Annotated in this window: 58 protein-coding genes and 1 riboswitch (1 of these 59 running past the window's edge); of the genes, 37 read left to right on the top strand and 21 right to left on the bottom strand. The window is 53.5% G+C overall.

Features of this window, described 5'->3' with window-relative positions:
* On the bottom strand, positions 1-1,140 hold the 5' portion of the coding sequence (locus ACMV5I_RS18640) for a cytochrome ubiquinol oxidase subunit I (RefSeq protein ID WP_059201082.1). It extends 261 nt beyond the left edge of the window; only the first 1,140 of its 1,401 coding nucleotides appear in the window; the start codon lies at positions 1,138-1,140; its stop codon lies off the left edge, out of view.
* 141 nt (positions 1,141-1,281) lie between these two features.
* Between ACMV5I_RS18640 and ACMV5I_RS18635 the strand changes: the two genes are divergently transcribed.
* Positions 1,282-2,691 carry a PLP-dependent aminotransferase family protein gene (locus tag ACMV5I_RS18635; protein ID WP_414825019.1) on the top strand — a complete coding sequence of 470 codons (1,410 nt, stop codon included), beginning with the start codon at positions 1,282-1,284 and terminating at the stop codon, positions 2,689-2,691.
* Here the strand turns inward: ACMV5I_RS18635 and ACMV5I_RS18630 are convergent.
* The gene (locus tag ACMV5I_RS18630) at positions 2,688-3,662 is read right to left on the bottom strand and encodes an alpha/beta hydrolase (RefSeq protein WP_414825018.1); all 975 of its coding nucleotides are present in this window, start codon (positions 3,660-3,662) and stop codon (positions 2,688-2,690) included. The two genes, ACMV5I_RS18635 and ACMV5I_RS18630, sit on opposite strands and share 4 nt — an antisense overlap.
* An 845-nt stretch (positions 3,663-4,507) precedes the next feature.
* On the opposite strand from ACMV5I_RS18630, the gene ACMV5I_RS18625 reads away from it, so the two are divergent.
* The 6 genes from ACMV5I_RS18625 to ACMV5I_RS18600 all read left to right on the top strand — a co-directional run bounded on the left by ACMV5I_RS18625 (position 4,508) and on the right by ACMV5I_RS18600 (position 12,563).
* Positions 4,508-5,722, top strand: coding sequence for an aspartate aminotransferase family protein (locus tag ACMV5I_RS18625; RefSeq protein ID WP_121607131.1), 1,215 nt, complete (start codon positions 4,508-4,510; stop codon positions 5,720-5,722).
* 50 nt (positions 5,723-5,772) lie between these two features.
* A complete protein-coding gene (gene astA, locus ACMV5I_RS18620; protein WP_202728466.1) occupies positions 5,773-6,807 on the top strand; it encodes an arginine N-succinyltransferase in 1,035 nt (344 codons plus the stop codon).
* A complete protein-coding gene (astD, locus tag ACMV5I_RS18615; RefSeq protein ID WP_414825017.1) occupies positions 6,807-8,279 on the top strand; it encodes a succinylglutamate-semialdehyde dehydrogenase in 1,473 nt (490 codons plus the stop codon). The genes astA and astD overlap by 1 nt, the downstream gene beginning before the upstream one ends.
* Before the next feature lie 286 nt (positions 8,280-8,565).
* Positions 8,566-9,906 carry an N-succinylarginine dihydrolase gene (astB, locus tag ACMV5I_RS18610; RefSeq protein WP_261288718.1) on the top strand — a complete coding sequence of 447 codons (1,341 nt, stop codon included), beginning with the start codon at positions 8,566-8,568 and terminating at the stop codon, positions 9,904-9,906.
* Between the two features lie 12 nt (positions 9,907-9,918).
* Positions 9,919-10,902 carry a succinylglutamate desuccinylase gene (gene astE, locus ACMV5I_RS18605; protein ID WP_261170779.1) on the top strand — a complete coding sequence of 328 codons (984 nt, stop codon included), beginning with the start codon at positions 9,919-9,921 and terminating at the stop codon, positions 10,900-10,902.
* 578 nt (positions 10,903-11,480) lie between these two features.
* Positions 11,481-12,563, top strand: coding sequence for a porin (locus ACMV5I_RS18600; RefSeq protein WP_284121402.1), 1,083 nt, complete (start codon positions 11,481-11,483; stop codon positions 12,561-12,563).
* An 84-nt stretch (positions 12,564-12,647) separates the two neighbouring features.
* Here ACMV5I_RS18600 and ACMV5I_RS18595 read toward each other — a convergent pair whose 3' ends face one another.
* Positions 12,648-12,839: a YebW family protein gene (locus ACMV5I_RS18595; RefSeq protein WP_021181014.1), complete on the bottom strand. Its 192-nt coding sequence runs from the start codon at positions 12,837-12,839 to the stop codon at positions 12,648-12,650.
* Between the two features lie 224 nt (positions 12,840-13,063).
* On the opposite strand from ACMV5I_RS18595, the gene lysM reads away from it, so the two are divergent.
* Complete coding sequence (gene lysM / locus ACMV5I_RS18590; RefSeq protein WP_024486819.1) at positions 13,064-13,504, top strand: peptidoglycan-binding protein LysM; 441 nt, start codon at positions 13,064-13,066, stop codon at positions 13,502-13,504.
* A gap of 491 nt (positions 13,505-13,995) precedes the next feature.
* Positions 13,996-14,160: a hypothetical protein gene (locus ACMV5I_RS18585; protein WP_178380885.1), complete on the top strand. Its 165-nt coding sequence runs from the start codon at positions 13,996-13,998 to the stop codon at positions 14,158-14,160.
* Between the two features lie 697 nt (positions 14,161-14,857).
* Here the strand turns inward: ACMV5I_RS18585 and ACMV5I_RS18580 are convergent.
* Complete coding sequence (locus ACMV5I_RS18580; protein WP_024486415.1) at positions 14,858-15,244, bottom strand: helix-turn-helix domain-containing protein; 387 nt, start codon at positions 15,242-15,244, stop codon at positions 14,858-14,860.
* 101 nt (positions 15,245-15,345) lie between these two features.
* Positions 15,346-16,038, bottom strand: coding sequence for an IclR family transcriptional regulator (locus ACMV5I_RS18575; RefSeq protein WP_414825016.1), 693 nt, complete (start codon positions 16,036-16,038; stop codon positions 15,346-15,348).
* 216 nt (positions 16,039-16,254) lie between these two features.
* Between ACMV5I_RS18575 and ACMV5I_RS18570 the strand changes: the two genes are divergently transcribed.
* The 5 genes from ACMV5I_RS18570 (at position 16,255) to cbpM (ending at position 21,789) form a co-directional block, all read left to right on the top strand.
* Entirely contained in the window at positions 16,255-18,588 is a 2,334-nt protein-coding gene (locus tag ACMV5I_RS18570) for a molybdopterin-containing oxidoreductase family protein (RefSeq protein ID WP_414825015.1), read from the top strand.
* A 3-nt stretch (positions 18,589-18,591) separates the two neighbouring features.
* Positions 18,592-19,140 (top strand): 4Fe-4S dicluster domain-containing protein, encoded by a 549-nt coding sequence (locus ACMV5I_RS18565; protein ID WP_414825014.1) that lies wholly within the window; start codon positions 18,592-18,594, stop codon positions 19,138-19,140.
* Positions 19,141-19,152: 12 nt separating this feature from the next.
* Positions 19,153-19,959 (top strand): dimethyl sulfoxide reductase anchor subunit family protein, encoded by an 807-nt coding sequence (locus tag ACMV5I_RS18560; RefSeq protein WP_414825013.1) that lies wholly within the window; start codon positions 19,153-19,155, stop codon positions 19,957-19,959.
* Positions 19,960-20,566: 607 nt separating this feature from the next.
* Positions 20,567-21,487, top strand: coding sequence for a curved DNA-binding protein (gene cbpA, locus ACMV5I_RS18555; protein ID WP_021805649.1), 921 nt, complete (start codon positions 20,567-20,569; stop codon positions 21,485-21,487).
* A complete protein-coding gene (gene cbpM / locus ACMV5I_RS18550; protein ID WP_021181020.1) occupies positions 21,487-21,789 on the top strand; it encodes a chaperone modulator CbpM in 303 nt (100 codons plus the stop codon). The genes cbpA and cbpM overlap by 1 nt, the downstream gene beginning before the upstream one ends.
* 200 nt (positions 21,790-21,989) lie before the next feature.
* On the opposite strand, the gene ACMV5I_RS18545 is transcribed toward cbpM, so the two are convergent.
* Entirely contained in the window at positions 21,990-22,202 is a 213-nt protein-coding gene (locus tag ACMV5I_RS18545) for a YccJ family protein (RefSeq protein ID WP_021181021.1), read from the bottom strand.
* A 169-nt stretch (positions 22,203-22,371) separates the two neighbouring features.
* On the opposite strand from ACMV5I_RS18545, the gene ACMV5I_RS18540 reads away from it, so the two are divergent.
* The 3 genes from ACMV5I_RS18540 to ACMV5I_RS18530 all read left to right on the top strand — a co-directional run bounded on the left by ACMV5I_RS18540 (position 22,372) and on the right by ACMV5I_RS18530 (position 23,255).
* Positions 22,372-22,611 (top strand): DUF2766 family protein, encoded by a 240-nt coding sequence (locus ACMV5I_RS18540; protein ID WP_021181023.1) that lies wholly within the window; start codon positions 22,372-22,374, stop codon positions 22,609-22,611.
* Between the two features lie 120 nt (positions 22,612-22,731).
* Positions 22,732-22,875, top strand: coding sequence for a PhoP/PhoQ regulator MgrB (locus ACMV5I_RS18535; RefSeq protein ID WP_237734150.1), 144 nt, complete (start codon positions 22,732-22,734; stop codon positions 22,873-22,875).
* A 98-nt stretch (positions 22,876-22,973) separates the two neighbouring features.
* Positions 22,974-23,255, top strand: a complete 282-nt coding sequence (locus tag ACMV5I_RS18530) for a YebO family protein (RefSeq protein ID WP_024531216.1) — start codon at positions 22,974-22,976, stop codon at positions 23,253-23,255.
* 87 nt (positions 23,256-23,342) lie between these two features.
* On the opposite strand, the gene fos is transcribed toward ACMV5I_RS18530, so the two are convergent.
* A complete protein-coding gene (gene fos / locus ACMV5I_RS18525) occupies positions 23,343-23,750 on the bottom strand; it encodes a fosfomycin resistance glutathione transferase (protein ID WP_121607125.1) in 408 nt (135 codons plus the stop codon).
* A gap of 110 nt (positions 23,751-23,860) precedes the next feature.
* On the opposite strand from fos, the gene ACMV5I_RS18520 reads away from it, so the two are divergent.
* The 3 genes from ACMV5I_RS18520 (at position 23,861) to ACMV5I_RS18510 (ending at position 26,023) form a co-directional block, all read left to right on the top strand.
* Complete coding sequence (locus tag ACMV5I_RS18520; RefSeq protein WP_024486479.1) at positions 23,861-24,163, top strand: phage protein NinX family protein; 303 nt, start codon at positions 23,861-23,863, stop codon at positions 24,161-24,163.
* Between the two features lie 90 nt (positions 24,164-24,253).
* Complete coding sequence (locus tag ACMV5I_RS18515; protein WP_021181027.1) at positions 24,254-24,490, top strand: DUF4060 family protein; 237 nt, start codon at positions 24,254-24,256, stop codon at positions 24,488-24,490.
* Positions 24,491-24,652: 162 nt separating this feature from the next.
* Positions 24,653-26,023 (top strand): amino acid permease, encoded by a 1,371-nt coding sequence (locus ACMV5I_RS18510; RefSeq protein WP_024486480.1) that lies wholly within the window; start codon positions 24,653-24,655, stop codon positions 26,021-26,023.
* Positions 26,024-26,059: 36 nt separating this feature from the next.
* Here the strand turns inward: ACMV5I_RS18510 and ACMV5I_RS18505 are convergent, their stop codons facing one another.
* Positions 26,060-26,344: a hypothetical protein gene (locus tag ACMV5I_RS18505; RefSeq protein ID WP_065684260.1), complete on the bottom strand. Its 285-nt coding sequence runs from the start codon at positions 26,342-26,344 to the stop codon at positions 26,060-26,062.
* Positions 26,345-26,557: 213 nt separating this feature from the next.
* Here ACMV5I_RS18505 and ACMV5I_RS18500 point away from each other — a divergent pair, with 213 nt between their 5' ends.
* The 3 genes from ACMV5I_RS18500 to cspE all read left to right on the top strand — a co-directional run bounded on the left by ACMV5I_RS18500 (position 26,558) and on the right by cspE (position 28,672).
* A complete protein-coding gene (locus tag ACMV5I_RS18500; RefSeq protein ID WP_202671405.1) occupies positions 26,558-27,556 on the top strand; it encodes an MBL fold metallo-hydrolase in 999 nt (332 codons plus the stop codon).
* Between the two features lie 748 nt (positions 27,557-28,304).
* Positions 28,305-28,421 carry a DUF2627 domain-containing protein gene (locus tag ACMV5I_RS18495; protein ID WP_002211058.1) on the top strand — a complete coding sequence of 39 codons (117 nt, stop codon included), beginning with the start codon at positions 28,305-28,307 and terminating at the stop codon, positions 28,419-28,421.
* Between the two features lie 41 nt (positions 28,422-28,462).
* A complete protein-coding gene (gene cspE / locus ACMV5I_RS18490; RefSeq protein ID WP_002221949.1) occupies positions 28,463-28,672 on the top strand; it encodes a transcription antiterminator/RNA stability regulator CspE in 210 nt (69 codons plus the stop codon).
* A 65-nt stretch (positions 28,673-28,737) separates the two neighbouring features.
* Here the strand turns inward: cspE and pgeF are convergent, their stop codons facing one another.
* The gene (gene pgeF / locus ACMV5I_RS18485; protein ID WP_414825012.1) at positions 28,738-29,451 is read right to left on the bottom strand and encodes a peptidoglycan editing factor PgeF; all 714 of its coding nucleotides are present in this window, start codon (positions 29,449-29,451) and stop codon (positions 28,738-28,740) included.
* Between the two features lie 145 nt (positions 29,452-29,596).
* Between pgeF and rlmA the strand changes: the two genes are divergently transcribed.
* Complete coding sequence (gene rlmA, locus ACMV5I_RS18480) at positions 29,597-30,412, top strand: 23S rRNA (guanine(745)-N(1))-methyltransferase (RefSeq protein ID WP_414825011.1); 816 nt, start codon at positions 29,597-29,599, stop codon at positions 30,410-30,412.
* 213 nt (positions 30,413-30,625) lie between these two features.
* Here rlmA and mntP read toward each other — a convergent pair whose 3' ends face one another.
* The 5 genes from mntP to manX form a co-directional block, all read right to left on the bottom strand.
* A complete protein-coding gene (gene mntP / locus ACMV5I_RS18475; RefSeq protein ID WP_024487163.1) occupies positions 30,626-31,192 on the bottom strand; it encodes a manganese efflux pump MntP in 567 nt (188 codons plus the stop codon).
* 12 nt (positions 31,193-31,204) lie between these two features.
* Positions 31,205-31,383, bottom strand: a riboswitch (yybP-ykoY riboswitch).
* 219 nt (positions 31,384-31,602) lie between these two features.
* Positions 31,603-32,061, bottom strand: a complete 459-nt coding sequence (locus tag ACMV5I_RS18470) for a DUF986 family protein (protein ID WP_202728475.1) — start codon at positions 32,059-32,061, stop codon at positions 31,603-31,605.
* 55 nt (positions 32,062-32,116) lie between these two features.
* Positions 32,117-32,959, bottom strand: coding sequence for a PTS mannose transporter subunit IID (locus ACMV5I_RS18465; RefSeq protein ID WP_046808324.1), 843 nt, complete (start codon positions 32,957-32,959; stop codon positions 32,117-32,119).
* A 15-nt stretch (positions 32,960-32,974) separates the two neighbouring features.
* Positions 32,975-33,775 carry a PTS mannose/fructose/sorbose transporter subunit IIC gene (locus ACMV5I_RS18460; RefSeq protein WP_021181036.1) on the bottom strand — a complete coding sequence of 267 codons (801 nt, stop codon included), beginning with the start codon at positions 33,773-33,775 and terminating at the stop codon, positions 32,975-32,977.
* Between the two features lie 55 nt (positions 33,776-33,830).
* Positions 33,831-34,802 (bottom strand): PTS mannose transporter subunit IIAB, encoded by a 972-nt coding sequence (gene manX, locus ACMV5I_RS18455; protein ID WP_121607120.1) that lies wholly within the window; start codon positions 34,800-34,802, stop codon positions 33,831-33,833.
* A gap of 586 nt (positions 34,803-35,388) precedes the next feature.
* Here manX and ACMV5I_RS18450 point away from each other — a divergent pair.
* Complete coding sequence (locus ACMV5I_RS18450; protein WP_024486721.1) at positions 35,389-36,936, top strand: TerC family protein; 1,548 nt, start codon at positions 35,389-35,391, stop codon at positions 36,934-36,936.
* Between the two features lie 189 nt (positions 36,937-37,125).
* Here the strand turns inward: ACMV5I_RS18450 and ACMV5I_RS18445 are convergent, their stop codons facing one another.
* The 4 genes from ACMV5I_RS18445 to pabB form a co-directional block, all read right to left on the bottom strand.
* Complete coding sequence (locus ACMV5I_RS18445) at positions 37,126-38,727, bottom strand: EAL domain-containing protein (RefSeq protein ID WP_202671400.1); 1,602 nt, start codon at positions 38,725-38,727, stop codon at positions 37,126-37,128.
* Between the two features lie 336 nt (positions 38,728-39,063).
* Complete coding sequence (gene sdaA / locus ACMV5I_RS18440) at positions 39,064-40,428, bottom strand: L-serine ammonia-lyase (protein ID WP_024486973.1); 1,365 nt, start codon at positions 40,426-40,428, stop codon at positions 39,064-39,066.
* Between the two features lie 372 nt (positions 40,429-40,800).
* On the bottom strand, positions 40,801-41,379 hold the full coding sequence (locus ACMV5I_RS18435) for a CoA pyrophosphatase (protein ID WP_121607117.1): 579 nt from the start codon (positions 41,377-41,379) through the stop codon (positions 40,801-40,803).
* A complete protein-coding gene (gene pabB / locus ACMV5I_RS18430) occupies positions 41,376-42,749 on the bottom strand; it encodes an aminodeoxychorismate synthase component 1 (RefSeq protein ID WP_414825010.1) in 1,374 nt (457 codons plus the stop codon). Before pabB ends, ACMV5I_RS18435 begins: the two co-directional genes overlap by 4 nt.
* 276 nt (positions 42,750-43,025) lie before the next feature.
* On the opposite strand from pabB, the gene ACMV5I_RS18425 reads away from it, so the two are divergent.
* A complete protein-coding gene (locus ACMV5I_RS18425; protein ID WP_174334672.1) occupies positions 43,026-44,033 on the top strand; it encodes a glycosyltransferase in 1,008 nt (335 codons plus the stop codon).
* Between the two features lie 63 nt (positions 44,034-44,096).
* The gene (locus ACMV5I_RS18420) at positions 44,097-44,339 is read left to right on the top strand and encodes a YoaH family protein (RefSeq protein WP_021806766.1); all 243 of its coding nucleotides are present in this window, start codon (positions 44,097-44,099) and stop codon (positions 44,337-44,339) included.
* A gap of 38 nt (positions 44,340-44,377) precedes the next feature.
* On the opposite strand, the gene purT is transcribed toward ACMV5I_RS18420, so the two are convergent.
* A complete protein-coding gene (purT, locus tag ACMV5I_RS18415; protein WP_414825009.1) occupies positions 44,378-45,556 on the bottom strand; it encodes a formate-dependent phosphoribosylglycinamide formyltransferase in 1,179 nt (392 codons plus the stop codon).
* Positions 45,557-45,767: 211 nt separating this feature from the next.
* On the opposite strand from purT, the gene dbpA reads away from it, so the two are divergent.
* From dbpA to ACMV5I_RS18395, 4 genes are all read left to right on the top strand, one after another.
* Positions 45,768-47,150, top strand: a complete 1,383-nt coding sequence (gene dbpA, locus ACMV5I_RS18410) for an ATP-dependent RNA helicase DbpA (protein WP_414825008.1) — start codon at positions 45,768-45,770, stop codon at positions 47,148-47,150.
* Positions 47,151-47,235: 85 nt separating this feature from the next.
* Entirely contained in the window at positions 47,236-47,562 is a 327-nt protein-coding gene (locus ACMV5I_RS18405; RefSeq protein ID WP_065685556.1) for a YebG family protein, read from the top strand.
* 39 nt (positions 47,563-47,601) lie between these two features.
* Entirely contained in the window at positions 47,602-47,910 is a 309-nt protein-coding gene (gene yqfB, locus ACMV5I_RS18400; RefSeq protein WP_414825007.1) for a N(4)-acetylcytidine aminohydrolase, read from the top strand.
* Between the two features lie 159 nt (positions 47,911-48,069).
* Positions 48,070-50,103: a S9 family peptidase gene (locus tag ACMV5I_RS18395; protein WP_414825006.1), complete on the top strand. Its 2,034-nt coding sequence runs from the start codon at positions 48,070-48,072 to the stop codon at positions 50,101-50,103.
* Positions 50,104-50,133: 30 nt separating this feature from the next.
* Here ACMV5I_RS18395 and exoX read toward each other — a convergent pair whose 3' ends face one another.
* Complete coding sequence (gene exoX, locus ACMV5I_RS18390) at positions 50,134-50,802, bottom strand: exodeoxyribonuclease X (RefSeq protein WP_414825005.1); 669 nt, start codon at positions 50,800-50,802, stop codon at positions 50,134-50,136.
* Between the two features lie 421 nt (positions 50,803-51,223).
* Here exoX and ACMV5I_RS18385 point away from each other — a divergent pair, with 421 nt between their 5' ends.
* Entirely contained in the window at positions 51,224-51,661 is a 438-nt protein-coding gene (locus ACMV5I_RS18385; protein WP_021806760.1) for a TraR/DksA C4-type zinc finger protein, read from the top strand.
* A gap of 112 nt (positions 51,662-51,773) precedes the next feature.
* Positions 51,774-52,727 (top strand): prolyl aminopeptidase, encoded by a 954-nt coding sequence (gene pip / locus ACMV5I_RS18380; RefSeq protein ID WP_414825004.1) that lies wholly within the window; start codon positions 51,774-51,776, stop codon positions 52,725-52,727.
* A gap of 183 nt (positions 52,728-52,910) precedes the next feature.
* On the opposite strand, the gene ACMV5I_RS18375 is transcribed toward pip, so the two are convergent.
* The gene (locus tag ACMV5I_RS18375; RefSeq protein ID WP_021181054.1) at positions 52,911-53,141 is read right to left on the bottom strand and encodes a DNA polymerase III subunit theta; all 231 of its coding nucleotides are present in this window, start codon (positions 53,139-53,141) and stop codon (positions 52,911-52,913) included.
* Positions 53,142-53,530: 389 nt separating this feature from the next.
* On the opposite strand from ACMV5I_RS18375, the gene ftnA reads away from it, so the two are divergent.
* The 4 genes from ftnA (at position 53,531) to ACMV5I_RS18355 (ending at position 56,405) form a co-directional block, all read left to right on the top strand.
* A complete protein-coding gene (ftnA, locus tag ACMV5I_RS18370; protein WP_021806759.1) occupies positions 53,531-54,049 on the top strand; it encodes a non-heme ferritin in 519 nt (172 codons plus the stop codon).
* Between the two features lie 676 nt (positions 54,050-54,725).
* Positions 54,726-55,109 (top strand): CopC domain-containing protein YobA, encoded by a 384-nt coding sequence (gene yobA, locus ACMV5I_RS18365; protein WP_021181056.1) that lies wholly within the window; start codon positions 54,726-54,728, stop codon positions 55,107-55,109.
* A 3-nt stretch (positions 55,110-55,112) separates the two neighbouring features.
* Entirely contained in the window at positions 55,113-55,994 is an 882-nt protein-coding gene (gene copD, locus ACMV5I_RS18360) for a copper homeostasis membrane protein CopD (RefSeq protein WP_414825003.1), read from the top strand.
* A gap of 69 nt (positions 55,995-56,063) precedes the next feature.
* Positions 56,064-56,405 (top strand): YebY family protein, encoded by a 342-nt coding sequence (locus ACMV5I_RS18355; protein WP_021806756.1) that lies wholly within the window; start codon positions 56,064-56,066, stop codon positions 56,403-56,405.
* Positions 56,406-56,744 lie beyond the last annotated feature (339 nt).

The raw sequence follows: 56,744 nt of genomic DNA, 5'->3' as shown, positions 1-56,744 counted from the left end.
GGTGGTGAACCAGCCCGCCAGCAAGGCAATGAGCCCTGAAGGCCCCATCCACAGAATGAAGTACAGGAAGGGTTTGGACTGATACAGTCCGCCGCGCCAGCGTAGCCACAGGCTCCACACGCCAGCCAGGATCATCAGCATGCCCAGCGCAACCATGATGCGGAACGACCAGAACACCACGGTGGAGTTAGGGCGATCTTCCGGTGCGAAGGATTTCAACGCCGGAACCTGCTCGGTGAGGCTGTGGGTGAGGATCAGGCTGCCCAGGTAAGGGATTTCCACCTTGAAGCGGGTTTCTTCACGTTCCATATCCGGCCAACCGAACAGGATCAGCGGCGTGGCTTCTCCCGGCGGGTTTTCCCAGTGGCCTTCGATGGCGGCGATTTTGGCCGGTTGATATTTCAGCGTATTGAGGCCGTGCGCGTCGCCGATCACCGCCTGAATAGGGGCGACGATCAGTGCCATCCACATGGCCATCGACAGCATTTTGCGCATGGCTGGCGTATCACGGCCACGCAGCAGGTGCCATGCCGCCGATGCCCCGATAAAGAAGGCCGACGACAGGAATGCCGCAGTGGTCATATGCAGCAGGCGGTAAGGGAAGGACGGGTTGAAGATCACTTTGAACCAGTCAACCGGCACAACGACGCCGTTGATGATCTCGTGCCCCTGCGGGGTCTGCATCCAGCTGTTGGAGGCCAGGATCCAGAAAGTGGAGATCAGCGTGCCAAGTGCTACCATACAGGTGGCAAAAAAGTGCAGGCCGGGGCCAACACGGTTCCAGCCAAACAGCATCACGCCCAGGAAACCGGCCTCGAGGAAGAAGGCAGTCAGCACTTCATAGGTCAGCAATGGGCCGGTGATACTGCCAGCAAACTCGGAGAAGAAGCTCCAGTTGGTGCCGAACTGATAGGCCATCACCAGGCCGGATACCACGCCCATGCCGAAGTTGACGGCGAAGATTTTGGACCAAAAGTGGTACAGGTCCCGGTAAGCCTGATTGCCGGTTTTCAGCCATAGGCCTTCGAGCACCGCCAGATAGCTGGCCATGCCGATGGTGATCGCCGGGAAGATAATATGGAAGGAAACGGTGAAGGCGAACTGGATCCGTGCCAGCTCCAATGCATCAAGTCCGAACATGGAGCCTCCTTGATTTGTTCATAATCGGCCTCTTAGGAAAGCGATAGCTTGCTTATTAAAACTTGCGCTAAGTAGAGCATGGAGTAGAGTAACGATAACAGTGACAGTTATTTCACTTTTTACTATAACAGTTGGAATTGTATGACCAGATATGAACAGCTTGCCCAGCAGATCCGCGAACAGATCCAGAGCCGGGTTTGGCGTGCGGGGGACAAACTGCCCTCGCTGCGGGAAAGTGGTAAACGTGCCGGGCTGAGCCTGATGACGGTGGTGCAGTCATACCAGCTACTGGAAAGTCAGGGCTGGATCGTAGCGCGGCCGCAGTCTGGTTACTATGTGGCCGCGCGTTCACAGGCGTTACCACAGCCCGTCCGGGGTGAAAAACTGCTGGTGAGCGAACAGGTAGATATCAACGCTTTTATCTTTGAAGTGCTGCAAGCCTGTAAGGATCCAGAGATTGTGCCCTTCGGCTCGGCTTTCCCCGATGCCACCCTGTTTATGCAACCCAAGCTGGCCAGGGCGCTGAGCAGCGTGGCGCGGAAATTCACACCTCACAGCTCGCTTGCTAATTTGCCGCCCGGCAACGAGGCATTGCGTCGCCATATTGCCCAACGCTATGCGCTGAATGGGATGCAGGTCTCCCCAGATGAGATTGTGATCACCGCCGGGGCGATGGAGTCGTTAAGCCTCAGCCTGCAAGCGGTGACGCAGCCGCGAGATACGGTGGCAATTGAATCCCCTGCATTTTACGGTGCGTTGCAGGCGCTGGAACGCCTGAAGCTGAAAGCGGTGGCGATCGCTACCCATCCGCAGCATGGGATCGATCTGGATTCGTTGCAGCAAGCGATTGAGCAGTATCCGATCAAGGCCTGCTGGCTGATGACCCATTTCCAGAACCCGCAAGGGTCGAGCATGTCGGACGAGAATAAAAAACGGCTGGTGACGATGCTGCGCGAGCATCAGATCTCGTTGCTGGAAGACGATGTCTACGGCGAGCTTTATTTCAGCGCCGAGCGGCCCTTGCCTGCCAAGGCGTTGGATCAGGGCGGGCAGATTTTGCACTGCTCGTCGTTCTCAAAATGTCTGGCTCCTGGGTTCCGTGTGGGCTGGGTGGCGGCAGGGCGTTTTGCACCGCAGATCCAGCGCTTGCAACTGATGAGCACCGTTTCAACCAGCGTGCCGACCCAGATGGCGATCGCCGATTATCTGCTGCATGGCGGCTATGATACCCATCTGCGTCGCCTGCGGCGTTTATTGGCCCAGCGCCAAAGTGCCATGCATCAGGCGATCGCCCATCACTTCCCGCCCACGGTGAAGGTCAGCCAGCCGGACGGAGGCTATTTCCTGTGGTTGGAGCTGGAGGCGACACAGTCATCCATGGAGCTTTACCAGCGTGCGCTGGCAGAGGGCATCAGTATTGCGCCGGGGCGAATGTTTACCACCGGCGATCGTTTCAACCACTGTTTCCGCCTGAACGCCTCCTTCGAGTGGAGCGACAGGCTTGAAACCGCCATCAAGACCTTGGCCAGGCTGATCCGTAACCTGGGCTAGGCCAGATAATGCTTCAATGCACGTCCGGCCTGATGAATAGCCGAATGCACCGCCGGAACCTGGGCGAGCGGGTTTAACAGGCCGTAATCGTGGATCAGTCCATTGTAGCGGGTGGCGGTCACCTCGACGCCAGCCGCGTTCAGCAAGCGGGCGTAGGCTTCCCCCTCATCCCGCAATACGTCCAGCTCGGCGGTCTGGATCAGCGCGGGTGGCAGCCCTTGCAGCTGTTCCAGGCTCGCATTGAGCGGTGAGGCGTAGATCTCCTTACGCTGGGCCTTGTCGGTGGTGTAGTTGTCCCAAAACCACTTCATCATATTGCGCGTCAGGAAATGGCCTTCGGCAAATTGATGATAGGAATCACGATCAGAACTGGCGTGGGTGACCGGCCATAGCAGGATTTGGCAGCGCAGTGCCGGTGTGCCTCGCTCTTTAGCCATCAGGCTGACCACCGTCGCCATATTACCGCCAACGCTATTACCCACTACCGCCAGCCGGGTACCGTCGACGTTGATTTTTTCTCCGTATTCCGCCACCCATTCCGTGGCCGCGTAGGCTTGCTCGATGGCGGTGGGATACTGGGCTTCTGGCGACGGTGTGTAATTGACAAACACCGCGACCGCTCCGGAACTGTAAACCAGATCGCGCACCAATCGTTCGTGGGTCGGGAAGTCACCCAATACCCAGCCGCCGCCGTGGAAAAACATAAATACCGGCAATTTACCTTTCACTCGTGGCGGACGCACGATGTGCAGCAGGATGTCCTGACCGGCCACGTGAATGGTTTTCTCTTCGATCTCGACCTCACGCTGTACCACCTCCACGCTGCGTTGCGCGCCTTCCAACACCTTACGTGCCTCCTTCGGCTTCATCTGTTCCATCGGTTTGCCGCCGCTGGCATTCAACTCCGCCAGAAAGGCGGCTACGTCTTTAACCGCTGCGGGCTGGGTGGCATCAAAGGTTTTCTTGCTCATGTTGGGATCCTTAAGGTTGAGGAGGAACATTGAGTAGGGGGTAGCTTAACAGTGTAGTCAAAGACTGGAGGTTAACCCGTAATATGGTGCCCTCACCCCAACCCTCTCCCAAAGGGAGAGGGAGCTGATAGATCCTGCTCTGGTGGAAGTGAAGAGGTCCTCTCAGCAAACTCACCTCCTCATGCATAGGTGAATCACCTTATGTTTCAGATCCACTCGATCGGTCCCCCCTCCAAAAGGACGAATACCTAGATAAATTGTGGCACGAACTGTTCCCTCTCCCTGTGGGAGAGGGCTAGGGTGAGGGGCATTTTGCTGCGCTAAATGAGGGCGCATTGCACAATTGCGGTGCAAAAGGGCGGCGAACCCGCCCTCTAGCGCAATTATTTTTGCGAGCAGGATCAGAAAAGCGGAAGAATTTTGCGATTGAATAGGATTTCTCCGTCGCTGATGATTTTAGGCCCTATTTTTGCCATTAATCATTACAAATGCATAATTATTGAATATTTATGCAATATAACTCCTTGTTTTAACGAAAAAAATTAGTAAATCCGTCAAAAAGCCCGTTATGGCACGATAGCTGCTCTACACTATTTATCAAATGGGCTGTATTTTAACTACTCATTAACATTTATTCCCCGCTCCGGGGTGCTAAATGCGGCATTAATAGCGAATAACCGATTTTATGTAACAGGTTTGTATCTGAATAGGCGGCGGTGAGCAGCATTATCGTCGGCCAGAAAAGACACCGGATAATAGGGTTAATTTGCTTTTTCGCCGGCCTTGCGCCGCCAGAGCGGTCCTTACCGCCAAAATTCAGCCTTTGCTGACGTTATGAGGTCATTATGGAACAGCCAATCGCAGTTACCCGCCAGTCTTTCGACGACTGGATGATCCCGGTTTATGCCCCTGCGGATTTTATTTTGGTGCGGGGAGAAGGCTCACAGGTTTGGGATCAGCAGGGGAAATCCTATATTGATTTCGCTGGAGGCATTGCCGTCAATGCTCTGGGCCATGCCCATCCGCAGGTGTTAGCGGCGCTGGTCGAACAGGCAGGCAAGCTTTGGCATCTGGGCAACGGTTATACCAACGAGCCGGTGTTGCGCCTGGCCAAACAGCTGATTGATGCCACCTTTGCCGACAAAGTATTTTTCTGTAACTCCGGCGCGGAAGCCAACGAGGCCGCTCTGAAGCTGGCGCGAAAACATGCGCTGGATAGTGGCAACCGAGAAAAGAACCAGATCGTCGCGTTCAATAACGCGTTTCATGGCCGCACCCTGTTTACCGTGTCTGCCGGGGGCCAACCAAAATATTCACAGGATTTTGCGCCACTGCCTGGCGGCATTACCCATACGCCGTTTAACGACCTGGCGGCGGCTGAACAGGTGATTAACGACCATACCTGCGCGGTAATCGTTGAGCCGATTCAGGGCGAGGGCGGGGTGGTTCCGGCACAACCGCAGTTCCTGCAAGGGCTGCGTGAACTGTGCGATCGCCACGGCGCACTGCTGATCTTTGATGAGGTGCAAACCGGCGTGGGCCGCACGGGATCGCTGTATGCCTATATGAATTACGGGGTGGTGCCAGACGTGTTGACCACTGCCAAGGCGTTGGGCGGCGGCTTCCCGATCGGCGCGATGATCACCACCGACAAGCTGGCGAAAACCCTGGGCGTTGGCACTCATGGCACCACCTACGGCGGCAACCCGCTGGCGGCGGCGGTAGCTGGGGTGGTGTTCTCGCTGATTAACACTCCGGAAGTCCTTGATGGGGTGAAGCAGCGTCTCGAATGGTTTATCGCCGGACTGACGGAAATCAACCTACAGTATCCGATCTTTAGCGAAATCCGCGGGGCGGGCCTGTTAATTGGCTGCGTGCTGAACCCGGAATATGCCGGTAGAGCCAAACAGCTCACCCAACTGGCTAACGAGGAGGGGGTGATAGCCCTGATCGCTGGCCCGGACGTGGTGCGCTTTACGCCTTCGCTGATCATCCCTGAACAGGATGTGAAAGAGGGGCTGGCGCGGTTCGCGCGTGCTGTGGCGCGGATTTGCAGCTAATCAAGGCGGCTGCGCCCGGTGCGCAGCCGATGACTTCCGAGGTTCGCATTATGATGATTATCCGCCCCATAGAGCGCCGTGACCTGGCTGACCTGCTGACGCTCGCCGGTAAATCCGGTATTGGCCTCACCTCTTTGCCGCAGAATGAAGAGACGCTGTCGGCACGTATTGAGCGGGCGTTAAAAACCTGGCAAGGCGAACTTCCCCAGAGCGATCGCTGCTATCTGTTTGTTATGGAGGATACCGAACGGCAACAGGTCGTTGGCGTCAGCGCGATCGAAGTCGCGGTTGGGCTGACCGAACCCTGGTATAGCTTCCGCGTGGGTACCCAGGTGCATGCCTCAAAGCAGCTTAATGTCTATAAATCGGTGCCAACGCTGTTTTTAAGCAACGACCATACCGGCCATTCGGAACTTTGTACGCTGTTCCTCGATCCGGACTACCGCCATGGTGAGAATGGCAAGCTGCTGTCAAAAGTGCGCTTCCTGTTTATGGCCGCATTCCGCAACCAATTCTCCCGCAAAGTGATCGCGGAGATGCGCGGTTATTCCGATGAAAATGGCCGTTCCCCCTTCTGGGAAAGCGTTGGCCGCCACTTCTTTTCTATCGAGTTCGCCAAGGCGGACTATCTCAGCGGCACCGGGCAAAAGGCGTTTATCGCCGAACTGATGCCGAAACACCCGCTGTACGTCGACTTTCTGGCCGAAGATGCGCAGAAGGTGATCGGCGAAGTTCACCCGCAAACCGCACCAGCGCGCAAGCTGCTGGAAGCCGAAGGGCTACGCTACCAGGGCTACGTCGATATCTTTGATGGGGGCCCGACGCTGGAAGCCGAGATCGACGAGATCCGTGCGGTGAAGCGCAGCAAAATGGTGAAGGTGGTGCTGGATGATACGCAGGTATTCAGCGAGGCCCCGGCCTACCTGGTGGCCAACGACAACTATCAAAATTATCGCGCCCTGTTGGTGCATGCCCAACTGCATGATGACCGTCTGCGTATCAACGCCGAGACGGCAGCGGCACTGGGTGTCGAACAGGGGAGCCCGGTACGGGTCATCAAGCTTATCGCTCAGGAGAAAATGTAATGTCGCATCCTGCATTGTTAATTAATGGCGTCTGGCTGGCTGGCCGGGGCGCTGAATTCAGCAAAACCGATCCGTTGGATAACCTGCCGCTGTGGCAAGCCAATGCGGCCAGTATTGACGACGTGGCTTCGGCCTGCGCAGCTGCACGCGAGGCTTTCCCTACCTGGGCGCGCACGCCGTTTGCGCAGCGCGAACAGTTGGTAAAACGCTTCGCGGCGTTGCTGGAAGAGCATAAGCAACATCTGGCTGAGACCATCAGCCGTGAAACCAGTAAACCCCGCTGGGAAACCTTGACCGAAGTCCAGGCGATGATTGGCAAGGTGGGCATTTCATTGCAGGCCTATCAGGCGCGTACTGGGGTGACGGAAACTGCAATGGCCGACGGTGCTTCGGTGTTACGCCATCGGCCGCACGGCGTGCTGGCGGTGTTTGGTCCGTATAACTTCCCTGGCCATTTACCCAATGGGCATATCGTTCCGGCGCTGCTGGCGGGCAACTGCGTGGTGTTCAAACCCAGCGAATTGACGCCGTTGACGGCGGAGGTGACGTTACAGCTGTGGCTGCAGGCGGGTTTGCCGGATGGGGTGATCAATCTGGTGCAAGGTGGACGTGAAACCGGTGAGGCCTTGGCAAGCTGTGCCGATATTGATGGGCTGCTGTTTACCGGCAGTGCTGGCACCGGCTATCACCTGCATCGCCAATTGGCTGGTCAGCCAGAAAAGATCCTGGCGCTGGAGATGGGTGGCAATAATGCGCTGATCGTCGAACAGGTAGAAGATTGTGACGCGGCGGTGAATCTGGCCATTCAATCGGCGTTTATTTCTGCCGGACAGCGCTGTACCTGTGCTCGCCGCATTTTGGTGAGAAACGGGCCACAGGGCGATGCCTTTATTACACGCCTGGTTCAGGTGGCATCTACGCTGCGCATTGGCCGTTGGGATGCTGAGCCTCAGCCGTTTATGGGCGGGGTGATCTCCTCCTCTGCGGCAGAAAACATGCTGGCAGCTCAGCATCACCTGTTGGCATTGGGCGGTAAAGCCTTGTTGACCATGAAATCGCTGGAGAGCGGCAGCGCGTTATTAAGCCCCGGTATTATCGATGTGACAGGCGTGGCGGACGTGCCAGACGAAGAATATTTTGGCCCGCTGACCACGATCATTCGTTACGACCATTTCGACCAGGCGTTGCGCATGGCTAATAACACGCGCTATGGCCTGTCCGTTGGGCTGGTGTCCCCGCAGCGGGAGCAGTTCGAACGGCTGCTGCTGGAGGCGCGAGCCGGTATTGTCAACTGGAACAAGCCGCTGACCGGCGCTTCTAGCGCGGCACCTTTCGGTGGTGTGGGAGCTTCTGGCAACCATCGGCCAAGTGCGTTCTATGCGGCAGATTACTGCGCATGGCCGATGGCTTCGCTGGAAAGTGCCAGCCTGACGCTGCCAACCAGCCTGTCACCGGGCCTGATATTTAACTGATTGCCAGGTTTGTTTCTAACTTATTGAAATAGATTGTTTAACGGTTGTGTTGCCATTGATGTTTCCCCCTCACCCCAACCCTCTCCCTCAGGGAGAGGGGGCCAGAGCGGCGTCGAGGTCAGGAACGGAGATACCTCTGTAGCATCAGTTTATATCTGACACCGGTTAGGTAGCAGGAGAAGTTAATGTTGGCACGTTCGATTCCCTCTCCTTGGGGAGAGGGTTAGGGTGAGGGAGATAGCACCCGGTGACAGGTATCACCCTTCGCAGTTTACAGGAGAGCAAAATGTCCGGATATGAAGTCAATTTCGATGGGTTGGTTGGCTTGACGCACCACTATGCCGGGCTGTCGTTTGGCAATGAGGCTTCGACGCAGCACCGCAACAGCGTATCGAACCCCAAGCTGGCGGCAAAGCAGGGGCTGCTGAAAATGAAAGCGCTGGCAGATATGGGCTTCCAGCAGGGCGTGCTGCCTCCGCAGGAACGACCTCATCTTCCCACGCTGCGTAAATTGGGCTTCAGCGGTAGCGACGAGAGCGTGCTGGCCCAGGCGATGCGAACCTCACCGCGCCTGCTCTCGGCGCTCAGTTCGGCCTCATCCATGTGGACGGCCAATGCCGCGACGGTTTCGCCTTCGCCAGACAGTCTGGATGGCAAAGTGCATTTCACCGCCGCCAATCTGAATAACAAATTCCATCGTGCGATTGAGGCTGAAACCACTTCTAGCGTGCTGCGAGCCATCTTCAATGATGAGCAATACTTTACTCACCATGATGCCTTACCGCAGGTGGCACTCTTTGGGGATGAGGGCGCTGCCAACCATAACCGCCTTGGGGGCGACTATGCCAAACCTGGGGTGCAGGTCTTTGTGTACGGCAAGCAGGAGTTTGGCGGGGAAAGTGCCCCCACGCGTTACCCGGCACGCCAGACGCGCGAGGCCAGTGAGGCGATCGCCCGTCTACATCAGTTGCACGAGCAACACACGGTATTCCTGCAACAAAATCCGGCGGTGATCGACCAGGGCGTTTTCCATAACGACGTGATCGCCGTCAGCAATCAGCAGGTGCTGTTCCATCATCAGCAGGCGTTCCTGCACCAGCAGCAGGGGCTGGCTCAAATCCGCCGTAAGATGGCCATACTGGAGACGGAGCTGGTGGCGATAGAAGTGCCAACCTCTCGTGTCAGCGTGGGGGATGCGGTGGCGACCTACCTGTTTAACAGCCAGATCCTGACCAAAGCCGATGGCAAGATGATGATCGTGGTACCGGAAGAGTCCCACCAGCATCCGGGCGTTTGGCATTATCTGTCGGAGATGGTGGCCAGCGGTGGGCCAATCGACGAGATCAAGGTGTTCGACCTGCGCGAAAGCATGCGCAACGGCGGTGGCCCGGCTTGCCTGCGTTTACGCGTGGCGCTGAACGAAGCTGAGTTGAGAGCGGTGAACCCACGGGTGATGATGAACGATACGCTTTTCACCACCCTGAACGACTGGGTAGACCGCTATTACCGCGATCGCTTGGTACAAGAGGATCTGGCAGACCCGCAATTGCTGCATGAAGGGCGTGCGGCACTGGATGCCCTGACTTCTCTCCTTGGGCTGGGTAATGTTTACCCGTTCCAACAGTAACCGGAGGCAATAGTGAACAATTTATTGGCTCTGACGTTGGCTGGAACGCCACCCGCCATCCCCGAGGGTGAAAATGCTGCACTGCGCTGGAAGTGGTTGGGGGAAGGGCTATTGGAGCTCAGCCCGCTGCAGGGCTATCAGCAAGCCGTGGTGCTTTCTGCCGGTATTCACGGCAATGAAACGGCCCCGATCGAACTGTTAGACCGGCTAGTGAACGAGATCTTCGCAGGCGTGCGGCCCTTGGCGGTGCGCTTGCTGGTGGTGTTGGGTAATCCACCTGCGATGCGAACCAATCAACGTTATCTGGCAAGCGATATGAATCGCATGTTTGGTGGGCGCTATCAGCAGTTTGAGCCCTCTGGCGAAACGGCGCGGGCGCAGCAGTTAGAGCAAGCGGTCAGCAGTTTCTTTGCCGGAGAGCAGGCCACACGTTTTCATTACGATCTGCACACGGCGATCCGCGGATCGCTGCTGCCACGCTTTGGTATCTTGCCCTATCAACCACAGAGTTACAGCTCCGAGATGTTGGCGTTACTAGACGCCGCCGAGTTGGATGCATTGGTGGTACACCAAGCGGCCGGTGGTACGTTCAGCAACTTTTCCAGCGAGCATGCGCAGGCGGCCAGCTGTACCCTCGAATTGGGCAAGGCGCGTCCCTTTGGCAGCAACGATCTGCAGCAGTTTTCCGCTATCAATAAAGCACTGCAGGCGCTGGTCTGTGGGCAATCTCTCCCTTTGCGCAGGGAGGCTCCGATTCGGGTGTTCCGTGTCGAGCGGTCGCTGATTAAACGCAGTGAATCGTTCAAACTCTATTTAAGTGACGATACCGCCAATTTTACCGCTCTGCCGCAGGGCACTTTATTGTATGAGCAGCCGGGGGAAAGCTATCGGGTGCAGCATGAAAAGGAGTGGGTGCTATTTCCCAACCCCAAGGTGGCATTGGGGTTACGTGCAGGCATGATGTTGACCGAAGTCCCGCGTAGTACCCTGTTTTAATCTCACCCATTCATTACGCCACAGGTAAGTGACCTGTGGCGACGTTTTTCCTTTCAAACTTTAATAGCGTAATTTATTTAATCAGTTGACAGGGTATTTTGCCTGTTACGTGTCACTACTCGCTATGATTTACCCCAATGAGTAAAAAACAGATTAAAGATAGAATTATTCGCGCCATTTCCGCTAATCAGATTGATATAAGTTAAAAGTGTGAAATAAGTAACGTTATTACTTAGCATGCTAATTTTGTGGTTATTAAAAATCGTAGGTAAATCACACAAAATGAAACGTGGGCGCACCATTTTGGTGCTGAAAAACGTAGCTACTATGGTTTATGCGATAAATATCTATTTAAATCATTATATTAGAATAACGTTTTTGTGTAATATTTAGTTACAAATAAACATGCTTTATGTGCACTGTTTCATGAACTTTTTTATTTTAAGTTTTTATTCATGATGCTAATGTCACATGGCGCTTTATTAAGGGGCGTAGATAAAAAACAAAATGATAAAAATCACAGCCCAAAGCATAAATTGGGCGTGACGGGCAGCTTTTAATAAAATCTAGGAAAATAAATGATGAAACGCAGTGTAGTAGCCCTGGCGGTTGTTCTTGCCACCGCCGCCTCAATGGCCAATGCGGCCGAAATCTACAACAAAGATGGCAATAAACTCGACCTGTACGGCCGTGTTAACGCCAAGCACTTGTTCAGCGATAACAAATCTGCCGATGGCGACGCGACCTATGTGCGTTTTGGTTTTAAAGGCGAAACGCAGATTAACAGCGATTTGACCGGTTACGGCCAATGGGAATACAACGTCCAGGCTAACCACGCTGAGTCAGCGGGTACCGAAGGCACCAAAACTCGTCTGGGCTTCGCTGGCCTGAAATTCGCCAACTACGGTTCCTTTGACTATGGCCGTAACTACGGTGTGGTTTACGATGTAGAGTCGTATACTGATATGCTGCCGGAGTTTGGCGGTGATACCTATACCTTCACCGATAACTTCATGAATGGCCGTTCTACCGGCCTGGCTACCTACCGTAACCGCAGCTTCTTCGGTCTGGTAGATGGTCTGAATATCGCCTTGCAGTACCAAGGTAAGAACGAGAACGACCGCAGCAACATCCACAAGCAGAACGGTGACGGCTATGGCATGTCTGTGGACTATCAGGACATCGGCGGTAGCGGTATTGGTGCTGCGGTAGCCTTCTCTGATTCTAACCGTACGCAAGCTCAGAAGGCAGTTCAATACGGTAAAGGTGACAGCGCAACTGCCTGGACCACCGCGCTCAAATATGACGCCAACCAAGTGTATCTGGCGGCCATGTATGCTGAAACCCGCAACATGACCCCGATCACGGTTAACAGCGTTGCTGGTTTTGCCAACAAGACGCAAAACTTTGAAGTGGTCGCGCAATACCAGTTCGAAAATGGTCTGCGCCCATCACTGGCCTACCTGCAGTCCAAGGGTAAAGACATTGAGAACATCGGCGATGTCGATCTGGTGAAATATATCGATATCGGCGCGACTTACTACTTCAACAAAAACATGTACACCTACGTTGATTACAAAATCAACCAGTTGAATGACGATAACAAGCTGAAACTGAACACTGACAACATCGTGGCAGCCAGCTTGACCTACCGTTTCTAAGTCGTATTCAAACCTCATTCCTGTGTCGGGAGTGGTTCAAAAGGCAGAGCGCAAGCTCTGCCTTTTTCAGTTTGGCGTGTGGGTTCAGAAAGGAGCGTACTCGCTGGCAGGCAGCCAGAAGCCGTCGATAAAGTCCTCGATCGGAAAACAGCCGGCATGGCGTAACCGTTGTTCTTTCATTGCTACTAGGCATTGATGCTCATCACGCAGCACGTCGACAACGATATCGGCACAGCCGCCATCCAGATAGCAAACGAACATCACCAATGCGTACATAACCTATTGCGTCCCCCATTAAGGCTCCAACCCCCATTGTAGGTAAAATTTGGCTGAATTTAGCTAATTAATACAAAAAAATAATAATTGACCAGACAAAAACGGTATTTTCAGAATTATGGCAGCGTTTAATCATCCTCAAGAGGATTGAAGTTCCGCTCTGTACTGCTAAGCTTAATGAGTTTTAAAATTTCTTAACTATCCAATCATTAACGGGAGCGAATATGGGATTGTTTAACTTCGTCAAAGAAGCTGGCGCAAAACTGTGGGATACGGTGAGTGGTAACGCTGAGGATCAAAGCGCCAAGCTGAAAGCGCACCTTGATAACAGTGGCCTGCCCGATACGGATAAGGTGGATGTTCAGGTCGTTGATGGCAAGGCTGTGGTCACCGGGGACGGTATCAGCCAGGAACTGAAAGAAAAAATTCTGGTAGCCGTGGGTAACGTGGCAGGCATCAGCGGCGTAGAAGATAATGTTGCAGTAGCGCAACCAGAAGCGGAAAGCCGCTTCTATACCGTCAAGAAGGGCGATACCCTGAGCGCCGTTGCCAAAGAGATGTATGGCAATGCCAACCTGTACAACAAGATCTTTGAAGCTAACAAACCGATGCTAAGCCATCCAGATAAAATCTATCCGGGCCAGGTATTGCGCATCCCACAATGATGCTGGAGGCCTAAGCAATCGAAGCTTGAGCTTAGAACTGCGTAATCCGGCGCCCCATTTGGGGCGCTGTGCTGAAATTCCTCTACCAATACGTACGTTCATACAGACGTTCGCCCCTTATAAGTTACCCACCCGCAATTCGATAAATCCAACGAATGTTTCCAGTCCGCACGCTGGCGACTAGCCCTGAGAATCTTGACCCTGTTGCAGAAAATTGGTAGCGTCTGCATGCAAGAAAAATCTTAGTTGTCACCAGCGTAAATTTGGCTGCTGCTTGAGCCTGGAGTTACCCCTTTTTAGCATCAAGGTGTTATGGCTGGCGATAAGAGAGTAGAGGGTGTGAACACCCCATTAGACAACAAACATCAGGAAAACCATGGACAATGCGCAACGCGTCATCACAACGTTGACGGTGGTTGCTGCATATTGATCATTTTTACGTTGACGATCACACAGTAGGTGGGATTAACTTACTGTTTTTAGGAGATAAAATGGAACACAATCCGCATGATGAAACCAAGCTTATTGCGGTCATTGCCTTATTGGTCTCAGTGTTGCTTGTCGTGTCGATCCTGTTTGGCATCACGTATTTATCCGATCTGCGGCATATCGATAAAGAGGTCGATGCCAAAAGCTGTTACATCAAAGGGGGCTGAGGCCAGAGCTGCGTCTATCGCAATTCTTGATTCGACGATGAAAATTTTTTGCCATATACCTTGGTTTATTTGGGATTTAACGCACTAGCTGCGATTTAACCACTAATAAAGGTTGTGGCGAATTATTCGTCGGCTGTGTGCTGTTAAATAGACAACGATCGTTGGATGGCATTTTTCCGCCATGGCAGAGCCGCTACAGCTCAGGCGTAGCAGGGGGTGACACATTTTTTGACGGTCTTTGCTTATGATGGTCAGGCAGCATGATCTGCGGACTTGGTTGATTAACGAATCTAAATAAATTCACTTTAATTATATTTAAGCCATAATTAATGATTAAAGTGAATGTATTTCTTAAATGTGTTTGTGATGTTAATCAAATATTGTTATCTATCCCGAATTAGCACGCTGTCGTTAATAGCCAGGTCCTGCTAAGCTGAGATTAATCTGTACGGAAATTCTGTCAGTTCTATTGCCGATGTAAGCGAGGTGTTTATGAGTCAATTACTCTCCCATGCAAGATTATCCCATGTAGTGATCGCCACGGCGGTGTTTTGGGTTTGCATTGCTGTACTCGTGGCGGTAGCACTAAAGTAACGCTGGATGATTAATCAACAACCCGACATAGCTAGCACACTCAGCCAACGGCTCCTTTCTGGGGCCGTTTCTTTTGTAATAACTTAAGCAACCTGCTGCCGTCTCATGCCATCTTCTGGTGAATGATATGTAGCGGAGGTTCGATATGCAGATCGACACTCAAATCCTGGCGGAAGTCATAGGGCGTAATGTTGAAACGCTTTCTGAACATGTAGGTGAAGTGTGATTGGGAACCGAAACCAAAATCCAAGGCGATATCGAAAATGGAAGCCTCGCTGCTGCGCAACTGGTACACCGCTCCGGCAAGGCGACGCTCACGGATGTACTTGCCCAGCGAGATCCCCGTCGCTTCTTTGAACAGCTTCTGCATATGCCACAGTGAATAGCCGGAATACTCGGCTAACTCTTCAAGGTGGATCACTCGTCCCAAGTGGGTTTCGACCCATTTACTGAGTGCGCAGACTAGTGCGAGGTGATGTTCTTGTATCAATAACTTTACCCAATTGATTTTGTTGTTTAACCGCAGCGCAGCGCTTACGGCAGGCTCACTTAGCGTACCTTACAGGCCCCGGGTTGTCACCTTCGTGCCGGTTAAAGCGGGATCGTTTTGACCTTCGCCATCAGGCGACCTGCTAGACGGACAATCTCTGCCGGGTCGTCTGGAATAAACCCCATGGTGATCGCCATTCCCAACAGGACGTTATCCTGGCTGAAAATCGGGCAGGCTATCGCGCGTGCCCCGGGGATGCCTTCGGTAACATTGTAACGTACCGCATAGCCCTGCAGACGGATCTTTTCGAGCTCTTTAGCCTCGAGCAGTGGCGTAATAGAGCTATCAAACGCCTGATAGGCATAGCCTGCCGCACTGGCATTCATGGGGATGAGGGTGTTTTCGAGGTAATCGATATCGATATTTTTATGGCTGCGATTGTAGCGCGTCAGCAAGATGTTACCCCCTTGGCGCACCGCCCAACCGGTGGAGTAGTTCAGCTCATCACGCAGCTCACAGAGCGCATTATTGATGATTGTCGCCAGCGTCTGTTGTTTGCCTGCCGCCGCGGCCAGCGCCAACAGTTTGCTGCCAAGCGAATAGCGGCTGGTCTCCTGCTCCTGATACAGCATCTGGCTACGGCACAGCGAAACCAGATATTTATGCAGCCGGCTTTTCGACAGCCCACTGTGTTTGGCGATATCCGAAGCGCGGGCGTTTCCGCCCAGTGCGGTGACACTCTCTAATACCGATACGGCAATATCGACCGAATTTACGCCTTGAACTTCCGACATTCTGCTTACCTTACTTGCCATTACCTCGATCCGATCACTTTACCAGTTTAAGGCGGTGAATGCCCCCGCTAACCTGAGCCTGGCACCGCAGCAGGATAATTTTCAGCGCGCAAGGACTAACTATTTTGAGGTGGATTGATCTGCTTCAATATACTATGGGTTAACTCGGTTTATTTATAGTGAACACCAGGACGTGATCTTACCGAGAATAAAACTATGAACGATATTGCTTCACTCAGACTAAAACGGCGCACGTTGCTAAAAGGGCTGGGCGTTATTGGCCTGGCTTCACTTTCGCCTTGCGCCTTCTCCTTATCAACGGGTCAACAAGAACCCTTACGCCGCATCCACCTAAAACTGTCGGATTATCAAACCTTTCGCTCAACCTGTGCGATGGAGTGCCTGCACTGCAACCTGACCGCTTACGTCTATCAGAAAAAGCTGATGAAGATTGAAGCGACGGAAGGCTTCAATGTGAAATGTTGCCTGCGGGGCATCAGCCGTACCAAATGGGTTTATCACCAGCAGCGCATCACGACGCCTCTGCTGCGGGTAGGCAAGAAAGGTGAGGGCAAATTCGAACCTATTACCTGGCAACAGGCACTGGATTTAATCGAAAAAAACATCCTTACCACCATCAAGGAACAGGGCAACGAAGGGCTGCTGCTGTCCACCCATGCTGGCAACATGGACTCGATAAAGAACGATATGGGCAAGGCGTTCTTCGATTATCTGGGTGGTTCGGTTAAACAGGCGGGGTCACTCTGTTGCTCGGCAGTGACGGCGGCGATGATGCCAATGGTGGGATTACGCTATGCCGATACCCGCGACACCATTGCCGACAGCCGTTTGATCATCTGCTGGGGCAACAACCCGGCGGTGACCATGCAGGCGTATTTTAAAAATTATCTACGTGCGCAAGAGCAGGGCGCGCGCATCGTGGTTATCGACCCACGCTTTAACGAGACCGCCGCCAAAGCCGACGAATGGATCCCGATTGTTCCAGGTACGGATACGGCTTTAGCGCTCGGGATGATGAAGATCATTATCGAAGAGCAGCATATCGACGCGGATTTCCTGCGCCAGCATACCGGCGCGGTGTATCTGGTGGATGCCAAAGATCAATTGGTGCGTGCCGATGCCAACGACACTGAAAGCTATCTGGTTTATGACTGCACCAGCCAGAGCCTGGTACGGCATGACAAGGCGGGTATCACCCCGGCGCTATTCCAGCACCAACTGCCAGCCGACAGCGGCTACCGTACCGTGTTCGAAACCGTTTACCAACAGGCTGCACCATGGACGCTTGACCGGGTCGCGGCTGAAACCGACATTCCTGCCCACACCATTTTGCGCTTGGCCCGCGACTATGCCACCACCGCTCCGGCGATGATTGTGCAAAACATGTCTGGTGCCCAGCGCACCGAATTTGGTACCTACGTGGCCGCCAGCCAATTCTACCTGGCCTTGCTCACCGGCAATATCGGCAAACGGGGAGCAGGGATCTGTGATGCGGGCGGAGCACGCCAAATGGCGAAGTTCGGTCCGATCATTCCACCCGCGCCTGCGGTGAAGAAAATCACTCCGATACCGGTTTCCAAGGTGGGCGAGTGGGTGGTCAATGACCGACCTTATCCGATCAAATTCTGGTGGATTATGACCATGGGGGTCATGACTCAGTTGCCTAACACCAACATGGTCAGAAAGGCGTTGGAAAAGGTCCCCTTCGTGGTGGTGGCCGATAACCTGATGAGTTCTACCGCGCTGTATGCCGACCTGGTGCTGCCGGTGACGACCATTTTTGAAGATGTCAGCCTGATGGCGGGCGTGCGTAGCCACTATGTGCAACTGATGGAGCAAGCGGTCGAGCCACCGGGTGAAGCCAAGCCGGATTATTGGATCTTTGCGCGTCTGGCTGAGCGTTTTGGCTTTGGCGACGTGTTTAACCAGCCAATTGAGCATTACATCAATGCGTGCCTGCAAGGTTCCGGTATCACCCTGGAACAGCTGAAAAAAGGGCCGGTGCTACCGGTGAGCGGCGACTGGATCCCATTTGAAAATGGGGTGTTCCGCACGCCGACCCGTAAAGCCCACTTCTTTATTGAAGAGTGGCAGAAGAAGGCGTTCTCGCCGGTCGTTACTTATCTGCGAGTGAATGAATCGCCACAAGGCTCGCCGGAATTGGCCGCCAAGTATCCGCTGATGGCGGTACAACGCAAGCTGGCCCGCAGCATTCACTCAAGCCACGGTATGAACGAATGGATCCTTGAGGTGCAGCGCAATAAGCCTAACGTGATGATCCATCCGCAGGATGCGCAACAGCGCCGGATCAAACACGGCGACTGGGCCACCGTATTTAACCAGCGGGGAGAGCATCGGGCGATTGCCGTGGTGACGACGCATATCAAACGAGGCGTGGTTTCTCTGGATAACGGCTGGTGGGAACAGCAGGGAGGTAGCAGCAGCCACGTCACCAATGACGCCGTAGAGGCGTTGGGTACCGGGCATTGCTGTAACAGTACGCTGGTTGATGTACGGGCGGAGGGATAACCCATGACCAAACAATATGGCTTTCTGATTGATATTAAGCGTTGTTACGGCTGTAAAACCTGTTCCATGGCCTGTAAGTCAGAGAATCAGACGCCACCGGGCGTGCTTTGGCGGCGGGTGCGGGAGTATGAAACCGATGGCCCGAACTCGGAAGGGTTTATTTCGATGTCCTGCAACCATTGTGACGACCCGCAGTGCATGAAGGTTTGCCCGGCGGATACTTACCATAAGCGCCCGGACGGCATTGTGGTACAGGATCACGAGAAATGCATCGGCTGCCGCATGTGCATTATGGCTTGTCCGTACAACGCCCCAGTTTTCGATCCGCAGGAAGGTAAAACCAGCAAGTGCAATATGTGTGCCGAGCGTCTGGATGAAGGATTGTCGCCGCGTTGCGTGGCGTCTTGCCCGGCGGGCGTATTGAAGTTTGGCGATATCGAGGAGTTAAGGAAGATCCACTCGACGGATTGGGCGGTACTGGAGGCTAGATATCACATGCCTGACTATCGCATCAGCGGCCCGAACGTGGTCATTATTCCAGCGGACAAATAAAAAGGTGCTGCCATGAACGAATATGAACTGCCGTTGGTGTTTTTTACCGTGCTTTGCCAATGGGGCATTGGTGGCGTGATCGCCCTGACGCTTTACCGCCTACGACCAACCCCCCAGATGCCCGTTGGGCAACTGAAATATCTGGTTCTGGGATTGTGGCTGGTGGAGGTCGTTGGCTCCAGCTTGTCACTGCTGCACCTGGGGAGCCCGTTTGGGGCTTACCGCGCGGTGCTGGGCCTGCCGCACTCCTGGTTAAGCCGTGAGGTGATCGCCTTTATCCTGGTGAATATCAGCCTGTTCCTGATGTTGGCAGCTTGCTGGCTGCGGCCGCAGAAGTCGGCCTTGATCACCACATTAGGGCTCGTCACATCGGTAGTGGGGATTGCCGCCATTCTGGTCTCGGCGCAAATCTACTACCAAATGGCCAGCCATCCGCTGTGGCATACGCCACTGACCCAATTGGCGTTTCTGAGTACCGCGTTACTGCTGGGGTTCGCCACCTTGGGGATCTATTTGAACTGCTGCGGCTTGGCCGTTCCGCGCACGGTTCGTTATGGTCTGCTGGTGGGCTGCCTGTTGCTGCTGGCCACGCTGGTGGGGCGTTACCAGATTGCCGGGGCCAGCGCTCAAGGGATCATGCTTTGGTGGCAACTGGTTGGCAGTATGTTGGTGGGAGGCGTGCTGTTCGCGGTGCTTAGCCAGCGCACACGTTTGGCTCCATCGATAGCCGTGATCGCGGGGGTGGCACTGGTGTCGGGGGAAATTGTCGGACGTATGCTGTTTTATCAAAACGTCATGGGCCAATTCCCCTGGTTCTGATGCAATAAACTGAGGTCGGTCCAGCCGTGCCACCGCTGAACGGCGGGCCGACCCAACATCCAGCAGAAAAAAGCCTCAATACAGGGCTTGCCAGCATTCGGAAAAACCAGCTAATCTGAACTTGCCCGCTACCGCAAATGCCAAGTAGTCCAGGCCAGCAATGTAATTAACCAAAACAGAGAGTCAGCCGTAACAACGCCACGTTGATGGGGTGATCGCATGTTAATGACAGTGATTATTACTCTTTTTGTGATCGTGGGCGTCGCCGCTTTTCTGGCAATGCCAGTGATGATGGTCAATAACACGCAAGGCGTGGGAGGTGAAGAACCGTGAAACTGGCTAGCAACCGGAACCTGCAATGTTAACTCGAAATTCACTCGCAACCTGTTGACCGGCTCAGATATGGGCCGAGTCATCAACACTTTGTCAGCACGGCATTTCCGCACGCTCCGCAACAAATCAGCCCGAAACGCTAAATCACCGCGTGAAGTGATGCGCATACTGCACTAACTGCTTGATGGCGCTACAATGAGCCTTATCTCCTCAACTTGCTCACGCATCAACGCGCTATCCACTTTTCCGGCCACAGTAAAGAGACCATAGCATTATGGAAATCAAGGATTACTACGCCATTCTAGAGGTTAAACCCTCAGATGATATCAAGGCTATCAAAACCGCCTACCGCCGCCTGGCACGCAAATATCACCCCGATGTCAGTACCGAGCCCGATGCCGAAACGCGCTTCAAAGAAGTCGCAGAAGCCTATGAAGTGCTGAAAGACAGCGAACGCCGGGCCGAATATGACCAAATGCGGCTGCATCGAAACGAACCCAACTTCGGCCGCCAGACCCGGCGTGAAGAGTATGGTGGTGCCGAGGATTTCTCCGACATCTTCTCCTCTATGTTTGGCCAGCGTGCGCGTGGCCGCCAGCAGGGCCAACCGCGTGCTGCCCGTGGGCAGGATGTTGAGATCGGCGTGGCGCTGTTCCTGGAGGAAACCCTTACTGAGCAAACCCGCACCCTGAGCTATAAGGTGCCGGTGTACAACGCATTTGGTCAGACAGAGAAAGAGATCGCTAAAACCCTGAACGTGAAAATCCCGGCGGGCGTGGCAGACGGGGAGCGTATCCGCGTGAAAGGCCAAGGTGTGCCGGGTATGGCTGGCGGAGCCAATGGCGATTTGTACCTGATCATTCAGCTGGCACCGCATCCGTTGTTTGAGGTGATCGGGCACGATCTGGAAATCGTTCTGCCCTTGGCACCTTGGGAGGCTGCGTTGGGCACCAAGGTTTCTGTCCCCACGCTGGCGGACAATATCCTGTTGACCATCCCTGCGGGGAGCCAGACCGGGCAGCGGTTACGCGTCAAAGGGAAGGGGCTGGTCAGCAAAAAAGAGACCGGCAACTTGTATGCGGTGATCAAGATTGTCATGCCTGCCAAACCCGATGCAGACAGCGCCGCACTCTGGCAACGACTGGCCGAGGCGAATCAGGCCTTCGATCCTCGTACGCAATGGAGTAAAGCATAATGGCCAAGCTACAGATAACCCTTACCATTACCGAGTTTTGCCTGCATACCGGCGTAACGGAAAGTGAACTGGCCGAGGTGGTCGGGTTGGGAGTGATCCAGCCCCGCGATCTGACGGTGGATGATTGGCTGTTTGATGATGGGGCGGTGGCGGCGTTTAATCGCGCCCAGCGTCTGCAACGTGAACTGGCTCTGGATTGGCCCGGCATTGCGGTGGCACTGACGCTGCTTGATGAGATTGAACAGTTGCGCAGGGAGAACGCTCAGCTACGTCATCGTCTTGAGCGCTTTATCGCCGAGTGAAAGTGTAGTGATTCATCATGAGCATCGGCTGACTCACCTTGGCCAAAGGGGCGATCGAGTTTGCTATCAGTTGCAGAAACTTACCTGACCACGGCACTGAATCAGCGCTTTTTATGGAGGGAAACGGATCGATCACGGTACTTGACTACATCGCTGTACTAACTCCCTCTCCCTGTGGGAGAGGGTTGGGGTGAGGGGCCTCAGACGTTTTTACGCTCGATGGTCTCTTCGCCCCAGTACAGTTGGTCGGCTTCGGTTTTACTGAACGCCAGCGGTAACACCTCGTCGCTGCCTTCTTCCCAAATTTTTTGCGCCAAAACCTCATCATTACCGGCCAACTCAAAGATCGCTTCGGCAATTTCTACCGAGGTTTCACGCACTGTCGCCCAAGATTTCACATTATGATTTGCCATGATTGCTCTCCTGTTGAGTGTGAGGCACAGCCTAGTATAGGCCACAATTCTGCCGCTGGTTTTTGCAAGGCATGCGTATTATTGCCGAAAATTCAGGGCGGAACGCCTGCGGCAAAATGCAAAACGGCGTGGTATTCTTTGCCGCGTTTAAATCAACAGAGGAAAAATTATGTCTAGCGCACTGAGCAACGATCAAGAACTGGTTTCCGATCTGGTTGCCTGCCAACTGGTTATCAAGCAGATCCTGGATGTGATCGACGTGATCGCGCCGACCGAAGTACGGGACAAAATGGCCAGCCAGCTCAAGAGTATCGATTTTAGCAGCCACCCGGCCGGGGCCGATCCAATCACCAAGCGGGCGATTGAAAAAGCGATTGCGCTGATTGAGATGAAGTTTAACCGCGAGTAACCGGGTTATCTTCTGCCCCTGATGGACAGGGAAATCTAAACGGCCGGTTAAACTTCGTTTAAGTTGCCTATGCTAGCATTGATGATTAGGTTAACAACATAATCATAAGGCTGCTAAGGTTTGGGGCGTAAAAAACTGCTGGTGATAGCGGCAACGCTGGTTGCCTGCTTGCTTTTCTATCTGCTGGCTCTGGATAGCTATTGCGATCAAGGTGGGAAGTTTGCACTGGGCATTTGCTCTATCACGCGTATTGTTCCCTGGTAACATGGCGAAATAACAATTTTTCGCAAACTTGTCCCTGGCCTTGGTGAGAATGTTACTATATCGGCTTGGTTGAGGCAGTAGAGTAGATAGGGTTGTCCATGTTTGATTTAGCTTCTGGCCCGTCCGGCCTGATTTCCATCGCCGTTGTGGTGTTGGCTGTATTGCTTGGCCTGTGGGTCTGGTTCATCGTGAATCGCGCCAGCGTACGTGCCAACGAACAGATCCAGCTGTTGCAGGAAATCGCCGAGCAACAGCGTCAGCAAACTGCACTGTTAAAAACGTTGGTGCAAACCGCCCGAGGGGACAAGGCATCGGTTGACGATTATGATGATGACCTTAGCCCGGCACTGAGTTATAAAGGGTTTATCCCAGAGCGTTAATCGCGCACCTCATTTGGTGAGAAGGTTAAGGACACGTCGGTTATCTCAGTTTCAGTTTTAACCGGATCGCCTTCTCACCATTCCGTTTCAGTAAAACACCATCCCCTGATAGGGTTTCTCCCGGCAGGCTGCCAACCGGCTTGCCAGATCGCCACAGTGAATTTCCAGCGCGTGCCGATCGGGATCGAGAAAGTAGCAAGATTCGCCCTCACTGTGATTACTCTTCCACTCCTGTACGCCTGATTTGCGCAAACGCTCCACAATGAGGGTAAAATTCTCCGGCGCCACGGTAAACGCGTAATGTGTATAGTCACTCGACGTCCGATCTCTTCGGGCATCATCCAGTGACAGGCATAGCCACAGTTCACCCAATGTAAGATAGGCACCTTGATGCCAGCGGGCTTTGGGGGTAAACCCCAGCACCTCCACATAAAAGCGAAAGCTGCGTTCTACCTCACTTACCGCAAGCGTCAGGTGGTTGAGACCCAGCAACATAATCAAGTCATCCGTTAGTAGAAATAATGTAAAAGGCCCGCAGGCTGTCATAAATCTGTCGTATTGGCATCGTAATGTAGCGCCAACTCTACGAAAGATGGATGTCAGCAATGATTAGATGGTACGAAGAAAGCGACGCCGAAGTAAACCGCAGCATTGCGTTAATCACCGGGGAAAATCCCGACAAATGGTACCCTTACGGCGGCGTGAAAGGGAAAGACTACTGCAAGAACCCCTCCGATGCCTGGCCGATTATCTGCGCCAACAAAATAAGCCTCAATGCCCCCGAACAAAGTGACCAGCCACAGTGGCAAGCCAGTATGATCACCCAGCAAGGGGAGTGGCAGGCTGGCAGTCATAGCCCGTTGCGTGCCGCAATGATCTGTTTTTTATTGAGTCAGCAAGCGCAATAAATCAAATGTTAGTCGATAATGTAGATGACCCGTAATGATGAGACACCGCCTTATTCTGACAATGGACCTGTCGCTGACGGAGACTGTTTTATGAAACGCATTATCAAAGGTGATACCACTCTCTCTCATTTAGTGATTGCCCATGCGGCGATCGATTGTCATGCCAAAAGCTATGGGCTGCACCGACAAGGCTGGCCCTCAACCTACCTGATAAAGTATCAAAACGATCGCGTGGCGGTTGAGGTCATCACCCGCCGTCAATCCTATGTGGCGACGCTGATGATCGGCGCACGTAACCTCAGCAAACTGTGCGGTATGCCAAGCTAGCTGGCGTAGCAAACCTCCTGCAACCCTCTGGCCCGGTTAACGATCGCCGGGCTCTAATCCTTGATGCCTGAAAGGTTAAGTGTTAAAACGCCCGCAGGTTTATTTATTGGTTGGCGATATCTTGCGCAATGCAGCCTGGATACTCAGCCGGACGAGGATAAGATGGGCGGTCAGCTTCAGGATACCCCGCTAAAACGCGGTTTAAAAAACAGACATATACAACTTATTGCCCTGGGAGGTGCCATCGGTACCGGTCTATTCCTGGGTATTGCACAAACCATTCAGATGGCCGGGCCTTCCGTGCTGCTGGGCTATGCGATTGGCGGTTTTATTGCCTTTTTGATCATGCGCCAGCTAGGGGAGATGGTAGTGGAAGAGCCGGTGGCCGGTTCCTTTAGCCATTTTGCCTATAAATATTGGGGGGACTTTGCCGGTTTCTTATCCGGTTGGAACTACTGGGCGATGTTTATCCTGGTCGGTATGGCGGAACTGACCGCGGTAGGGATTTATATTCAATACTGGTGGCCAGAAATCCCAACCTGGGCATCGGCGGCGGTTTTCTTCGTCGTGATCAACCTGGTCAATCTGGTGAACGTACGCCTGTATGGGGAAACCGAGTTCTGGTTTGCCATCATCAAGGTGGCGGCGATCCTGGGGATGATCGTATTTGGCGCCTACCTGTTGGCCAGCGGTAACGGTGGCCCGGAAGCCAGCATTAGTAACCTGTGGGATCAGGGCGGCTTTATGCCGCACGGCATCAGCGGCCTGGTGATGGCGATGGCGGTGATCATGTTCTCGTTCGGTGGGCTGGAAATGGTGGGCATCACCGCAGCAGAAGCCGCCGATCCACGCCGTAGCATTCCTAAAGCCACCAATCAGGTGGTGTATCGTATCCTGATCTTCTATATCGGCTCGTTGACGGTGCTGCTGTCGCTTTATCCTTGGGGCAAGGTTGTGGAAGGGGGCAGTCCGTTTGTGATGATCTTCCATGCGCTCAACAGCAACCTGGTGGCGACCATGCTCAACGTGGTGGTACTGACGGCGGCGCTGTCGGTCTACAACAGCGGCGTATATTGCAATAGCCGGATGCTGTTTGGCCTGGCGACACAGGGCAACGCACCCAAGGCGCTGACCAAAGTCAACAAACGTGGCGTACCGGTGCTGTCTATCGCGTTATCGGCGTTGGCCACGTCGGTAGGCGTATTGATTAACTACGTCATGCCCGGCGAGGCGTTTGGCTTGCTGATGGCGCTGGTGGTCTCTACGTTGGTGATTAACTGGGTGATGATTTGCCTGGCGCACCTGAAATTCCGCGCGGCCAAGGATCGCCAAGGGGTGATCACCAGCTTTAGGTCGCTATGGTATCCGTTTGGCAACTATCTGTGCCTGGTGTTCCTGTCGTTGATCCTGGTGATCATGTACTTCAGCCCGGGGATCCGCATCTCCGTTCTGTTGATGCCGGTTTGGGTACTGTTGTTGTGGGTTGGATTTTTGCTGACCCGGCGTAAAAAGGCGGGTGGTAACAAGAGGTAGTATTCACGTTGGAGGCGCCGCAGCGCCTCCAAACGGTTAACGGGCGACGGCATTGCCCTGATGGTGGCGCCCCAGCCGCAGCAGCTTTCTGCACAGCAGGAACAGGGTGCTGATAACATCAATCACCACCACGCTAAGCATCAGCAGGCCCAGCATAAAAAAGCCTGCCAGGGTGCTTGCCAGTAACAGCAGCGGTGACGGTACGCGTAGCCGGCGCAGCTTCATTGCCAGATACATTTTCCAGTATTGCCCTTGCGTAGTCAGCGCTCGGCGATAGCGGCCCATACGAACGCGTGACTTGCCTGATGCAGTCCGGCTCATAACTCCTCCTTTTTCAGAATGTCCTAGTAAGTAAATCACAAGGTTCTTAAGAAAGGCTTAACAGGTTCTTGGCGACCTTGGCCTTCTTACTCTGGCTATGACAACAACATCCGCAAAAAGGTCAGTTGTTTGTCATTGCGATACTATAAGCTATTGGGTAGGCAATCTTGTAACGATTGCGGCACCACTATGGTACTACAGGGAGAGAATGGGTTGAAAATAACCAACAAATATTACGATGCCAGCAAAGCGCATCATACGCCACAGGGATTCTGCAACCCGGAGCCGTCGTTACACCAGGCCGGGGATCTGAAGCGCTGGCAAGACGAACGCAAGAAGCTCGGTCTGCCCAAACCTCCTCAAGCAGGCTACGAGCAGTTTATCGCCAACTGGTGGCAAGCTGCCGATCTGAGCGGCGAACAGGACCGCGTCTGGTGGTTGGGCCATGCTTCTCTGCTGTTGCGCCTGGGGGGCCGCCATGTGCTGATCGATCCGGTACTGTCGCCAAGGGCATCCCCTGTGAGTTTCTACGGCCCACATCGCAAGACACCGCCTCCGCTAACGGTAAAGCAGCTGCCGGCGGTAGATGTGGTGCTGATTTCCCATAATCACTACGACCATCTGGATCGTCAAACCATCAGGGAACTGACCAAACGCTTTCGCAATGCCACTTTCGTTGTACCGCTGGGCCTCAAACGCTGGTTCAGCCATTATCCGGCCAAACGGGTGGTCGAACTGGATTGGTGGGAGAGCCTGACTCTGGACGAAATGACGGTCTACGCCACGCCAGCACGCCACTGGAGCATGCGTACACCGTGGGATCGCAATCGTTCTCTATGGTGTGGCTGGGTGATCCATCACCCGGCGCTGCGTTTTTATTTTTCTGGCGACAGCGGTTACAGCGAGCGGTTGGTCGATATCGGCACCCGCCTTGGGCCGTTCGATATCGCGGCGCTGCCCATTGGTGCTTACGCCCCAAGATGGTTCATGCAAGAGCAGCATATGGACCCGCAGCAGTCGGTGAGGCTGTATCAGCAATTGAATGAACCCAGAGTGATCCCTATCCATTGGGGGGTGTTTGAATTGGCCGATGAATCGTTGGATGAACCACCTGCGCAACTCAGCCTGGCACTACGCGAGGCCGGGGTTGAACAGCACCGTTTTTATCCGTTGAAGATTGGTGAACATCTAGAGGTTAGCCCTAACTCCTAATGAGTATCATGGGGTTGCGGTGTACCCCGCATCGGATGGCGCTTGGCGTGGTGCGGCTTTGCGGGGTTTACGGCGGGTAATGGATAAAACAGTCACGCCAAGATTAGTGAAAAAAATGCCTTGGCGATTTCGTTAATCTTCGGCGGAAATAGCCGCAGAGTGGGTAGGTGGTATTTTTATTATTTGTTTTTATCCTTACTAACTTAGCTACGGATATAAACTTGCAGGATAGGGTGGCTATTTCGTCCGCTTGCACTTTCTTGGTGCAAAATTTGGCTCGCTGCATGATTATGCACTGGCCTGCGTGAGCTTTTTGGCCTGAGTGAACGATTCTGTTGTGGCTGGCCAAAGCAGAACTATCCTGCTATGACAGGCTTTGCTAGCTAAAGGTCGGATCAGTTGGCCGTTTGGTCCCCGGTCATCGATATTCAATAGTTGCATATAAAATTCCATAAAGATTCAAATTTTTTTACGTTCTTTAGCCTGTCCGCGGCTTATATGTGGTGAAAATCGCTCGCTGCCGAGTTGAAAGAATTGTTAAAACTGAGGCGCCACGCGGAGTACAGCGCGGCTTCTTTACAAAGCAGAAAATAGCCAAGGCTTCAACCTCTTTTGCCCTATTTAAGCTATTCTTGCGGCTGACCGTTTCAAATATGTGCGACACGTCCATGAGTGATTAAAAATGGCTTGCCATCGATTCCAGAGTATGTGATAACGCACTTGGGTAAAACGAGGTACAGTTCTGTATATGTGTGGCATTTTCAGTAAAGAAGTTCTGAGTAAAGACGTTAGCGTTGAATACCGCTTCTCTGCCGATCCTTATCTTAGTGCCTCAAGCAGTAACGACTCTAGTTTGTCTATGTAACGCCTACGGGCGGTTTAAACAATCCAAAGGAAATACTCAAGATGGCAAAGATCAAAGGTCAAGTTAAGTGGTTCAACGAGTCTAAAGGTTTCGGTTTCATCACCCCAGCTGACGGCAGCAAAGACGTGTTCGTACACTTCTCTGCAATCCAGGGTAACGGTTTCAAAACCCTGGCTGAAGGCCAGAACGTTGAGTTCGAAATCCAAGATGGCCAGAAAGGCCCATCTGCAGTAAACGTTACTGCAATCTAATCAGCGTCAGCTGAACAAAAAACCCGCCTTAGTGCGGGTTTTTTCGTTTTTGGCGTCGATGAATATCATCCTGTGATGATGATGCCGGAATACTGATTACGGCCTTTAATCCCCGGATGATTGGGATCTTGCGCGCGGCGATGGCTGTTGCGGCGATAGCTGGTGTATTTAAAGCGCTGGGGCTGCCGTGGGTCGTTGTTGAGCGTGCAGATGGTGCAAGAGCCTGCGTGATCGACTGCGGCGAATCCCAGGGCATTGAGCTTGTTTACGGCGATGGCGGCCAGATCCAGATGGCGGTGGGTCGGGCTGATCAGCTCTGCTGGCAAGGGCAGCGCCTGTTGAAACTGTTCGACCAGCTCCTGGTTAACCTGATAGCAGCAAGCGCCCGCAGCGGGGCCGATGGAGGCCACCCAGTTGGCGGTATTGTCGTCCAGGCTGATACGTTTGGCCATTTGCTCCAGAATGCCATCCAGCAGGCCGCGCCAGCCTGCGTGTACCGCAGCAATGGCGCTACCGTCTTTACGGCTGAAAATCACCGGCAGGCAGTCTGCGGTTAATACGCTGATCAGGATCCCTGGCTCGCGGGTAAAGAAGCCATCGGCTTCACCGCATTGCTGGCCCGCCTGATGGATATCGACTATGCGAGTACCGTGTACCTGTTTTTTCTCAGGCAGCGTGTCGCGATAGGGCAGTAACGGCGTTGGCAGTAGGGCACCTTTATTGCCAAAGCCATGAGCGATGCCAGGAACGCCGCTGAGCAGCGGGGAATAGTCGGTCATAGAACGTCTTTGCCTGTGGCTGAGAGGAGACATTCAGTGTAGCCAGCTTTTGAATCACTTGGCTAGTGGCAGATGGGCATCCACCTTGCATCGTACACCAGCCTTCTTTAGACTACCCGCGCCATCTCTCTCTGGGATCTCATCCATGTCTTATCAGTGCCCCCTGTGTTTCCAACCGCTTGATTTCGCAAACCAACAGTGGCGTTGCGAAAATAACCATCAATTCGACCGTGCTAAAGAAGGGTACGTCAACTTAATGCCGGTGCAACACAAGCGTTCTAAACAGCCGGGTGACAGTGCCGAGATGATGCAGGCCCGCCGCGCATTTCTTGACGGGGGCTACTACCAGCCGTTGCAACAGTGGGTAGCTGAACTGTTAGCCAGCACTTTGCCTATTGAGCCACAGGCACTGCTGGATATTGGCTGTGGTGAAGGCTATTACACGGCCGCCGTGGCGGCACGCTTGTCTCAGGAACGGACCGTAGCGGTGTATGGCCTGGATGTTGCCAAGGTGGCTATCCGCTCGGCGGCCAAACGCTACCCGACGGTCTCTTTCTGCGTGGCTTCCAGTCATCGCCTACCGTTTGCCGACGCGTCGCTAGATGCTGTGTTACGTATCTATGCACCCTGTAAAGCCGAGGAATTGGCGCGGGTCGTCAAGCCGGGTGGGGTGGTTGTGACAGTGTCACCGGGGCCGCGGCACCTTTATCAGCTAAAACAGCAGGTTTATCAGGAGGTTCAATTGCATGCGGAGCATGATGAGCAGCTTGAGGGCTTCAGCTGTGAATTGGCCGAGTCTTTGGCTTATCCAATGATGTTGCCGGGTGAGCAGGCTGCCAATCTGTTGCAGATGACGCCGTTTGCCTGGCGCGCTTCGCCGGAAGTGCAGCAAGGTTTGCTCGACATGGCCACCTTTGCCTGTGAGACGGATTTCGCCATCCGCTTGTACCGCCGGGGCTGAGTGGCATCAATGTTAACCGGTTGCCCCTCACTCTAACCCTCTCACATAGGGAGAGGGAGCTGCCCGGAGTAGGTAATTGGCCCGTGTAGCTTCGGAAAGTAGGGAGTAAAAGCAAGAAAGTTAAGGTATTACGCCGAAAGATCAACGAGCTCGGTCGGTTCCCTCTCCTTGGGGAGAGGGTTAGGGTGAGGGAGTATTCTTTGCCGCCAAGGATTAAGCCAGGTAGCCCAAGTGCTCCAGCAAGATATTAAAGCCAATCCCGATCAGCACCACGCCGCCAAGAATTTCTGCGCGCTTGCCCAGCAGCGGGCCGATAAACCGGCCAACCATCATCCCCAGCGTAGCCATGATCATGGTCGCCATACCTATCGCCATCGCGGTATGCAGGATATTAACCTGCAGGAATGCCAGCCCCACACCGATTGCCATCGCATCCAGACTGGTGGCAATAGCCGTAGCAACCAGCACCCAGAAACCATGACGATTGACTTTCTCTTCTTCCGGCTTGTTTTTCACCCCTTCAACGATCATGCGTGCGCCAAGGATAAACAGCAGGCTAAAGGCGACCCAGTGGTCCCATTCCATGATGTATTGGCTGGCAAACAGACCGATGCCCCAGCCGATAAGCGGAGTAATGGCTTCAATGATGCCAAAGATCAGACCGGTACGGATAGCTTCGCGAAAACGCGGTTGATGCAGAGTGGCACCTTTGCCGATCGACGCGGCAAACGCGTCCATAGACATGCCAAAAGCCAGGATAAGAGTTGCTGAAAGGTTCATTGAAATAGTCTCGGCCGGGTGGCTCCATATACACGTAACCCACCCCCAACCATACGACGGAGTTACGTGCCTATGGTCTCGCCAACCTACCTGGCTGCCCGCACCACGTTTCGCTGACGAAACGAGTATGTTGATACGGGCGTTTCTGGTTATGACTCCCCAGAAACCGGCTACTCCCCAATGACGGCGCAACCATACCATAATATTTTTGCTGCGGACAACGTTTAATTTCACCGGGGTATTGGGTGAAATTGAGACTTATTTTCATTAACGCGTTTGTTGAGGGTAATAATGGCGATAGTTGCATCAATGGTGTGGAAATAATAAGCAGAAAAAACACCAGCCATGCTGATTAATTACCCGAAAAAATCATTGTTAATTAATCAGGATGGGGCGGGGAGGTTTTTAACTCATTTATTTTCAAGGAAAAAATGATAGATTTTTTCCAGGTCATCCAGGTGTGTAACCTGGATTAATAACCGGCGCTTTTCTAAGTCGATAACCAGAATGCCATCTTCGGATAAATTCATGGCTTTGATGCGTCGATAGTCAATAAACGCATTGGCATAGAAGAAACCGGCGGTTTTAAACAACATTTTGGGCTTGCGGATATAGGAGATATATACCGCAATCATGGCCAGGGAAATTAGCAGGTAGGTAGTTATCGGCGCTCCCTGCTCGACCAGGTTGCGGTAGATCAGGATAGCGATCAGACCGACGAAGATCAGGCAGTCCAACCGGTTACCCCGCTTGAGCTGCACCTTTAACAGCGTTTTTCCTTTCAGCAGGTTCATGCCGAACTCGTCATACAGCGCATACGCCAGCATCAGCAGAATAAAAATCAGTATTACGCCATCGGTCAGCGACATCTCACCACTCCATAAATAAAAAAACCGGGGGTTGCCCCCCGGCTATCAATTGCTATTACAGACCTAACAGACCAATCCAGTAACCGAAGATACCAATGGCGAAGAAGCCGATGATGATCCACAGCGCGTTGACCTTCCTGCGCAGCAGCCACATACAACCGAATGTCAGCAGAAGCGGTACCAAGCCAGGCATCAACTGGTCAAGGATGGTTTGTACCGTGGTGACGTGGGTTTGCCCGGTCTGGTCGGTAATTTTTGACACTACCAGCGGGATATTGACGTGCGTCCACTTATTAACCAGGGCCCCCATGACAAACAGGCCGAGGATGGACGCCCCTTCCGTCAGTTTTTGCAGGAAACCACCGCCCATATCGCTAACGATATCGACCCCTTTTTGGTAGCCGTAGGCGACACCGTAGTAACGAACCAACAGGCGCACCAGGTTAAACAGTACGAAGAACAACAGCGGGCCGAGCAGGCTGCCACTCATGGCAATACCGGCACCCAATGCGGCAAATACCGGGCGAACGGTACCCCAGAATATTGGGTCACCTACGCCGGCCAGTGGCCCCATCAGACCTACTTTGATGCCGTTGATGGCCGCATCGTCGATCGGTGCGCCGTTGGCACGCTGTTCTTCCATCGCCATGGTTACGCCAAGGATTGGCGCTGCGACGAACGGTTGTGTATTGAAGAACTCAAGGTGGCGTTTAATGGCCTGTTTGCGTTCGTCGTTATTGTCCGGGTACAGGCGACGGATCACCGGCACCATCGAGAAGCAAAAACCTAGCGCCTGCATACGTTCGAAGTTCCATGAACCTTGGAACAGGTTGGAGCGTACGAATACGCCTCGAATATCGGCAGGTGTCAGTTTCTTTTGAGTCGTTGTATCAACCATTTCTTTCACCTATTCCTAGTCCAATTCGTTATCGAGGTCGTTGGCACCGGCAGGGTTGGCCTGAACCACCTGAGACTTGTTGTATTTAGGGCTGAGCTGGATGTAGAGCACCGCCATCACCACACCGATCACACCGAGTGCGACCAGGTTAAAGTTGGTGAAGGCTGCGGTAACGAAGCCCAGGTAGAAGAATGGCATCAGATAACCGGCACGCATCATGTTGATGACCATCGCGTAACCGACTACCACGATCATGCCACCGGCGATGTTCAGACCGCCTGTGACCACTTCCGGAATTGAGTTAAGCAGGGCGTGGACGCCAGCTGTCCCGACAGAGACCGCAACGATCACCGCAGGAATTGCGACACGCATTGCCTGTACCAGCAGGGCCGCGATGTGGATCACGGTAATGCCGTTCAGGTTACCCCGTTCTGCCGCTTTGTCCGCCGCATGCTGGAAGGCCACTGTGATGGTACGCACGATAATGGTCAGTACCTGGCCTGCTGCTGCCAGTGGGATCGCCAGGGCAATACCGGCACCGATGTTTTGCCCACCGGCGATAACCAGAATGGTGGAAATAATCGACGCTAACGCCGCATCGGGTGCAACCGCAGCCCCGATGTTCATCCAACCCAGTGCGATCATCTCTAGCGTACCGCCGATGATGATACCGGTTTTGATGTCACCGAGAACGAAGCCAATCAGCGTACAGGCCACTAACGGGCGGTGGAATTGAAACTCATCCAGGACGGAACCCATCCCGGCGATACAGGCAACGATAAATATCAGTACAATCTGAAGAGTGGTGATCTCCATTGCACTTCTCCTATATGACCAAACAGCTCTGAGTAAAAAATTAACGACGTTGCCGTTAATTGAGTTTGTTAATCAGGTCCATCATTTTTAGCTGACTGTCGGAAGAGACCTTACGGACTTCAAGTTCAATCCCGCGTTCGTTTAACTTCTTAAACGCCTCGATGTCTTTCTCATCGACGGACACCGCGTTATTCACCTGGGTTTTACCCTGGCGGAACGCCATACCACCGATATTCACCGAAGTGATATTCACCCCTTCCTCAACCAGACGCCAAACATCGGTTGGGTTGGTGAACAGCAGCATCACGCGCTCACCTGCATATTTCGGGTTGTTCCAGACGCGGATCGCCTTTGCCACGTCAACAACGTGAGCGGTAACGCCTGGAGGAGCAACCTGAGTCAGCAAGGTTTTACGGACGTGGTCGGCGGCCACTTCATCACTGACTACGATGATGCGGCTGACGTTGGTCTCTTTGGTCCAGCGGGTAGCAACCTGGCCGTGGATCAGACGATCGTCGATACGCGCCAGGCAGATTTTCATATGGTCATTGGGGCCGAGAGGCGCTTGGGGCGCAACGGCTTTTGGGGCAGGGGCACTTTGTGGCGCGACGGGCTTAACACTCTCTTCCACCGGTTTCTTCAGCGCTTTCACGCCTTCACGGCCGGTTTCCAACGCCAGCGCGACCAGTTCGTCAAAGCTTGGGTTGTCATCACGGGCCATGAATGTTTCCACCAGCATGGGAATGTTAACCCCGGTGATAACCTCATAGTGTGGTTTGTCTACTGCGATGCGGCTGGCCGCGTTAAACGGGCTGCCGCCCCAGGTATCAACCAGAAACAGGACGCCATCGCTGGTATCGAGCTCACTGATTTTCCCATTGTATTTCTCAATTAACGTTTCAGCATTTTCACCGGGAACGAAATCTATGTAGGCGACGTTGGCTTGCTCACCCAATAGCATTTCTGCTGTTTTCAGCAATTGTTCCGCTGCAGTCCCGTGTGTGCCGATGATAATAGCTATTGCCACTCGCTACCTCCTCGTTGAACTTAAGGCACGGATCGTGTCTTGACTCATCACCATCCTGGCAGTCACTTCCGCGGTTCAGATACGTTGGTTCAAATACATTATGGTAGAAAAAAAGAAACTCACACTTAACATTTATCACGCAGTTTCAAAAACCTGTGGCCGTTAATTCCCGTTAACGCCATTTATTTTAGTGCGTGAAAAAATAAATTTTGTGACATTGCTCTGCTATTAGTGGATCGATTAAGCCGAATAGTTAGTTTGCGGAATTAAACAGCAAAGCTGTTACAAAATGAGACGTAAACTGAACAAAGCCACTTTTCTGACGAAAAATTTCCTGTTAGAGTGCATTCTTCTTTCATAACCAAGGAGTGAAGGGCCTCAGCCCTCCCTATGGACTGTCACCGAAGTTACTGTTTTACAAGGTTTCACCCGCCACCTGTTGGCGCAACAACGTTCGCTCGGCCTTATGGCTGCTTCCTGTTAGTGCCATCCTGTTTTCTCTCTGTCATCGCCAACGCCACGTCTGCGTTTGCCTCCCTACGTCTGAGCGCAGCTCTGCCAACCTGTCTTTCTTCTGGAGTCTGATATGGAAATATTAATGGACCCCTCGATTTGGGCCGGGTTATTGACCCTGGTGGTCTTGGAAATCGTGCTGGGTATCGACAACCTGGTATTCATCGCCATTCTGGCCGACAAACTGCCGCCCAAGCAGCGTGATAAAGCGCGCATTATCGGCCTTTCATTAGCCTTGGTGATGCGTCTTGGGTTGCTGTCGGTGATTTCATGGATGGTGACGCTGACCAAACCGCTGTTCAGCGTGGGGGAATTCGCTTTCTCTGGTCGCGACCTGATCCTGCTGTTTGGTGGGGTATTCCTGTTGTTCAAAGCCACGATGGAGTTGCATGAACGGCTGGAGGGCAGCACCCATCAGGAAGGTGCTAACCGTGGCTACGCCAAATTCTGGGCGGTGGTGGTGCAGATCGTCATCCTTGATGCGGTGTTCTCGCTCGACGCGGTGATCACGGCAGTGGGGATGGTCAACGATCTACCGGTCATGATGGCAGCAGTAGTGATTGCGATGGCGGTGATGTTGCTGGCCTCGAAACCTTTGACCAACTTCGTGAACGCCCATCCGACCATCGTGGTGCTCTGTTTGAGCTTCCTGCTGATGATCGGCCTGAGTCTGATTGCCGAAGGCCTTGGCGTGCACATTCCAAAAGGCTATCTGTATGCGGCGATTGGCTTCTCGATCCTGATCGAGATGTTTAACCAGATTGCACGGCGCAACTTCATCAAGCACGAGTCTCGTCGCCCGATGCGCGAACGCACGGCTGAAGCGATTATGCGCCTGATGGGGCAACAGCGTACCCAACAACAGGTGGATGAAGACAGCCTGCGTAAGGTGAAAGAAACCTTTGCGCAGGAGGAACGCTACATGATCAGCGGCGTGCTGACATTGGCTTCCCGTACCTTGCGCAGCGTGATGACACCACGCACCGAGATTTCGTGGGTAGATTGCGAACGTTCCCGCGACGAGGTGCGCGAACAGTTGCTGGATACCCCGCATAGCCTGTTCCCGGTTTGCCGCTATGAGCTGGACGAGTTTATCGGCGTGGTGCGTGCCAAGGATCTGCTGGTCGCGTTGGATCAGGGCGTGGATATCGCCGAGTTTGCCGCGCGCACACCGCCGATCGTCGTACCGGAAACCATGGACGTGATCAAGCTGCTGGCGGTATTGCGCCGGGCCAAGGGCCGTCTGGTGATGGTGACCAATGAGTTTGGCGTGGTGCAGGGGTTGGTCACGCCGTTGGACGTGCTGGAAGCGATTGCCGGTGAGTTCCCGGACGAAGATGAAACGCCGGATATTATCGAGGATGGCGACCGCTGGCTGGTGAAGGGCGGAGCGGACCTCCACTCGTTGGAGCAGGCGTTGGACTGTGACGATTTGGTTAGCCCCACCGAGGATTACGCCTCGCTGGCGGGCTTCCTGCTCTCATATTCTGGCCAGATGCCAACGGTGGGCGACGTGGTCGAACTCCACGACCTGCGTTTTGAAATCCTTGAGATCTCGGATTATCGCATCGAACTGGTCAGCATCACCAAGGTGAAACCGCTGCACGAGCAAGACGAGTAAGTAGTCTCCCCTCACCCCAACCCTCTCCCACAGGGAGAGGGAGCTGATAGCCCAAGCTCTGTTGGGAGAGAGGAGATAATTCCAGCAACCTCGGTCATTCCGTCATCCAAAGCTCATGATGAATACTGTGCTTTCATGCTAACTCGATCGGTTCCCTCTCCCTGTGGGAGAGGGTTAGGGTGAGGGGTACTAATTCTCTCGCTTTTCTTTTGTTTGCGGCTGTTGATGCAGCACGCGTTGGCGGGTTTCATACTGTTGCAGCCACAGTGGAAACACGTTGATCGGCATCGGCTTGGCAAAATAATACCCCTGTAAGGCATTTACCCCCTGCGAGCGTAGATACTCTGCCTGCTCCTCTGTCTCAACCCCTTCGGCCACCAGTTTTAATTTCAGGCGCTGTGCCAATGTAATGATGGTATCGGTCACGGTGGCATTGACCGCGTCGGTGCCAATGGCGGCGGTAAAACCACGATCGATCTTCAACACGTCCGGGCTGAGCTTTTTCAGGTAGCTGAGCGAGCTGTGGCCGGTGCCAAAGTCGTCTATCGCCAGCATGATGCCCATCTCTTTGAGCGTTTTAATCTGTTCATGCTGAATCTCCGACAGTGCGGTTCGCTCCGTCAGCTCCAGCATCAGTGACGGCATCGGATGGGCGGGCAGCCAGATGCGGCGGATATCATCGATAATGCTGACGGTATTGAAATGCTCCGCTGCGACGTTGATGCTGATATAGAAAGAGGGGCGAGGGGGGAACAGGTTGAGGTTTTCTACCACCGTGGTCATCAGATAACGCGTTAGCGGAATGATCAGGGCGTGCTGTTCGGCCAGCGGGATAAACACGTCTGGCGAAATCCAGCCTTGTCGCTTGTTCTTCCAGCGCATCAAGGTTTCGACGCCGACACAGCGCCCATTATCGCTGTTGATAATCGGCTGGCAATAAACGCGAAATTCGCGATGCGCAATGGCGTGGCCAATATGGTAAGACAGGCTCATGCGGTTGGCGGTGATCAGATAGACCACGTAGGCCGCCAGCAGGCTCAGCATCAACGCCAGAGGAATATGGCGCGGTAGTGCGGCCAGAGCCAGAGTACGGGCATCGGGGCCAAACAGGGAGATGGAGAAAGGATACTTGGCGGATTTGGCGGTGTATTGCAGGCCTTCGGCTTTGCCATCGCTCAGGGTAATTTCCTGTTGACCATATTCCAGTCTGTAGGCACCCACGTTCAGGGCTACCCGATGAGCAAAAGGCTCTTGCGGTTCCAGCAGGAAATTGGACAACAGATCGATATTGAAAACGTGCAACACCCCGCTGGTACTTTGATCGGGCAACGGAGTCCACAGCACCAGCGTTGGCGTTCCTTTAGCTACCGTGATGGAAGGGCGCAGTGCCAGCTGCATGCCGCCTTTGGTCATGGTTGGGAAAATGGTGGTAAACACATAGTGGCGTTGGCCAAACAGGCTGGAGCAATAAATCGTGCCGTCCTTGACCAGCAGCAACGAGCGCAGCGCCTGATTCTGTGCGGCACGAAAACGTAACGTTGGTATCACCGAATCGCAGGGTTGCCCGACCAGCGACATGGTGCTGAGAGCCTGTTGCTCTGCGGGCAGCAGCAACGCATTGAGTTTGGTGATCACCCGGCTGGCCAGGACGCGCTGGTTCTGCTCGGTATTACGGATTTCCTGATAGTAGCGGGTATAGAGCGAAATCAACAAAATAGCCAACCCAACCGCGCCGGCGAGAAGCCAACGGTAATAGCGGTATTTCGATGCGGCAAGTTGGGTCATCAACATCCGGTAAGTCCTTGTTCAGTCTAGCTGCCTGACGCCACTTCCAGGCGCAATTTCATAATACTATGCTTGGCTAATTCTAGCCTGTTCGCATGGAAAATTGATGGTAACTCAACAAATTATTTCGGTTGGCGAGATCAAAGGGGAAATTTGGGGGTTAACCGGCGGATGGGCGAGGTGGTCAGATTAGCAGTATTGCTGAGTTTGTACGGGACAACGAGGTTAACCTATTGATTCTCTAGGTGGGTGCCGCATGCGGCGCCCCTACGTGTTGCGTAGCCAGTTCAGGTTTTTTCAGCCGTTCCCCCTCGCCGGTGACGACGAGGGGGACAGACTTAATCAGTCACACTGAACCTTGATCGCCAGACCGCCACGAGAGGTCTCACGATACTTGGCGTTCATGTCTTTACCGGTTTCGTACATGGTTTCGATCACCTTATCCAGCGACACACGCGGCTCGCTGGTGCGGCGCAATGCCATACGCGCCGAGTTGATCGCTTTCACCGAGGCAATGGCGTTGCGCTCGATGCAAGGGACCTGTACCTGGCCGGCAACGGGATCGCAGGTCAAGCCCAGGTTATGCTCCATGCCGATTTCGGCGGCGATGCAAACCTGCTCAGGGCTGCCGCCAAGCAACTCGGCCAGGCCTGCAGCGGCCATCGAACAGGCTACACCCACTTCGCCCTGGCAGCCCACTTCGGCACCAGAAATCGAGGCGTTCATTTTATACAGTGTGCCAATCGCACCCGACGCCATAAAGTAGCGGACATAGGTTTCCGGGCTGACGGACTCAATGAAATGATCGTAGTAAGCCAGCACCGCAGGGACGATCCCGCAGGCTCCGTTGGTTGGGGCGGTCACCACGCGGCCACCGGCGGCGTTCTCTTCGTTTACCGCCAACGCAAACATGTTGACCCAGTCGATCACGTTCATTGGGTCGCTGGACAGTTTGTCTGAGGAAACCAGCAAGCGGCGCAGGGCGGAGGCACGGCGCGGAACCCGCAGCGGGCCAGGCAGAACGCCTTCGGTGTTCAGACCGCGATCGATACAGGCGCGCATGGTTTGCCAAACGTTGCCGAAATAGGCTTCGATCTCCTGCTTGCTATGCAGTGCCAGTTCGTTTTGCATGACCATCCCGGAGAGGGACAGACCGGTAGCGTGGCAGTGGGCCAACATTTCGCTTGCCGAGTGGAACGGATAGGGAACCGAGATTTCGTTACTTTCGGCTTTGCCGAAATGTTCTTCGTCAACGATAAACCCGCCACCGATGGAGTAATAGGTTTTGCTGTAAATCTGCTTGTCGCCTGCGAAGGCATGGATCTGCATGGCGTTTTCGTGCAGCGGCATATTGTCGCTACGGAATACCATGCCGCCATCGCGGGGGAAATCGACTTCGTGCAGGCCGCTGGCCAGCATCAGGCGTTGACGTTGCTCAACATCGCGAATAAAGCCCGGGATGCCATCGATATCGACGGTATCAGGCATATTGCCCGCCAGGCCGAGAATGATGGCGATATCGGTATGGTGACCTTTACCGGTCAATGAGAGTGAGCCGTAAACATCGACGGCAACACGCGTGACGGAAGGCATCAAGCCTTCGTTTACCAGATCGTCGACAAACTGTTTGCCGGCTTTCATCGGTCCAACCGTATGAGAGCTGGACGGGCCGATGCCGATCTTAAACATGTCGAAAACGCTAATCACGCTAAAACTCCTTAAAGAGGCATATTGTTATGGCTGCTGCGGTTAAAAACCGCGCAGGGAACTGCGATAGTGTAAAAGGGCCGTACGGGTTTTGCGGCCCTTTTCGCATGAAATAAAGTAATCCTTGGTATTGCTGTTAACGCCTTAAAACGCGACCGGGGTAATCCTTATAATATTAGTGGTTTATTCCGGTCGTGGCTATTTTACAGGTATTTCGTAAGGTTGAAGAGAGAGTTTACAGTTTTTTTAAAACATCGATAGCGGTAACGGTAGTTGATAAAACAGGCTGCAGGAGTGATAGCGATCGCTTTATACTCAAAACGACAGGTAATCCCGGCTTTAACGTGACGTATGTCACGAAAAATACCAGATTCAGATGCTGACTTGCTGTGCCAGGCGGCGAATAATCGCGGCCGTCAGACCCCAGACGAACTGGCTCTGATACCAGGAAAGATAGACTCGATGTGCGTGACCGCCACGATGAATGTCCAGCGGATAATAGCGTGAGAGCCGCAGCGCTTCGTGCAGCGGGATTTCGAACACCTCGGCGACCTCATCTTCGTTGGCATGAAACGCCACATCTGCCGGGATCAGGCCCACCACCGGCGTCACCTGAAAACCGGTGCTGCTGTCGAGCGGGGCCAACTGGCCAAGGACATGCACCCGCTGCGGTGGGATCGCCACTTCTTCCTGCGCTTCACGCAGTGCGGTAATGATGGGAGAACCGTCTTCAGCATCGGTTTTACCACCGGGGAAGGCCACTTGACCCGCATGTTTACGTAATGAGTCAGCGCGGCGGGTGAGCAGCAGGGTCGGTTCTGGCCGACAAACGATGGGGATCAGCACGGCGGCTGGGCGCGAGTTGTGGGAGATCTGCACCGCCTGCGGCTGTTGCAGCTGAAAGCGGCTGATAAAATCGGCCAATGAGGCCGGATAGTCCTGATGGCTCACGAAACGGTAAACTCCCCCAGCTGTGGCAAGATGCGGCCTACCTTATCAAAGGTTTCCTGATACTCCGCCTGTTCCTGACTATCTGCAACGATGCCACCACCGGCAGAACAGCTGATGCGACCGTTTTCGGCAATCAGGGTGCGGATGGTGATATTGGTGTCCATGGTACCGCAAACGCTGAGATAGCCAATGCTGCCACAATAGGCATTACGGCGCTGCGGCTCCAGTTCTTCGATGATTTCCATTGCCCGCACTTTGGGCGCGCCGGTAATCGATCCGCCGGGAAAACAGGCGCGCAACAGCTCGCTAGCCGAGCGGTTAGCGGGCAGGGTGGCAGTAATGGTACTGACCAGATGATGTACCGCCGGGAACGGCTCAACCACGAACAGTTCCGGCACCTTGACGCTGCCAGGCTCTGCCACACGGCCAATGTCATTACGCAGCAGATCGACAATCATCAGATTTTCGGCCCGGTCCTTGGGCGAATTGGCCAACTTTTGCGCCTGTTCTGCATCCAGTGCGGCATCGGCAAGGCGGGGTAGCGTACCTTTGATTGGCCTGGTCTGGATTTGCCGATCGGCCAACCACAGGAAACGTTCTGGTGAAACGCTCAATACCGCGTTGGCGGGCAGGCGCAGGAAAGCGGAGAACGGCGCACGGTTGCTGGCGCTTAACTGCTGGAATGCCTGCCATTCGTCCCCTTGATACGGGGCGGAAAAACGCTGAGCCAAATTGATCTGATAGCAATCGCCGCTGCGCAGATAGCCCTGGATACGCCGGAATTTCTCGCCATATTGTTGGCGCGTCATGTTGGCCTGCCAGTTGCCGGTCAGGGCAAAGGGAGGCTGTGGCACAACCCGCTGTTGGTTAAGCCATTGCCAGCGCTGTTCTACATCCCCATAGCTGAGCAGGGTCAGTTTTTGTTGATGATGATCGGCGATCAGAGCCCAGTCATAAATACCCACCGCCATATCCGGCAGCTTGATATCGGCCTGTGCCAACTGCGGCAACGTTTCGATACGTCGTCCCAAATCATAGCCAAATAGCCCTAGCGCTCCCCCTTGAAAGGGCAGTTCGCCGTTCAGTGGCGGATGCAGGTTGAGAGCATCTAGCTGTTGCTGTAACAGCACAAAGGGGTCTTCCGGTGAGTGACTGCGAGTCTCTCCCTGCTGGATCTCGGTGCTGGCACCGCAAGTCGTCAGCGTGGTGCGTGGTTCTGCCACCAGAATGTCAAACCGGTTATGCGGGTGCTCGGCAAAGCCTGAATGCAGCAGCATAGCCCATGGCCGTTGTGCCAATGGAGCGAATAGCGTTAGTACGGCTTCGCGCGTATAGGGTAACGATTTAAGGTTTGGGGCGGTGACATTCATAGGATCAATCAACCTGACTCACGTAAACAGCGGTGTTGGCAGCCATTCTGCCACATTACGCCATAGGGTGCTGCTTACAGATTAGCCGGATGAAAAGTAAACCATGCGTAAATGGAGCATTTTTTGCAACGTCTGCCATATTATAAAATGTAAAATGCCATTATATATTCGCCGAAAGAAATTCCCTCAGTGAATGTTTTAATAAGTAAAATAATAATAAATGTATCTTGTTTTACCCGACGATTATTCTAATTTACCCCGCAGGTGAGGGCAGCAATGTCATTAAAATTAAGCGTTATTGTTCCTTTGCATAATGTGGGGGAGCTATTTATTCCTTTCTTGAATTCATTGCTGGCGCAACATGAGCAGCAGTTGGAGGTGATCATCGTTAACGATGGCTCCACCGACGGCTCAGGAGAGATCGCACACCGTTACGCCGCGCAGCATCCACATATCAAGGTCATCGATCAGCCCAACTCAGGGGTCTCCAATGCTCGCAATGCCGGGCTGGCCGTGGCCCGTGGTAAATATGTCGCCTTCCCCGACGCCGATGATTTATTGGATCCCAAAATGTATTCAACGCTGCTTACATTAGCCGAAGAACATCAATTAGACGTGATGCAATGTAACGGCGAACGCTATTTTGCAAGCAATGGTGATTTGCACCCCATTATTCCTGCGGCGCGCCTGAAAGATACGGCGGTTATTTCTGGTGCGCAGTGGTTGGAAAAAGCGTTGAAATCAAGACGCTTTATTCATGTGGTGTGGTTAGCCGTGTATCGCCTGGATTTTATCAAGCAGCACCAACTTTATTTCGAACCTGGTTTACATCATCAGGATATCCCGTGGACCACCGAGGTGATGTTCAATGCTCAACGAGTTAAATACCTGAGCAAACCGCTATATCGCCAACGGGTACACGACCGCTCGATCAGCAACCGTCGGCGTACCGGGCAGGCGAACGTCGAGTATCAGCGCCACTATATGAAAATCGTCGAGATGCTGGTGGCACTGAATCAGCGTTACAGCAGCAAGATCTCGATTTGTGCGGCCTTCCATTGGCAAATCGCGCGTGAGGCGTTGGGGATTTGCCATAGTATTCGCCGTGAGCCCGAACTGCAGGCGCAACAACAGATCGCTGAAGATTTCTACCAGCGCGGCATTCAGCGGAAGATGATCGACAATATGCGGGGGATCAAGCAGACATGGCATGTGATGTTGTGGCTGCATCGCTTAAAACAGTGGCACATTGATAACGCGACTCCCTTGCAGGCCAGCGAATAACAGGTGTAGGGATCTGCGTCGTTAGCGCGTATAATTCACGCCTATTTTACCGGGGAGAAATACATGCTTGCAGGTATGCCGTCACTGAGTCACCAAGAACAGCAGGAAGCTGCTGAACGTATCCATTTGCTGATGGGGCAGGGCATGAGCAGCGGAGAGGCCATCGCGACTGTGGCACAGGAAATCCGCGAAAAACATCAGGGCGATCAGGTTAGCGTGATGTTCGACGATGAAGAAGAAGAACAGCAGCAGGAAGAGCCGACCGAGTATCTGGACGAAGATAGCGAAGACGACGAAAACTACTGACGTTAGCGGGGGGTCGGCATCCCGAACCCCCAACCGGTTTACCCTTGCACCGTCACCGCAGCAGCGGCCTGTTTGGCCAGCTCTACCGCTTGCTCTACTTCTGGCGCAACGGCCAGTGCTACGCCCATCCGGCGTTTGCCCTCAATGTTTGGTTTACCGAATAACCGCACCTGATTATAGCCACTTAGTGCCGTCTCCAACCCACTGAAACGCACGTTGTCGCTGCTTAGCTCCGGCAGGATCACCGCAGACGCGGCCGGCCCGAACTGGCGTATCGCGTTAATCGGTAGCCCAAGGAAAGCGCGCACGTGCAGCGCAAACTCGGACAGATCCTGCGAAATCAGCGTAACCATGCCGGTGTCGTGCGGGCGTGGAGAGACCTCGCTGAAAATCACTTCATCGCCGCAGACGAACAGTTCCACGCCGAACAGGCCAAATCCACCCAGTGCATTAACCACCTTTGCGGCGATCGCCTGAGCACGGCTTAATGCCAGCTCTGACATCCGCTGCGGCTGCCAGGACTCGCGGTAATCCCCATCTTCCTGACGGTGGCCGATCGGCTCACAGAAATGTACGCCATTGACGGCGTTGATGGTCAGCAGAGTGATCTCGAAATCAAATTTGACCAGCCCTTCAACAATGACCCGGCCTCCACCAGCGCGCCCACCAAGTTGTGCGTAATCCCAGGCGGCGCCTAGTTGCTGCTCTTCACGGATCAGGCTTTGCCCTTTGCCGGATGAGCTCATCACCGGCTTGACGATGCACGGGTAACCAATTTCGGCCACCGCTTGGCGGAAGCTTTGCTCGTTATCGGCAAAGCGGTAGCTGGAGGTTGGCAGCTCCAGCGTTTCAGCGGCCAGACGGCGAATACCTTCGCGGTTCATGGTCAGACGTGTGGCTTCGGCGCAGGGGACGACGTTATGGCCCTGTTGCTCCAACTCAACCAGCATGCTGGTGGCGATAGCCTCTATTTCCGGCACGATAAAATCGGGGCGTTCCTGTTCGATCAACGCTTTGAGCGCCGCACCATCCAGCATATTGATGACGTGGCTGCGGTGTGCCACATGCATGGCTGGGGCATCGGCGTAACGGTCAACGGCAATGACTTCCAAGCCTAAACGCTGGCATTCGATGGCCACTTCTTTGCCCAGCTCGCCTGAGCCGAGTAGCATAACGCGGGTGGCGGCAGGACGCAGGGCGGTTCCAATAGTTAACATAGTCTGATACCTGGATCTGAATGAATTCACGGGTCTGACACTGAGTGCGCAGTATATACGAAAACGATTGCGTACGACCAGCGGTGCCTATTAACCGCTTTTTTTAACGCCGAAATCCGGAAACCCCACCAACTCTGTTATCATCTGCGCCTGATCCGGTGCCAGCCAAGCGCAGCGCCGCCTTTCCACTTGCTATATAAGAGTTATTGCCGTGAGCACAGTTTCTTTTTCTTCCCTGCAGCTGCCAGCTGAACAGTTGGCCAACCTCAACGAACTGGGGTATGCCGAAATGACGCCGGTACAGGCCGCAGCGCTGCCTGCCATCCTGAACGGGCAGGACGTACGTGCCAAAGCGAAAACCGGTAGCGGTAAAACGGCGGCATTTGGCATCGGCCTGCTGGATAAAATCAACGTTGCCAAAGTGGCAACCCAGGCGCTTATTCTGTGCCCGACGCGTGAGCTGGCCGACCAGGTGAGCAAAGAGCTGCGTCGCCTGGCCCGCTTTACCCAGAACATCAAGATACTGACCCTGTGCGGTGGCCAGCCGGTGGGGCCACAGCTCGACTCCCTGGTGCATGCGCCGCACATTGTGGTAGGTACGCCGGGCCGTGTGCAGGAGCATCTGCGCAAGAAAACTTTGGTGCTGGACGAGATGACCGTGCTGGTGCTGGATGAGGCCGACCGCATGTTGGATATGGGCTTTGCCGATGATATCGATGATGTGATCAGCTATACGCCGCCGCAGCGCCAGACCCTGCTATTTTCTGCCACCTATCCGGCGGGCATTGAGCGCATTAGCGCCCGTGTGCAACGCCAGCCACTGAATGTGGAAGTCGAAGATGGCGATGAGCAAGCCTCTATCGAACAACGTTTCTATGAAACCACCCGCGATCAACGCCCTGCGGTGTTAGTGAGCGCCATCCGTCATTATCAGCCAGCGTCCTGCGTGGTGTTCTGTAACACCAAGCGTGATTGCCAGAGCGTGTATGAAGCGTTGGAGGCTCGTGGTATCAGCTGCATGGCCCTGCATGGCGATCTTGAACAACGCGATCGGGACCAGGTGCTGGTTCGCTTTGCCAACCGCAGCTGCCGTGTACTGGTAGCGACCGACGTGGCCGCGCGTGGCCTGGATATCAAAGAATTGGAACTGGTGGTCAACTACGAGCTGTCGTTTGACCCTGAGGTTCACGTCCACCGCATTGGCCGTACTGGCCGTGCCGGTCTGAGTGGGTTGGCCATCAGCCTGTGTACGCCGCAGGAAATGGTGCGTGTTCATGCTCTCGAAGAGTATCTGTCCATGCGTGCAAAATGGTCACCCGTGTCTGAGCTGAGCGGGGCGCCTAACACGCCACTGGAAGCAGAAATGGTCACCCTGTGCATCGACGGTGGCCGTAAGGCGAAAATCCGCCCTGGCGATATTCTTGGTGCGTTGACCGGTGACGCCGGGCTAACGGCGGCAGAAGTCGGCAAGATCGACATGTTCCCGGTGCATGCCTATGTGGCTATCCGTAAAGCCAGCGCCCGTAAGGCACTGCAACAGCTTCAGCAAGGTAAGATCAAAGGCAAGAGCTGCAAAGTGCGGCTGTTGAAATAATAAACGGCAGGGCGCTTGCAGCCCTGCCCGAAATCACTCTATACTGTATAAAAATACAGTATCATAACCTTTGAGGAAGATGCTCATGGCTGTTGAAGTGAAATATGTAGTAGTGAGAAACGGTGAGGAAAAAATGACTTTCGCAAATAAGAAAGAAGCCGATGCCTACGACAAAATGTTGGATCTGGCCGATAGCCTCGGTGAATGGTTGCAGCAAGCGCCAGTCACGCTGGAAGAAGAACAGCGTGAAGGGTTGAGCTTCTTCCTGGCGGAACACAAAGATGTGCTGGCGCAGATCCTGCGTGGTGGTGCCCCGCAAGAAGCCGCCAAAAAACCAGCCAAAACCAAAGGTGAGAAACCTGCCGCCGCCCCGGAAGAAGGCGCCGCGTCAGAAGAGCAGCAGGCCGCTTAAGCAGTGGTGCAGCAACATGATGATAACCAAGGATTCAGCATGTCCCGTGAGATAACCTTCTTCAGCCGTTTTGAGCAAGATATTCTGGCCGGGCGCAAAACCATCACCATTCGGGATGCCAGCGAAGCTGACTTCCAACCGAATGAGGTGCTGCGCGTCAGCCGCAACGAAGACGGCGTATTTTTCTGTTATATCGAGGTAAAGTCGGTAACGCCCGTGCGCCTGAACGAGCTAACGCATGAACATGCGCAGCAGGAGAATATGACCCTCAGCGAACTGAAGCTGGTGATCCAGGATATCTACCCTGGGCTGGATGAACTGTTTGTCATCGCGTTTACCAAGCGCTGATGCCGTATGCCATCTCACATTGCGATGAGATGCTGACAAAACCTAACCGGTTCACTGCGTAGGGGCGCTGCATGCTGCGCCCATTTACTTACGTGGCTTGTTAACGTTGTGAAATTCGTGTCATTCTTGCCTTAATCAAAGTAAGCGGATGATTTAGCAATGATGACACCTCCTAAGGCAGAAAAACGTCCTTATCCCATCACTATCCATGGCGACACGCGTGTGGATGACTACTACTGGCTGCGCGATGACGAACGTACCGATCTCCAGGTATTGGACTATTTGCGGGCTGAGAATGCCTATACTGACGCGCAGCTAAAGCCGCAACAGGCGCTGCGTGAAACTCTGTATCAGGAGATGGTCGCGCGTATCCCACAGCAGGAACATTCCGTACCTTACGTCAGGCGTGGTTTCCGCTATCAGACCCGCTATGAGCCGGGTAATGAATATGCGCTGTATGTGCGCCAACCCGCAGCGGCTACCGAGCTTTGGGACACCTTGCTCGATGGTAATCAGCGTGCGGAAGGGCATGAGTTCTATACGTTGGGCGGGTTGGACGTCAGCCCGGATAACCAGCGCCTGGCCGTGGCGGAAGACTTCCTGTCGCGCCGCCAATACGATATCCGTTTCAAGGATCTACACGACGATAGCTGGGCCGATGAGGTGCTGGAAAACACCTCTGGCAACTTCGAGTGGGCGAATGATTCCGCCACCGTTTACTACGTGCGTAAACATGCCAAGACATTGCTGCCGTATCAGGTCTATCGCCACGTCGTGGGCAGCGATCCGCAGCAGGACGTGTTGATCTACGAGGAACAGGATGACACTTTCTACGTCAGCCTGGAAAAAACCACCTCCGAGCGCTTTATCCTGATCCACCTCAGCAGCACCACCACCTCAGAGATCCTGTTGCTGGATGCGAATAGTGCAGACAGTAAGCCGCAGATGTTTGCGCCGCGCCGTAAAGATCACGAATATGCCATCGATCACTACCGTGAGCATTTCTACATTCGCTCTAACAGAAACGGCAAGAACTTTGGCCTGTACCAGAGCGAGCAGGCTGACGAAAGCCAATGGCAGGAACTGATTGCTCCGCGCACCAATGTCATGCTCGAAGGGTTCAGCCTGTTCCGTGACTGGCTGGTGGTGGAGGAGCGCATCGCCGGGCTGACCCAGCTGCGCCAAATCCACTGGCAGAGCGGTGAAGACAAGAGCATCGCTTTTGACGATCCGACCTATGTCACCTGGCTGGCCTACAATCCAGACCCAGAAACCGAACTGCTGCGTTACGGCTATTCCTCCATGACCACGCCAACTACGCTGTATGAGCTGAATCTGGACAGCGGCGAGCGGGAGTTGCTCAAGCAGCAGGAAGTGAAAAACTTCACGGCGGAAGATTATCGTAGCGAGCGCGTATGGGTGAAAGCCCGTGACGGCGTCGAGGTGCCGGTATCTTTGGTTTACCGTGCTGACCGCTTTGCGCATGGGGCGAACCCGCTGATGGTGTACGCCTACGGCTCCTATGGCAGCAGCATGGATCCGGCATTCAGTGCCAGCCGCCTCAGCCTGTTGGACCGCGGTTTTGTCTTCGCGCTGGCGCATATTCGCGGCGGTGCCGAGCTGGGGCAACTCTGGTATGAAGACGGCAAGCTGTTCAACAAACAAAATACCTTTAACGACTTTATCGACGTCACCAAGGCATTGGTAGAGCAGGGCTATGGCGATGCTGACCGAGTGTTCGCCATGGGCGGCAGTGCCGGTGGCTTACTGATGGGCGCGGTAGTCAACCAGGCTCCTGAGCTGTTCAATGGCGTAGTGGCCCAGGTGCCGTTTGTGGACGTGGTCACCACCATGCTGGATGAGTCCATCCCGCTCACCACCGGTGAATATGACGAGTGGGGCAATCCAAACGACAAGGCGTATTACGATTACATCTTGCAGTACAGCCCATACGATCAGGTGAAAGCGCAGGATTATCCGCATATGCTGGTCACCACCGGGCTGCATGACTCGCAGGTGCAATACTGGGAGCCTGCCAAGTGGGTAGCGAAACTGCGTGAGTTGAAAACCGACGATCGCCAGCTGCTGCTGTATACCGATATGGATGCCGGCCACGGCGGCAAGTCTGGGCGCTTTAAGGCTTACGAAGATATTGCGCTGGAATATGCGTTTATTCTGGCGCTGGCAGAATAAATCATCGCGGGCAGGAGACTGCCCGCTTGATTAACCCAACAGATAGTATTTCAACGTGTGTTTCATATCTGGGCTGAGATCGTTGATGGATTTCAGCATCCAACGCAGATAGCCAGGATCTTCCAGCGCTACCTGCTCAATAGATTGCCCACGATATTTGCCGAACTTGAATTTTTTTAACAATACCGGCTGCTCGGTGATTTCCAGCATCTGTTCTGGCGTCCAACCGGAGTCCTGCACAATGCGTTGCAGCAGTGCGGCGGTGACGTAGCAGTCGTACAGTGCGCGGTGTGGATAAAGCGCGGTATCCTGCGGCAGTTGTACATCCAGATTCAGCGCATAGCGCAGGTATTGATTACCATATTTAATGTCTGGATACAGCGTACGTGCCAGTTTGAGGGTACAAATCCAGGCACCGTTCATTTCCGGCAGCATGGCCCGATCAAAGGCAGCGTTATGCGCGACATAATATTGGCTGTCCTGATAACGCCCAATGGCGACGGCGATACGCGGCTTGCCCTCAACCATCTGCTCGGTGATGTGGTGAATGGCCATGGCGTCCAGGCCGATAGGCCGGTCTGGGCTGATCAGGTCGCTCATCGGATTAGTGATTTGCCCGTCGATCACGTCAACGGAAGCGACTTCCACTACGCCGCCGTCTAGCCCACAGGTTTCAGTATCGATTACACGTAACATCATGATGTTCCCAGCTAAAGTCTACTCCCTAGCTTAACGATATGGGGTTGCGATGCCAACCTGTCTTTTCGCAGGCAACAAAAAACCCGCCTCGGCGGGTTTAACTACGGTCAGAAACTGATTTACTCACCAGATGCAGACGCCTGTCCTTTTTTGGAACGTTTCTCCGCTTTTTTCTCGGCTGGGGTTTTCAACGGTTTCTTCTTCGCATTTTTCTTGCTGTCCATTCCCTTACTCATGATGGCCTCTTGGTTAACCTATGGTTGGGTGGCTTGCTGAACCATTAACCCCCTAGCGGCCATCATATGCAAGCAGCAAAGGGTATGGAAACGTCAACGCCTTGTTTATCCAATGATTATTTATTATTAACCTTTATGTGTTAAAAATGTTATAATGTAACAAACTTATGTACACGGAGTGTGCCATGACAGTCATGACATTATTAAGCGAGCAACAACTGCTGGCGATGCCAGAATCTGATTACATGAATACGGAGCAGCGGGCGTTTTTCCGCCAACGCCTATTGGATGAGCAACAAAAACTCTGGCAGCACATTGACGTGTTGAAACGTGATATCGACAGCGGCGATATTAGCGGTGACGAAGCGGATAAAGCCGCGCGCGAAGAAGATCTGCGCCTACTGTTCCGCCAATTGGATCGGGAAACCCGCCTGTTACCCAAGATGGCCGCCGCCCTGCAGCGCCTGGAAACCGGTGATTTCGGTTATTGTCTTGAAACGGGTGAGCCTATCGGCCTGCCACGCCTGTTATTGCGCCCCACGGCAGAGCTGAGTATTGAAGCCAAAACCGCACAAGAAATGCGCGAACCCCATATGCGTAAAAGCAAGTCGACTTCATTTTGAGCAAACGCACACTAACATGTTGGTATAGGTGGAGGTTTTAGCGTTTTACCGTTGACCTGATGAGCGGCTTCGGCTTTGATGAAGGTATCACTCACAGAGAGACGTACGCGCCATGGAACAATTACGAGGTTTGTACCCGCCATTATCCGCCTATGACAGCGGTTGGCTGGATACTGGAGATGGGCACCGGATCTACTGGGAGCTGAGCGGCAATCCAAACGGTAAGCCTGCGGTATTTATCCACGGCGGGCCTGGCGGTGGTAGCGCACCTTATCATCGCCAGCTGTTTGACCCGCAGTACTATAAGGTTTTGCTGTTCGATCAGCGCGGCTGTGGTCGTTCCAAACCGCATGCGAGCCTGGACAATAACACCACCTGGCACCTGGTTGACGATCTCGAAAGACTGCGTGTCATGGCGCGAGTGGACCAGTGGCTGGTCTTTGGTGGCTCCTGGGGTTCCACGCTGGCGCTGGCCTATGCACAGACCCATCCGCAACGCGTCAGCGAGATGGTGCTGCGGGGGATCTTCACGCTGCGTAAGCAGGAACTGAGTTGGTATTATCAAGACGGCGCTTCCCGCTTCTTCCCGGATAAATGGGAGCGGGTGCTGTCTATTCTTTCGGAGGAAGAACGCAAGGACGTGATTGCTGCCTACCGTCAACGCCTGACGTCACCGGATCTGCAAGTGCAGCTTGAGGCTGCCAAACTGTGGAGCGTGTGGGAAGGGGAAACGGTAACGCTGTTGCCAAGCGGTGCTTCCGCCTCCTTTGGCGAAGATGATTTCGCGCTGGCCTTTGCCCGCATTGAGAACCACTACTTTAGCCATCAGGGCTTTCTCGACAGCGATGACCAACTGCTGAGCAACGTCCCGCTGATCCGCCATATTCCGGCTGTGATCGTCCATGGTCGTTACGATATGGCTTGCCAAGTACAAAACGCCTGGGATCTGGCCAAAGCCTGGCCAGAGGCTGAACTGCATATTGTCGAAGGGGCAGGGCACTCCACGGATGAACCGGGTATTTTGCACCAGCTGATGCTGGCTACCGACCGTTTCGCGGGCAAGTGATGTTGCTTATGGTAGGGGCGTAGCATGCTACGCCCGTCCAACTTTGTCATCAATCTGAAACTGTGACATATCCTGCGTCCCGCTGGTGGAAACGTAAGGGGGAATGTTGAGGGCCGCTGCCGTAGCTAAATTGTAGCTCGTTCAGTCCCCCCTCCCTGTGGGAAGGGTTAGAGCGCGGGGCTATTACTTCATTTTAGGTTCGTAAGGCAGGCGAGAGAATTTGTGTGATTCGACGCGATAGTGCATCACACGCTCGCGGAAGTAGTCCTGCAGATGCTTTGGCTGCTCACGTTCCACCATCTCAGGGATCACCGGCATATTGTAGCGTTCCTTGAATGCCACTCCAGACGCGGCCAGATCAACGTTCACCTTGTCCATCTCGTCTTTGGAAAGCTCTGCCAGATTGTAACCCATGGGATCCTCCTTCTATTGTGTAACGGCAACTCAGCGCAGAAGGTAATCTACCGTGCCGCGCTTGGCAAGCTTCTCAAGCCAATATATCCCTATCATCTTCAGACTTTGGGCGTAGAGTCATTACAAAAAACAGGGTGATATAATGTTTAAGCGTAATGCCATTGGTTTATTTTGTTAAATAAGAATGATTCGTCTTACTGTAAATATAAAGATGAAAATGATTATCATAATAATTTAATGTTAAATTTCACTGTTTTCTTAATCTGTTGATTTTAATGGTTAATTACCATTTAAATAAATGAATGTAAATCAAGTGTTTTTATTTTGTGTTAATCAAGGCATAATACGGTCAATTAAGTTTATGACCTGCAAAAATAATAGGGATCCTCATGCTAACGCAAGCAATGACCACGAAACTGAATGAGCAACTGAATCTGGAATTCTATTCCGCCAATTTGTATTTGCAAATGAGCGCCTGGTGCAGTGATAAAGGCTTTGAAGGGGCTGCCGCATTCCTTAAAGAACATTCACGCGAAGAGATGCAGCACATGCAGCGTCTGTTCGACTACCTCAGTGATACCGGGGCGTTGCCACTGATCGGCAGCATTTCTGCACCGCCGGTAGAGTTTGAATCACTGGCGGACGTTTTCCAGCAGACTTACGAGCATGAGCAACTGATCACTCGTCAAATCAATGAACTGGCGCACGTGGCAATGACCACACAAGACTACTCAACCTTCAACTTCCTGCAATGGTACGTTGCCGAGCAGCACGAAGAAGAGAAGCTGTTCAAATCCGTGCTGGACAAGTTGGCGCTGGTAGGCAACAGCGGCAAGGCACTGTTCTTCATTGATAAAGATCTGAAGAGAATGGGTGCCGAGGCAGTAAGCGGTAACGGCCAGGCCTGATAACCCGCTTTTGTCATCAATCTGAAAACCGCGTACTTTTCACCGTACGCGGTTTTTTTTGCCCTAAATTTACGGCGATATTATTGCGATAGCCAAGCCTGATACGTAGGGGCGTTGCATGCCGCGCCCGTTCAGCGAATCAATTAGCCGCGTACTTTTCACCGTATGCGGTTTTTTTGCCCTAAATTTACGGCGATATTATAGCGATAGCCAAGCCTGATACGTAGGGGCGTTGCATGCCGCGCCCGTTCAGCGAATCAATTAGCCGTATACTTTTCACTGTATGGGGTTTTTTTGCCCTAAATTTACGGCGATATTATAGCGATAGCCAAGCCTGATATGTAGGGGCGCTGCATGCTGCGCCCGTTCAGCGAATCAATTAGCCGTATACTTTTCACTGTATGCGGTTTTTTTGCCCTGCGTTTATCGAACTGCTATAGCGATACGTGCTGCCAGATCGCAAAATATCAGTGATGTGCTCGACTTGCCGATTCACCGTCGTTATGATTTAACGCGATACGCTACCGGGAGGTAGAGAGTTATAACAGTGAGTTACCCACTCCTTCTGCTGTTTACCCGTGGCGCAATCACAGTGGTGGGTTGAGGCTGCGGAAACATCGCTCCGCGTAACCGGTCTTGGCCCTTATCACCTACATAATTGATAAAGGACTCCTCCGTGATCGCTAAAATTCGTTCATCCTATCGCCTGCTTTCCACCATTTTTGTACTGTTTGTCGGCTTGTCTTCTCAGCAGGCGTTGGCGCATGCCCACCTGAAAGTACAGACTCCGGCGGCAGACGCCACCGTCAGCTCTGCGCCAAAAGTGTTGACGCTGAATTTCTCCGAAGGCATCGAGCCTAACTTCAGCGGTGTCAAAGTGACCGGCCCAGATAACGCCGTGGTTAAAACCGGCAAGCTGGATCTGGATCCAAGCAACAACACCCAGGTTAACGTACCGATTGAAAGTGAACTGGCGGCGGGGAAATACCAGGTTAGCTGGCACGTGGTTTCCGTTGACGGTCATAAAACCAAAGGTCAGTACAGCTTTACCGTTAACTAAGCCATGACTCTGGCGACCCTGTTTGTGCTGTGTCGCTTTGTGCACTTTACGGCGGTGATGCTGATGTTTGGTGTCAGCCTGTTCACCGCCGTCCTGTCGCCACAGCGCCTTTCCCCGATAATCACCTGCGATTTGCGCCCTCTGCTGCTCGCCTCGACCTGGATCTCCGCATTAACCGCTTTGCTGATGCTGGCCATTCAGGCCGGATTGATGGGCGATGGCTGGGCGGATACCTGGCAATTGAGCATTTGGTGGGCGGTGTTGGGCACCACCTTTGGTGATGCCTGGCGCTGGCATCTGGGTTTTTCCCTGCTGGCCTTGTTAGCCTTGCTGTTGCCTGCGGCAAAGCGGGGGCAAGCACTAGCGATGTGCTCGGCACTGCTACTGATCAATATGGCGTTTATCGGCCATGCGGCGATGCATGCGGGCATATTGGGAATTGCACACCGCGTTAACCACGCCTTGCACCTGTTAGCGGCAGGCTACTGGTTCGGCAGCCTATTACCGTTGTTGCTTTGCCTGCGCTACTTGCCACAACCGCAGTGGCGTAGTGATGCTATCGCCACCCTGATCCGTTTCTCTCGCTGGGGCCATGTTGCCGTGGTGCTGGTGATCGTCACGGGCATAATCAACAGCCTGATTATCCTTGGACGCTGGCCAGTCGATCTCGGCTCCGCCTATCAGCGTTTGCTGTTAGTCAAAGTCGGGCTGGTGGCACTGATGGTGATGGTGGCATTGGCCAACCGTTACGTTATCGTCCCTGCGATGCGTACCCCCCCCAATCTGGCACAGCGCGGGGTGGTAATCGCCTGCTGGCTTGAGGTGGCGTTGGGCGCAGCGGTGCTGCTGTTGGTGAGTTTATTTGCAACCTATGCACCGGTATGACATTGCGCCTTGCCGGATGCCCCCAAACTGCGGGAAAATCGATTTAAATCGCAACTTAAGGCCAAAAACATGAAATCTGTAATTCTTGGTATTGCGCTGCTGGCAACGGCGTCGAGCGCGCTGGCGGCAGATAAGCTGGTTAACGTCACGAAGCTGGAGTACGGCAAACAGTGGGCGTTCACCAAAGAGGAAGTCACGCTGCAATGCCGTAAAGGGGCTGCCTTGTTCGTGCTCAACAACAGCACCCTGATGCAATATCCGCTCAATGAAGCCGCAGAAGCACAGGTGAAAGCGGGGCAGCAGCGTGCCCAATCGCTGGATGTGATCCTGTTGGATGACGCCAACCACCCCGGCCAGAAAATGAGCGTGCAACCTTTTCGCGAAAGAGCAGAAAAATTGTGTGCTGACTAATCAGCTAACCACCCGATACTTATGCAAAAGTTTACGGGTGGTGACGAGATGTACGTAATTAATTTCTGTTTGTAACTATCACTTGTGTGCGCTGGGCTGGCAAAACTTGAACCTTGGACTATTCTTAGAATGCACGGTTGAACAAACCTTGCATAAATGCCAACTTTTAGCGCACGGCTCTCTCCCAAGAGCCCTTTCCCTAGACCGAGTATAGGAATCGTACTCGGTCTTTTTTTATGCTATTGATTTATAAATATAAATTTACAATAACTCGAATTTACTCGAATTTTACTCGAATTTCTATACTCGGTCTTTTACAGCATCACGTATTCTTTCCCC

It is taken from the genome of Serratia sp. T13T92 (assembly GCF_047530105.1).
GTDB lineage: Bacteria > Pseudomonadota > Gammaproteobacteria > Enterobacterales > Enterobacteriaceae > Chania > Chania fonticola.
The sequence above is the reverse complement of the archived record's forward strand: the minus strand, read 5'-3'. Positions and strand labels throughout refer to the sequence as shown.

Coding starts and splice junctions, on each gene's coding strand:
- ACMV5I_RS18635 (WP_414825019.1), top strand. CDS start 1,282: ATGACCAGATATGAACAGCTTGCCCAGCAGATCCGCGAACAGATCCAG.
- ACMV5I_RS18630 (WP_414825018.1), bottom strand. CDS start 3,662: ATGAGCAAGAAAACCTTTGATGCCACCCAGCCCGCAGCGGTTAAAGAC.
- ACMV5I_RS18625 (WP_121607131.1), top strand. CDS start 4,508: ATGGAACAGCCAATCGCAGTTACCCGCCAGTCTTTCGACGACTGGATG.
- astA (WP_202728466.1), top strand. CDS start 5,773: ATGATGATTATCCGCCCCATAGAGCGCCGTGACCTGGCTGACCTGCTG.
- astD (WP_414825017.1), top strand. CDS start 6,807: ATGTCGCATCCTGCATTGTTAATTAATGGCGTCTGGCTGGCTGGCCGG.
- astB (WP_261288718.1), top strand. CDS start 8,566: ATGTCCGGATATGAAGTCAATTTCGATGGGTTGGTTGGCTTGACGCAC.
- ACMV5I_RS18600 (WP_284121402.1), top strand. CDS start 11,481: ATGATGAAACGCAGTGTAGTAGCCCTGGCGGTTGTTCTTGCCACCGCC.
- ACMV5I_RS18595 (WP_021181014.1), bottom strand. CDS start 12,839: ATGTACGCATTGGTGATGTTCGTTTGCTATCTGGATGGCGGCTGTGCC.
- lysM (WP_024486819.1), top strand. CDS start 13,064: ATGGGATTGTTTAACTTCGTCAAAGAAGCTGGCGCAAAACTGTGGGAT.
- ACMV5I_RS18585 (WP_178380885.1), top strand. CDS start 13,996: ATGGAACACAATCCGCATGATGAAACCAAGCTTATTGCGGTCATTGCC.
- ACMV5I_RS18575 (WP_414825016.1), bottom strand. CDS start 16,038: ATGTCGGAAGTTCAAGGCGTAAATTCGGTCGATATTGCCGTATCGGTA.
- ACMV5I_RS18570 (WP_414825015.1), top strand. CDS start 16,255: ATGAACGATATTGCTTCACTCAGACTAAAACGGCGCACGTTGCTAAAA.
- ACMV5I_RS18565 (WP_414825014.1), top strand. CDS start 18,592: ATGACCAAACAATATGGCTTTCTGATTGATATTAAGCGTTGTTACGGC.
- ACMV5I_RS18560 (WP_414825013.1), top strand. CDS start 19,153: ATGAACGAATATGAACTGCCGTTGGTGTTTTTTACCGTGCTTTGCCAA.
- cbpA (WP_021805649.1), top strand. CDS start 20,567: ATGGAAATCAAGGATTACTACGCCATTCTAGAGGTTAAACCCTCAGAT.
- cbpM (WP_021181020.1), top strand. CDS start 21,487: ATGGCCAAGCTACAGATAACCCTTACCATTACCGAGTTTTGCCTGCAT.
- ACMV5I_RS18545 (WP_021181021.1), bottom strand. CDS start 22,202: ATGGCAAATCATAATGTGAAATCTTGGGCGACAGTGCGTGAAACCTCG.
- ACMV5I_RS18540 (WP_021181023.1), top strand. CDS start 22,372: ATGTCTAGCGCACTGAGCAACGATCAAGAACTGGTTTCCGATCTGGTT.
- ACMV5I_RS18530 (WP_024531216.1), top strand. CDS start 22,974: ATGTTTGATTTAGCTTCTGGCCCGTCCGGCCTGATTTCCATCGCCGTT.
- fos (WP_121607125.1), bottom strand. CDS start 23,750: ATGTTGCTGGGTCTCAACCACCTGACGCTTGCGGTAAGTGAGGTAGAA.
- ACMV5I_RS18520 (WP_024486479.1), top strand. CDS start 23,861: ATGATTAGATGGTACGAAGAAAGCGACGCCGAAGTAAACCGCAGCATT.
- ACMV5I_RS18515 (WP_021181027.1), top strand. CDS start 24,254: ATGAAACGCATTATCAAAGGTGATACCACTCTCTCTCATTTAGTGATT.
- ACMV5I_RS18510 (WP_024486480.1), top strand. CDS start 24,653: ATGGGCGGTCAGCTTCAGGATACCCCGCTAAAACGCGGTTTAAAAAAC.
- ACMV5I_RS18505 (WP_065684260.1), bottom strand. CDS start 26,344: ATGAGCCGGACTGCATCAGGCAAGTCACGCGTTCGTATGGGCCGCTAT.
- ACMV5I_RS18495 (WP_002211058.1), top strand. CDS start 28,305: ATGTGTGGCATTTTCAGTAAAGAAGTTCTGAGTAAAGACGTTAGCGTT.
- cspE (WP_002221949.1), top strand. CDS start 28,463: ATGGCAAAGATCAAAGGTCAAGTTAAGTGGTTCAACGAGTCTAAAGGT.
- pgeF (WP_414825012.1), bottom strand. CDS start 29,451: ATGACCGACTATTCCCCGCTGCTCAGCGGCGTTCCTGGCATCGCTCAT.
- rlmA (WP_414825011.1), top strand. CDS start 29,597: ATGTCTTATCAGTGCCCCCTGTGTTTCCAACCGCTTGATTTCGCAAAC.
- mntP (WP_024487163.1), bottom strand. CDS start 31,192: ATGAACCTTTCAGCAACTCTTATCCTGGCTTTTGGCATGTCTATGGAC.
- ACMV5I_RS18470 (WP_202728475.1), bottom strand. CDS start 32,061: ATGTCGCTGACCGATGGCGTAATACTGATTTTTATTCTGCTGATGCTG.
- ACMV5I_RS18465 (WP_046808324.1), bottom strand. CDS start 32,959: ATGGTTGATACAACGACTCAAAAGAAACTGACACCTGCCGATATTCGA.
- ACMV5I_RS18460 (WP_021181036.1), bottom strand. CDS start 33,775: ATGGAGATCACCACTCTTCAGATTGTACTGATATTTATCGTTGCCTGT.
- ACMV5I_RS18450 (WP_024486721.1), top strand. CDS start 35,389: ATGGAAATATTAATGGACCCCTCGATTTGGGCCGGGTTATTGACCCTG.
- ACMV5I_RS18445 (WP_202671400.1), bottom strand. CDS start 38,727: ATGTTGATGACCCAACTTGCCGCATCGAAATACCGCTATTACCGTTGG.
- pabB (WP_414825010.1), bottom strand. CDS start 42,749: ATGAATGTCACCGCCCCAAACCTTAAATCGTTACCCTATACGCGCGAA.
- ACMV5I_RS18425 (WP_174334672.1), top strand. CDS start 43,026: ATGTCATTAAAATTAAGCGTTATTGTTCCTTTGCATAATGTGGGGGAG.
- ACMV5I_RS18420 (WP_021806766.1), top strand. CDS start 44,097: ATGCTTGCAGGTATGCCGTCACTGAGTCACCAAGAACAGCAGGAAGCT.
- purT (WP_414825009.1), bottom strand. CDS start 45,556: ATGTTAACTATTGGAACCGCCCTGCGTCCTGCCGCCACCCGCGTTATG.
- ACMV5I_RS18405 (WP_065685556.1), top strand. CDS start 47,236: ATGGCTGTTGAAGTGAAATATGTAGTAGTGAGAAACGGTGAGGAAAAA.
- yqfB (WP_414825007.1), top strand. CDS start 47,602: ATGTCCCGTGAGATAACCTTCTTCAGCCGTTTTGAGCAAGATATTCTG.
- ACMV5I_RS18395 (WP_414825006.1), top strand. CDS start 48,070: ATGATGACACCTCCTAAGGCAGAAAAACGTCCTTATCCCATCACTATC.
- exoX (WP_414825005.1), bottom strand. CDS start 50,802: ATGATGTTACGTGTAATCGATACTGAAACCTGTGGGCTAGACGGCGGC.
- ACMV5I_RS18385 (WP_021806760.1), top strand. CDS start 51,224: ATGACAGTCATGACATTATTAAGCGAGCAACAACTGCTGGCGATGCCA.
- pip (WP_414825004.1), top strand. CDS start 51,774: ATGGAACAATTACGAGGTTTGTACCCGCCATTATCCGCCTATGACAGC.
- ACMV5I_RS18375 (WP_021181054.1), bottom strand. CDS start 53,141: ATGGGTTACAATCTGGCAGAGCTTTCCAAAGACGAGATGGACAAGGTG.
- ftnA (WP_021806759.1), top strand. CDS start 53,531: ATGCTAACGCAAGCAATGACCACGAAACTGAATGAGCAACTGAATCTG.
- copD (WP_414825003.1), top strand. CDS start 55,113: ATGACTCTGGCGACCCTGTTTGTGCTGTGTCGCTTTGTGCACTTTACG.
- ACMV5I_RS18355 (WP_021806756.1), top strand. CDS start 56,064: ATGAAATCTGTAATTCTTGGTATTGCGCTGCTGGCAACGGCGTCGAGC.